This window comes from Chryseobacterium sp. DZ-32, from assembly GCF_059587025.1.
Genome location: NZ_JCAIOM010000003.1, coordinates 115,343 through 173,013 on the forward strand (window position 1 = coordinate 115,343; position 57,671 = coordinate 173,013).

General features: G+C 36.7%; 42 protein-coding genes and 1 riboswitch (2 of these 43 running past the window's edge). Of the genes, 27 read left to right on the top strand and 15 right to left on the bottom strand.

Annotation, left to right across the window (positions count from 1 at the left end; translation table 11 throughout):
- From AC59HC_RS04305 to AC59HC_RS04325, 5 genes are all read right to left on the bottom strand, one after another.
- Positions 1-251, bottom strand: the start of a protein-coding gene (locus tag AC59HC_RS04305) for an ABC transporter ATP-binding protein (protein ID WP_202841654.1). Its footprint begins 1,009 nt before the window's first position; 251 of the gene's 1,260 nt are visible here — the first part of the coding sequence; it begins with the start codon at positions 249-251; its stop codon lies beyond the left edge, outside the window.
- 32 nt (positions 252-283) lie between these two features.
- Positions 284-1,132 (bottom strand): ABC transporter permease, encoded by an 849-nt coding sequence (locus AC59HC_RS04310; RefSeq protein ID WP_110008470.1) that lies wholly within the window; start codon positions 1,130-1,132, stop codon positions 284-286.
- A 174-nt stretch (positions 1,133-1,306) separates the two neighbouring features.
- Positions 1,307-2,170 carry a glucose-1-phosphate thymidylyltransferase RfbA gene (gene rfbA / locus AC59HC_RS04315; RefSeq protein WP_110008471.1) on the bottom strand — a complete coding sequence of 288 codons (864 nt, stop codon included), beginning with the start codon at positions 2,168-2,170 and terminating at the stop codon, positions 1,307-1,309.
- Positions 2,171-2,267: 97 nt separating this feature from the next.
- Positions 2,268-3,347, bottom strand: a complete 1,080-nt coding sequence (gene rfbB, locus AC59HC_RS04320; protein ID WP_202841652.1) for a dTDP-glucose 4,6-dehydratase — start codon at positions 3,345-3,347, stop codon at positions 2,268-2,270.
- Between the two features lie 4 nt (positions 3,348-3,351).
- Positions 3,352-4,665, bottom strand: coding sequence for a UDP-glucose dehydrogenase family protein (locus tag AC59HC_RS04325; protein WP_202841649.1), 1,314 nt, complete (start codon positions 4,663-4,665; stop codon positions 3,352-3,354).
- A 213-nt stretch (positions 4,666-4,878) separates the two neighbouring features.
- On the opposite strand from AC59HC_RS04325, the gene rimP reads away from it, so the two are divergent.
- From rimP to infB, 3 genes are all read left to right on the top strand, one after another.
- Positions 4,879-5,346 carry a ribosome assembly cofactor RimP gene (gene rimP, locus AC59HC_RS04330; protein WP_034691441.1) on the top strand — a complete coding sequence of 156 codons (468 nt, stop codon included), beginning with the start codon at positions 4,879-4,881 and terminating at the stop codon, positions 5,344-5,346.
- A gap of 16 nt (positions 5,347-5,362) precedes the next feature.
- Positions 5,363-6,598 (top strand): transcription termination factor NusA, encoded by a 1,236-nt coding sequence (gene nusA / locus AC59HC_RS04335; RefSeq protein ID WP_002982960.1) that lies wholly within the window; start codon positions 5,363-5,365, stop codon positions 6,596-6,598.
- A gap of 76 nt (positions 6,599-6,674) precedes the next feature.
- Positions 6,675-9,644, top strand: a complete 2,970-nt coding sequence (gene infB / locus AC59HC_RS04340) for a translation initiation factor IF-2 (RefSeq protein WP_496558056.1) — start codon at positions 6,675-6,677, stop codon at positions 9,642-9,644.
- A gap of 69 nt (positions 9,645-9,713) precedes the next feature.
- On the opposite strand, the gene AC59HC_RS04345 is transcribed toward infB, so the two are convergent.
- On the bottom strand, positions 9,714-10,394 hold the full coding sequence (locus AC59HC_RS04345) for a hypothetical protein (RefSeq protein WP_429817038.1): 681 nt from the start codon (positions 10,392-10,394) through the stop codon (positions 9,714-9,716).
- 403 nt (positions 10,395-10,797) lie between these two features.
- Here AC59HC_RS04345 and AC59HC_RS04350 point away from each other — a divergent pair, with 403 nt between their 5' ends.
- The 8 genes from AC59HC_RS04350 to pckA all read left to right on the top strand — a co-directional run bounded on the left by AC59HC_RS04350 (position 10,798) and on the right by pckA (position 24,550).
- On the top strand, positions 10,798-13,662 hold the full coding sequence (locus AC59HC_RS04350; RefSeq protein ID WP_110008477.1) for a SusC/RagA family TonB-linked outer membrane protein: 2,865 nt from the start codon (positions 10,798-10,800) through the stop codon (positions 13,660-13,662).
- Positions 13,663-13,674: 12 nt separating this feature from the next.
- Entirely contained in the window at positions 13,675-15,315 is a 1,641-nt protein-coding gene (locus AC59HC_RS04355; protein ID WP_227941051.1) for a RagB/SusD family nutrient uptake outer membrane protein, read from the top strand.
- 92 nt (positions 15,316-15,407) lie between these two features.
- The gene (locus AC59HC_RS04360) at positions 15,408-17,345 is read left to right on the top strand and encodes a putative porin (protein ID WP_343644084.1); all 1,938 of its coding nucleotides are present in this window, start codon (positions 15,408-15,410) and stop codon (positions 17,343-17,345) included.
- A 12-nt stretch (positions 17,346-17,357) separates the two neighbouring features.
- Positions 17,358-18,944 (top strand): bacillithiol biosynthesis cysteine-adding enzyme BshC, encoded by a 1,587-nt coding sequence (gene bshC / locus AC59HC_RS04365; RefSeq protein WP_411414235.1) that lies wholly within the window; start codon positions 17,358-17,360, stop codon positions 18,942-18,944.
- Between the two features lie 38 nt (positions 18,945-18,982).
- Complete coding sequence (locus tag AC59HC_RS04370; protein WP_496558057.1) at positions 18,983-20,944, top strand: amino acid ABC transporter substrate-binding protein; 1,962 nt, start codon at positions 18,983-18,985, stop codon at positions 20,942-20,944.
- A 70-nt stretch (positions 20,945-21,014) separates the two neighbouring features.
- The gene (gene fabD / locus AC59HC_RS04375) at positions 21,015-21,890 is read left to right on the top strand and encodes an ACP S-malonyltransferase (protein ID WP_411414237.1); all 876 of its coding nucleotides are present in this window, start codon (positions 21,015-21,017) and stop codon (positions 21,888-21,890) included.
- Between the two features lie 10 nt (positions 21,891-21,900).
- The gene (locus AC59HC_RS04380) at positions 21,901-22,806 is read left to right on the top strand and encodes a GYDIA family GHMP kinase (RefSeq protein WP_110008483.1); all 906 of its coding nucleotides are present in this window, start codon (positions 21,901-21,903) and stop codon (positions 22,804-22,806) included.
- Positions 22,807-22,933: 127 nt separating this feature from the next.
- Positions 22,934-24,550 (top strand): phosphoenolpyruvate carboxykinase (ATP), encoded by a 1,617-nt coding sequence (pckA, locus tag AC59HC_RS04385; protein ID WP_227941034.1) that lies wholly within the window; start codon positions 22,934-22,936, stop codon positions 24,548-24,550.
- Between the two features lie 50 nt (positions 24,551-24,600).
- Here pckA and AC59HC_RS04390 read toward each other — a convergent pair whose 3' ends face one another.
- Positions 24,601-25,038 (bottom strand): hypothetical protein, encoded by a 438-nt coding sequence (locus AC59HC_RS04390; RefSeq protein ID WP_429817021.1) that lies wholly within the window; start codon positions 25,036-25,038, stop codon positions 24,601-24,603.
- 64 nt (positions 25,039-25,102) lie between these two features.
- Positions 25,103-25,510, bottom strand: a complete 408-nt coding sequence (locus tag AC59HC_RS04395) for a type II 3-dehydroquinate dehydratase (RefSeq protein ID WP_202841634.1) — start codon at positions 25,508-25,510, stop codon at positions 25,103-25,105.
- A gap of 244 nt (positions 25,511-25,754) precedes the next feature.
- A riboswitch (SAM riboswitch) is annotated at positions 25,755-25,853 on the top strand.
- 83 nt (positions 25,854-25,936) lie between these two features.
- Here AC59HC_RS04395 and AC59HC_RS04400 point away from each other — a divergent pair.
- Complete coding sequence (locus AC59HC_RS04400) at positions 25,937-28,870, top strand: SusC/RagA family TonB-linked outer membrane protein (RefSeq protein WP_496558058.1); 2,934 nt, start codon at positions 25,937-25,939, stop codon at positions 28,868-28,870.
- A gap of 18 nt (positions 28,871-28,888) precedes the next feature.
- Positions 28,889-30,382: a RagB/SusD family nutrient uptake outer membrane protein gene (locus AC59HC_RS04405; protein WP_496558059.1), complete on the top strand. Its 1,494-nt coding sequence runs from the start codon at positions 28,889-28,891 to the stop codon at positions 30,380-30,382.
- 149 nt (positions 30,383-30,531) lie between these two features.
- Here the strand turns inward: AC59HC_RS04405 and AC59HC_RS04410 are convergent, their stop codons facing one another.
- The 7 genes from AC59HC_RS04410 to AC59HC_RS04440 all read right to left on the bottom strand — a co-directional run bounded on the left by AC59HC_RS04410 (position 30,532) and on the right by AC59HC_RS04440 (position 41,562).
- Positions 30,532-31,014: a hypothetical protein gene (locus AC59HC_RS04410; protein ID WP_465089463.1), complete on the bottom strand. Its 483-nt coding sequence runs from the start codon at positions 31,012-31,014 to the stop codon at positions 30,532-30,534.
- A gap of 7 nt (positions 31,015-31,021) precedes the next feature.
- Entirely contained in the window at positions 31,022-31,537 is a 516-nt protein-coding gene (locus tag AC59HC_RS04415; protein WP_496558060.1) for a hypothetical protein, read from the bottom strand.
- Positions 31,538-31,981: 444 nt separating this feature from the next.
- Complete coding sequence (locus tag AC59HC_RS04420; RefSeq protein ID WP_496558061.1) at positions 31,982-32,551, bottom strand: hypothetical protein; 570 nt, start codon at positions 32,549-32,551, stop codon at positions 31,982-31,984.
- On the bottom strand, positions 32,500-39,228 hold the full coding sequence (locus AC59HC_RS04425) for an RHS repeat domain-containing protein (protein ID WP_496558062.1): 6,729 nt from the start codon (positions 39,226-39,228) through the stop codon (positions 32,500-32,502). Before AC59HC_RS04425 ends, AC59HC_RS04420 begins: the two co-directional genes overlap by 52 nt.
- A 6-nt stretch (positions 39,229-39,234) precedes the next feature.
- Entirely contained in the window at positions 39,235-39,702 is a 468-nt protein-coding gene (locus AC59HC_RS04430) for a T9SS type A sorting domain-containing protein (protein WP_496558063.1), read from the bottom strand.
- A 6-nt stretch (positions 39,703-39,708) separates the two neighbouring features.
- Positions 39,709-40,542, bottom strand: coding sequence for a cell wall anchor protein (locus tag AC59HC_RS04435; protein ID WP_496558064.1), 834 nt, complete (start codon positions 40,540-40,542; stop codon positions 39,709-39,711).
- A 213-nt stretch (positions 40,543-40,755) separates the two neighbouring features.
- Positions 40,756-41,562 carry a class I SAM-dependent methyltransferase gene (locus AC59HC_RS04440; RefSeq protein WP_496558065.1) on the bottom strand — a complete coding sequence of 269 codons (807 nt, stop codon included), beginning with the start codon at positions 41,560-41,562 and terminating at the stop codon, positions 40,756-40,758.
- Positions 41,563-41,915: 353 nt separating this feature from the next.
- Here AC59HC_RS04440 and AC59HC_RS04445 point away from each other — a divergent pair, with 353 nt between their 5' ends.
- From AC59HC_RS04445 to AC59HC_RS04510, 14 genes are all read left to right on the top strand, one after another.
- Positions 41,916-42,239, top strand: a complete 324-nt coding sequence (locus tag AC59HC_RS04445) for a DUF6660 family protein (RefSeq protein WP_496558066.1) — start codon at positions 41,916-41,918, stop codon at positions 42,237-42,239.
- Between the two features lie 149 nt (positions 42,240-42,388).
- Entirely contained in the window at positions 42,389-46,750 is a 4,362-nt protein-coding gene (locus AC59HC_RS04450) for a CusA/CzcA family heavy metal efflux RND transporter (RefSeq protein WP_496558067.1), read from the top strand.
- Between the two features lies 1 nt (position 46,751).
- The gene (locus tag AC59HC_RS04455) at positions 46,752-47,981 is read left to right on the top strand and encodes an efflux RND transporter periplasmic adaptor subunit (protein WP_496558068.1); all 1,230 of its coding nucleotides are present in this window, start codon (positions 46,752-46,754) and stop codon (positions 47,979-47,981) included.
- Positions 47,982-48,114: 133 nt separating this feature from the next.
- On the top strand, positions 48,115-48,996 hold the full coding sequence (locus AC59HC_RS04460; RefSeq protein ID WP_411414243.1) for a bestrophin family protein: 882 nt from the start codon (positions 48,115-48,117) through the stop codon (positions 48,994-48,996).
- A gap of 16 nt (positions 48,997-49,012) precedes the next feature.
- Entirely contained in the window at positions 49,013-49,909 is an 897-nt protein-coding gene (locus AC59HC_RS04465; RefSeq protein WP_496558069.1) for a cation diffusion facilitator family transporter, read from the top strand.
- 16 nt (positions 49,910-49,925) lie between these two features.
- Positions 49,926-50,345, top strand: coding sequence for a Fur family transcriptional regulator (locus tag AC59HC_RS04470; protein WP_034691375.1), 420 nt, complete (start codon positions 49,926-49,928; stop codon positions 50,343-50,345).
- 45 nt (positions 50,346-50,390) lie between these two features.
- Positions 50,391-52,373, top strand: a complete 1,983-nt coding sequence (locus AC59HC_RS04475) for a heavy metal translocating P-type ATPase (RefSeq protein ID WP_496558070.1) — start codon at positions 50,391-50,393, stop codon at positions 52,371-52,373.
- Positions 52,374-53,531: 1,158 nt separating this feature from the next.
- Positions 53,532-53,894 (top strand): hypothetical protein, encoded by a 363-nt coding sequence (locus tag AC59HC_RS04480; protein WP_346564196.1) that lies wholly within the window; start codon positions 53,532-53,534, stop codon positions 53,892-53,894.
- 211 nt (positions 53,895-54,105) lie between these two features.
- Positions 54,106-54,381, top strand: coding sequence for a YHS domain-containing protein (locus AC59HC_RS04485; RefSeq protein WP_062673491.1), 276 nt, complete (start codon positions 54,106-54,108; stop codon positions 54,379-54,381).
- On the top strand, positions 54,368-55,045 hold the full coding sequence (locus AC59HC_RS04490) for an SCO family protein (RefSeq protein WP_202840913.1): 678 nt from the start codon (positions 54,368-54,370) through the stop codon (positions 55,043-55,045). The genes AC59HC_RS04485 and AC59HC_RS04490 overlap by 14 nt, the downstream gene beginning before the upstream one ends.
- A gap of 189 nt (positions 55,046-55,234) precedes the next feature.
- Complete coding sequence (locus AC59HC_RS04495; protein WP_317193487.1) at positions 55,235-55,909, top strand: superoxide dismutase; 675 nt, start codon at positions 55,235-55,237, stop codon at positions 55,907-55,909.
- Between the two features lie 4 nt (positions 55,910-55,913).
- The gene (locus AC59HC_RS04500; protein ID WP_311228651.1) at positions 55,914-56,282 is read left to right on the top strand and encodes a hypothetical protein; all 369 of its coding nucleotides are present in this window, start codon (positions 55,914-55,916) and stop codon (positions 56,280-56,282) included.
- 200 nt (positions 56,283-56,482) lie between these two features.
- Positions 56,483-57,313, top strand: coding sequence for an MbnP family protein (locus AC59HC_RS04505; protein WP_496558071.1), 831 nt, complete (start codon positions 56,483-56,485; stop codon positions 57,311-57,313).
- Positions 57,306-57,671, top strand: the beginning of a protein-coding gene (locus AC59HC_RS04510; RefSeq protein WP_496558072.1) for a cytochrome-c peroxidase. 684 nt of this gene lie beyond the right edge of the window; 366 of the gene's 1,050 nt are visible here — the first part of the coding sequence; it begins with the start codon at positions 57,306-57,308; its stop codon lies beyond the right edge, outside the window. The genes AC59HC_RS04505 and AC59HC_RS04510 overlap by 8 nt, the downstream gene beginning before the upstream one ends.

Genomic DNA, 57,671 nt, shown 5'->3' on the forward strand with positions numbered 1-57,671 from the left:
CCGGCTCCGTTTCGCCCAATAATCCCTACTGCAGTTCCTTGTTCAATCTCAAAATTAATATTCCGAAGTGACCAAACGTACTCAGAAGTTCCCTTGGTTGTTCTGTCATTTACCTCACCAATTTTAAGATATGGATCTTCTTTTCCTCTTACTTTGTGCCAGAATCGGTTTAAGTCATGAGATAAGGTACCCGTTCCGACTTGTCCGAGACGGTATTGTTTTGATATATTTTCTGCTTTTAAAGCTAGCATTTTTAAATTGTTTAGGGGAAGTTAATAAATTTTTAAACTGTGTCCATGAAGGATTTTTCCACCTTATTGAAAATGAAAGTACCTGTTACCAATAAAATAAGGATGATAAATGTACTGATAGTGAGCATTATTGGAGAGAAGTCCCCAACACCAAGCCAGGCATATTTAAAACATTCGAAAATCCCTGTTAAAGGATTGTAAAATGAAATGCTTTTAAAGAATCCCGGTAAAGCTGAGGTTGGATAAATAACTGGTGTTGCATACATATACAGACTCACTCCAAACCCCAACAACATACTTAAATCTTTATATTTTGTGGTTAACGCAGAAAATATCATTCCTACTCCCAATGCAAATAATGCCATTAGTAAAATTAAAAAGGGAGTTGCTAAGATCCAGATATTAGGATGAATCTGTCCTTTTGATAAATAATAACCCCAGCCGATAATAAATAGGAGAAACTGTACTCCAAAACGCATCAGGTTGGAAATTACAATGGATAAAGGAGAAACCAGTCTTGGAAAATATACTTTGCCGAAAATATTTGCATTACCAACAAAAGTTGAAGATGTTCCTAGTAAACAAGCTGAAAAATAATTCCAGAGAGTAACTCCTGCAAGGTAGAAAAGTAATGGTGGTGCTCCGTCAGTTGGAAGGTTGGCAATTCTTCCGAAAACAATTAAATAAACAATTGTCGTTAGAATTGGATTGATAAAAAACCAGATCGGGCCTAAAATAGTCTGCTTAAAGCTGGATACAAAATCTCTTTTTACAAACATATAAACAAGATCTTTGTATCTCCAGACTTCTTTTAGCTTCAAGTCAAATAACGAATGATCAGCATCAATCGTTTCTGTCCACTTTTGTTGTGGTTCATTCATCTGTGTAAGTTTTTGCAAATTTATAATAATTAATTCTTACCGTATGTATTAGTTTATAAATTTTCATAGTCCATAAAACTAAAAATCAACAACTAATATATTGATATTTGTCGGCATGAGCAAAAACTATTGGCCATAAAGCCAATAGTCTATGAATTTTATAAATTATAATTGTTATTTTCTGATAAGTTGTTTCAGGTATTCACCGTATCCGCTTTTACCATATTTGGTAGCCGTCTCAAGCAGTTTCTCCTCATCAATGAATTTGTTTCTGAATGCAATTTCTTCAATACAGCCGATTTTAAATCCTTGTCTTTTTTCAATAACACTTACAAATTCTGAAGCGTCATGAAGAGAATCAAAGGTTCCTGTATCCAGCCATGCCGTTCCTCTGTTAAGAACAGCTACTTCAAGTTTTCCATTGCTTAAATAAACATTGTTGATGTCTGTGATTTCCAGCTCACCTCTTGCAGAGGGCTTGATGTTTTTAGCAATTTCAACGACATTGTTATCATAAAAATAAAGGCCGGGAACAGCATAGTTTGACTTAGGGTTTAAAGGCTTTTCTTCAATAGAAACAGCTTTCAGGTTTTTGTCGAATTCTACTACACCATATCTTTCAGGGTCTGCTACGTGGTAAGCAAAAACAACTCCTCCCTGTGGATTGGTTTTGTTTTTCAATAAAGTTCCCATTTCGGAACCATAGAAAATATTATCTCCCAATACCAGCGCTGCGGGGTCGTTACCAATAAATTGCTCGCCCAGAATAAAAGCTTGCGCTAAACCATCTGGACTTGGCTGTACAACATATTCTATATTACAGCCGATTTGTGAGCCGTCGCCCAAAAGTTTGATGAAACCTTCCTGGTCATGTGGAGTGGTGATGATCAGAATATCCTTGATTCCTGCTAAAAGCAATGTGGAAAGCGGATAGTAAATCATAGGTTTGTCGTAAACAGGCATCAGCTGCTTGCTTACTGCAATGGTTAGAGGGTAAAGTCTTGTTCCGGAACCTCCGGCTAATATTATTCCTTTCATGTTTTGGTGCGTAAAGACGCTTATTTCTTTTGTGTTGTGAGTTGAATTTCTGTGGAAGATAAAGAGTTCCATTGCTCTGTTATCTCAAATAATATATTTAGCTGTATTGTTTGCTGTAATAATCCTGATAATTTCCGGAAGTTACATTCTCCAGCCATTCCTTATTTTCCAGATACCAGTCGATGGTTTTTGCTAATCCTTCTTCAAAGGTAACTGAAGGTTTCCAGCCTAAATCTTTATTCAGTTTTGTGGCATCAATAGCGTAACGTTTGTCGTGACCCGGTCTGTCTTTTACAAAAGTGATCAGCTTTTCTGAATAACCTTTCGGTCTTTCCAGCTTGGCATCCATTTGTTTGATCAGTTCTTTGACAAGATCAATATTCTGCCACTCGTTGAATCCTCCGATATTGTAAGTCTCACCGGTTTTTGCTTCTTTAAAGATCTGATGAATCGCCTTGGCATGGTCAATGACAAACAACCAGTCTCTGGTGTATTTTCCATCACCGTAAATAGGAAGTGGTTTCTCGTTGATAATATTCGAAATACAAAGTGGAATCAATTTTTCAGGGAAATGATTCGGACCGTAGTTGTTGGAACAGTTCGATACAATGAAAGGCATTCCATAGGTATTTCCGTAAGCTCTTACCAAATGGTCAGAGGCTGCTTTTGAAGCTGAATACGGAGATTGAGGGTCGTATGATGTGGTCTCCAGAAAGAAACCTGTTTCCCCTAAGCTTCCATATACTTCATCCGTGGAAATATGATAGAAAAGATTGTTTCTTTTTTCATCCGGGAATCTGCCGTGGGTATGATCAGGATTTAATGTCCAGAATTCTTTACAAAGGTTCAAAAGATTAGCAGTTCCGTTTACATTCGTATTGATGAATGCCATAGGATCTGTAATACTTCTGTCTACATGGCTTTCTGCTGCTAAATGTACAACAGCATCCGGGTTATATTTTTCGAAAACTTTTCTAAGCTCTTCCGGTTTTGTAATATCTGCTTTTTCGAAAACATAATTCGGTTCATTTTCAATGTCCTTTAAGTTTTCGAGATTTCCGGCGTAGGTAAGAGCATCAAGATTGATGATCGTAGTATCCGGATTGTTTTTTACAAACTCTCTTACAACATGGGAGCCGATAAATCCGGCACCTCCTGTAACGATAATATTTTTCATTGATTTATTTTGTAATGGTCTTTCTTCCTATACTTTTATAATGAAATCCGTTCTGTTCAGGGATTTCCAGCGGGTACATATTTCTGCCGTCAAAAATGACTTTGTTTTTCATTTTTCTAGCCATAAGGTCAAAATTAGGATTTTTGAATTCCGGCCATTCTGTAGCAATAAACAGTGCATCTACATCTTCGATTGCATCGTACATTCCTTTAGCATATTGTATTTTATCACCTAAAAGCTTCTTAACATTACTTTCTGCAACAGCGTCATAGGCTATGACCTCTGCTCCTTTCTCCAATAGAAGAGCGATGTTGTCTAATGATGAGGCTTCTCTGATGTCATCCGTATTGGCTTTGAAGGCAAGCCCCCACATAGCAATTTTCTTTCCTTCAATACTTCCTCCGAAATATTTTTCAATTTCAGACACTAAGATTACCTTCTGGGCTGTATTTACCTTTTCCGTAGCTTCAAGGATCTGAAAATTAAAATCTTCCTGCTTTCCGGACTTTATAAGTGCTTTTACGTCTTTAGGAAAGCAGCTTCCACCATATCCGATACCTGGGAATAAGAATCTGTGCCCGATTCTGTCATCACTACCCATTCCCAGTCTTACCTTATCTACATCTGCGCCCACTTTTTCACAATAGTTCGCAATCTCATTCATAAAGGTGATTTTTACTGCCAGAAATGAATTCGCAGCATATTTTGTAAGTTCTGAGGATTTCTCATCCATGAAAATGATGGGAATTCCGGTGTTGGTAAAAGGCTGGTATATCTTAGACATGATGTCTTTGGCTCTTTCCGAACTTGCACCTACAACTACTCTTGAAGGGTTCATTGAATCTTCAACCGCAAATCCTTCTCTTAAAAATTCGGGATTTGAAACAACATCAAAAGGGATATTTGTTTTCGCTGAGATGGTTTCTCTTACTCTGTCTGCAGTTCCTACAGGAACCGTGCTTTTATTGACAATGACTTTGTATCCGGTCATCATTTCGCCAATATTATCAGCTACCTGAAGTACATAAGACAGATCTGCAGATCCGTCTTCTCCCGGAGGAGTAGGTAATGCCAGATAAATCACTTCGCTTTTGTCTAAAGCTTCTTTAAGATTGGTAGTGAAAAATAATCTTTCAGACTGAATGTTTCTTAAAAACATTTCTTCAAGGTTCGGCTCATAGATGGGAACAATGCCGTTTTTCATACCTTCTACTTTTTTTTCATCAATATCAACACAGTATACTGAATTGCCAAGTTCTGCCAGAGTGGTTCCTGTAACCAAACCTACATAACCTGTTCCTACAATCGTTATATTCAAAATGTCTGTTTTTAAATTCTAAGACAAAAGTAATAAAAATCTTCTGACATATTCTTTTAATTTATTGTAAATGAATCTGGCGCTATTTACCTGATACTTAAGATTATTTTGCTTTTTTAGAAAAAAAGCTTATATTTGCAATGGATTTACGGAAAAAATGGGAAGGCTTCGGAAGAAAGCCTTTTTTCGTACTGTAAATCAAGATAAAAATATATGGAGTTTAGAAAAAGAATTGAAGAATTATTAAATGAATTCCTTGAGACCAGAAAAGATCTGTTTCTTATTGATCTTAAAATTTCTGCAGGGGATGATATTACAGTGATTTTGGATGGTGATAACGGAGTTTCTTTGCAGGATTGTCTTGATGCAAGCCGTGCAATTGAATTCAATATGGATCGTGAAGAGCATGACTTCAGCCTTCAGGTGATGTCTGCAGGATTGAGCGAGCCATTATCCACACCAAGACAGTTCAGTAAAAACATTGGAAGAGAGATTGAGGTGATGCTGGAGGATTCTTCTAAAATTGAAGGGGAATTGTCAAAAGTAGACGATGAGAAGATCACGCTTGTTCTACGTTACCGGAAACCGAAAGATATCGGAAAAGGAAAAGTAGATGTGGAGGAGGAGAAAGAAATTTCTTATCCTGAGATCAAAAAAGCATTAGTAGTAATTAAATTTTAAAAAGAAAAAAGAATAGATGGATAATATAGCGTTGATTGAATCCTTTGGTGATTTTAAAGACGAAAAAGGGATCAGTAAGATTGATCTTATGGCAATTATTGAAGATTCACTGAAAACTCTTTTAAGAAAGAGATTTGATTCAGATGATCATTTTGATGTGATTGTAAACCCGGATAAAGGAGATTTTCAGATATTTTTAAATAAAACAATTGTAGAGGACGAAATGTCTGAAGATGATGATTTGGAAATTGAAATTTCTGAAGCAAAGAAGATTGATCCTACCTTCGAAGTAGGTGAAGACTTTACAATGGAAATTCCTGTTGCACAGTTGGGAAGAAGAAATATTCTTACCCTTAAGCAAATCCTTGCTACAAAACTTCAGGAACACAATAATGCAATGCTGTACGAACAGTTCAGAGATAAAATTGGTGAAATTGTTGTAGGGGAAATCCACCACATCCGTCATAAGCACGTGATTCTGCTGGATGATGAAGGAAATGAATTTATTTTACCAAAAGAAAACCAGATCCCATCCGATTTCTTTAAAAAGGGTGAGAATATCAGAGCTATTGTTGAGACAGTAGATTTTAAAGGTTCTAAACCACAGATTATTATTTCCAGAACTGCACCTAAATTCCTTGAGAAGTTATTAGAGCTGGAAATTCCTGAGATCCAGGACGGAACAATTATCCTGAAAAAGGTAGTGAGAATTCCTGGTGAAAAGGCGAAGATTGCAGTAGATGCTTATGATGACAGAATTGATCCGGTAGGAGCTTGTGTTGGAGTAAAAGGATCCAGAATTCATGGCGTTGTAAGAGAGTTGAGAAATGAAAACATCGATGTTATTCAGTGGTCTAAAAACCCTGAGATCTTGGTGAAGAGAGCATTAGGAAATGTTACTATTAACAAAATTGAAATCAATGAGGAGACGAACTACGCGTTGGTATATACTCCTGTTGAAGAAATTTCTAAAGTGATCGGAAAACAAGGTCAGAATATCAGACTGGCTTCTTGGTTGACAGGATATGAGATTGATGTATACAGAGAGTCCAGCGAGGATGATGATGTTGAATTGAAAGAATTTAACGATGATATCGAGCAGTGGATTTTGGATGAGTTTAAGAAAGTAGGACTTACGACTGCAAAATCAGTATTGGATAAAGAAACTGAAAGTCTTTTAAATATGGTTGACCTTGAAGAAGAAACTATTGAAGAGGTGAAACGTATTCTGAGAGAAGAATTTGAAGATTAAGATTTTAAATAAATTTTAATAAACAGTAAAAAAGAAATACTTTAATTTTAAAAATTAAAAACAGTAAATAATATAAATGCCAAAAATTAGATTAAATAAAGCGGTTAAGGAATTCAACATTTCGATGTCCAGATTAGTAGAGTTTTTACAGTCAAGGGGTTTCGAGGTTGAAAGCAATCCTAACGCTCAATTGGAAGAAGCGGCATATTCTGCATTGGAGGCTGAGTTTGCTAAAGACGGCGAACAAAGAAAGGCTTCCCATGAGGTGGTGATCACTAAAGTTCCGGAAGAAAAACTGGAAATTGAAGAAAAGAAAACCCCTGAAGTGATAAGAGCTAAAGCAAATAAACCAGAAACTAGAATTTTAGGTAAAATAGATTTGGAACCTAAGAAGCCTGAAGCTGAAGAGGCTCCTGCAGCTCCTGCAGTTCCTGTGGCTCCTGTTGCGACACCGGTTGGAGAAAAGAAAGAAGAAATCGTGAAAGAAGAACAACCGGAAGTTAAAGCAGCGCCTGAAAAGCAGGAATTTAAAGTTTTGGATAAAATTGATTTGTCTCAAATAGAATCTAGAAACAGACCTGTGAAAAAAGACAAACCAAAAATGGAGGAGAAAAAAGAAGAAGTTAAACCTGTGGAAACAGTAAAAGAAACTCCAAAACCAGTGGTTGCAGAGGAGAAAAAAGTGGAAACTCCAAAAACAGAGGCTGAGCCTGAATCTCAGGAACCACAGAAAATTGAGACAGTATATCAAAAACTTGACGGTCCTAAAATCGTTGGAGAAAAGATCGACTTGACTCAGTTTGCGCCGAAGCCGGGTGCCGGAGCAAAAAAGAAAAGAAAGAGAATTGAAAAACCTGGTCAGAATAACCAACAAGGTCAGGGGAATAATCAAAACTCAGGAAATAATAACCAAGGTGGTCAGGGCCAGGGAAACCGTCAGAATAATAACGGTGGACAAGGCGGAAACCGTCAAGGTCAGGGCGGACAAGGAAACCGTCCTCAAGGTCAGGGTGGCCAGGGTGGAAACCGTTTTGGAAATAACCAGGGTGGTGGAAACCGTCAGGGTCAAGGTGGTGGCTTCAAAAAAGGAGGTCAGAACAACAGACCAGGGCAAAGAGTTATGCCAGTTGAATTAACCGACGAACAGGTTAAAAACCAGATCAAAGAAACATTAGAAAAACTTACTAATAAAGGAGGAAAATCTAAATCTGCAAAACACAGAAAAGACAAAAGAACTTTCCGTAGAGAGCAGGATGAGCGCCAGCAGGAGCTTGAAGCACAAGACAGAACTCTTAAAGTAACAGAATTCATCACAGTAGGTGAATTGGCAAGTTTGATGAATGTTTCTCCAACTGAAGTAATCTCTGCTTGTTTCTCATTAGGGGTAATGGTTACCATGAACCAGAGACTTGAAGCGGATACCTTATTATTAGTAGCAGATGAATTCGGTTATAAAATCGAATTCTCAGATGCTGATCTTGAAGATACAGATGCTGAAGATGAAGTGGATACTGAAGAAAGCTTATTGCAGAGAGCTCCTGTAGTTACTGTAATGGGACACGTTGACCACGGTAAAACTTCATTATTGGATTACATCAGAAAAACCAACGTAATTGCTGGTGAATCAGGAGGAATTACTCAGCACATCGGTGCTTATAATGTGAAGCTGGAAAATGGTCAGAGAATTACTTTCTTAGATACACCAGGTCACGAAGCCTTTACAGCGATGAGAGCAAGAGGGGCGCAGATCACGGATATTGCAATTATCGTAATTGCTGCCGATGATGATGTAATGCCACAAACAAAAGAAGCAATTGCTCACGCACAGGCTGCAGGAGTACCAATGATTATTGCTATCAACAAAGTGGATAAGCCGAATGCAAACCCGGACAACATCCGTCAGCAGTTATCAGGATTAAATCCACCAGTTTTAGTAGAAGAATGGGGTGGGAATGTTCAGGCACAGGAGATCTCAGCTAAATTCGGTAATAACGTAGATGTATTGTTGGAAAAAGTTTTACTACAGGCTGAAATGCTTGAGTTGAAAGCAAATCCTGACCGTGCAGCAAACGGAGTTGTTATTGAAGCATCTTTAGATAAAGGTAGAGGTTATGTAGCAACAATGTTGGTACAGACCGGAACTTTAAGAGTAGGTGATTATGTAGTAGCGGGTAAAAATCACGGTAAAGTAAAAGCTTTGCTTGATGAAAGAGGTAAAAATCTAAAAGAAGCAGGGCCATCAATTCCTGCAACAATTTTAGGTTTGGACGGAGCGCCTACTGCAGGTGATAAATTCCGCGTATATGCTGATGAAAGTGAAGGTAAAGCTATTGCCAATAAGAGAGAACAGCTGCAGAGGGAATTATCGATCAGAACCAAGAAGCATACAACCCTTGAGGAATTGGGTAGACGTATTGCTTTAGGAGAATTCAAAGAATTGAACATTATCCTTAAAGGAGACGTGGATGGTTCTGTAGAAGCTCTTTCTGATCAGTTACAAAGATTATCAACAGAAGAAATCAGTGTTAAGATTCTTCACTCAGGTGTTGGGCAGATCACTGAATCTGATATCAACTTAGCCGCAGCATCAGATGCGATTATCATTGGATTCAATGTAAGAGCGGGTGCCAATGCAAAAGAACTTGCCGATCGTGAGGAAATTGAGATCAGAACTTACTCTGTAATCTATAAAGCAATCGATGAAGTAAAAGAAGCGATGGAGGGAATGCTTTCTCCGGAAATTCAGGAACAGGTGATTGGTAATGTTGAAATCCGTGAGGTATTCAAGATTTCTAAAGTAGGAACAATTGCAGGTTGTATGGTTCTTACCGGAAAAGTAACAAGACAGTCTAAAGTACGTTTGCTAAGAGACGGTATTGTTAAATTCGATGGAGAACTGGAAAGTTTGAAACGTTTCAAAGATGATGTGAAGGAAGTAACAAAAGGTTACGAATGTGGTCTGAACCTTAAAGGTTATAATGATATTGAAATCGGAGATATTCTTGAAGTTTACGAAGAAGTAGCGGTTAAGAAAAAACTGAAATAATAATTTAAGATAAAGAAAGCAGGCATCTCAGATGCCTGCTTTTTTATTAATATAATAGTTATAAATAATCTAATTCTGGTTCAAAAAAGTCACAAGCTTTATTAAATCTTCATCTTTATCAAACTTTATTTTATTGGATTTAAAGAAACTGGCTAAGCTGTCTTTTTTATCTGGAAATTGGTTGATAATATCCTTTTGGTTTTTAGGCTTTTTGATAAAGCCGTTTTGTGTTTTGATGTAATATACAGGAGGTAATTTCCTGAAATTAGCTGGTCTTTCACTAGCATAAGAATTTGGCGCTGGTACAACATCTGTAAATTTAGTTTTGACTTTTTTGTACAGAGTGTTTTTTCCGTTGGCCAATTCAAAAAAATAGCCATTGAGATCATCTGATGTGTCAACTAAAACTAATACTTGCTTAGGAGACAGAACTTCAATTCTTGAAAAATCAGTGGTTTTTGGAAGAACCTGAACTTGTCCGTTTTTCTTAAATTCGATTTCATCAGTGTAGCTGTTATAACGTACGGGAAGCTGTTCATAATTAACAGCAATCTTTGCATCAGAAAATTCTTTACCAATATATGGTGAATCCCCTGAAATCTCATCATATTTAAATGTTTTACCTGTAGTCGAGTTGATACCGTCAAATACGGCTTGTGCTCCTGTAGCACCATTCACTGATAGTGTATTTTGTGCAAAGCTAAAACTGAAGCTAAATATGGCTATTGTTGTTAAAACTATTTTTTTCATGTTTAATTTTTTTTTAAAGTTATAAATATATTACTTTTTAAAAGAAACCAGTGCTTTTTTGTCTTTTTAATCAGAGAAAGTAGTTGTGTTGAAAAAGATTGAAATTAATGATGTCGTTAATTAAAAAAAAACACCTATAAGCTTGAATATTAGTATTGTTTTAATTTAGATTCATTATAAATAATTATTTTTCTGTTGATTTTAAAGTGTTAAAAAGTAAATAATTTAAGTTTCTAATTTAAATTATAATAATTTTTTACATCTAATATTATGAATTATAATGTATGTGGTGGGCTTAGATTGATTTATCATGAATATATCTATGATTTGTGAATCTGAAAAATTTGCTAGTGTTAATATTTATTAACATATTTGCTCCTAAAATATATTAAAATTTGTTAATATGAATGTTAAATTACGTGTATTAACGGCTGGTGTTTTGTTTTTTACAGGACAGGCTGTATTTGCTCAGGAAAAAGACTCCAAGGATAAAAAAGACAAGGAGACAAAAATTGAGGAAGTAGTTGTCTTAGGATATAGTAAGACCGCTACAAAAGCAAAATCTACAACTTCTTCAGTAACTGTAGGTGCTGAAACCTTAGAAAACAGACCTAACATTTCTGTTCTGAATTCAATTCAGGGAACAGCACCAGGTATTGTGATTAACTCTGGATCTGGTTCTCCTGGTTCTGGTAAATTCAATATCTTGATTAGAGGTATGAGTTCTTTGAATGGTTCAAGAGATCCATTATACGTAGTAGATGGTGTTATCACTTCAGGTTCACAGTTCAGAAACTTAAACTCTTATGATATTGAGACATTCAGTATTCTGAAAGATGCACAAGCTACAGCAATTTACGGTAACAGAGCTGCAAACGGAGTTGTTGTAATTACAACAAAAGGAGGGAAATTTAATTCAGGACTGAAGATTTCTTATGATGCCCTGACTTCTTTCTCAATGATACCTAAGCCTGACTATAATATGTCTAGTGCTAAACAGCAGTTACAGATACAAAAAATTTACGGAGGTGGTTTTGCGGCAGATCAAGGCCTATCTCAGGAAGATATTGATAACTGGGCAATAGATACTGACTGGAGAAAGCAATTTACTCGTGTAGGTATTTCTCAGCAACATAATTTAGCGATTACAGGAGGTGGAGAAAATATAAACAACTTCTTATCTTTAGGTTATTTAGACAGTGAAGGTACTGTAAAATCTACCGATTTCAAGAGATTTACATTAAGAAACAACTTAAGTGGTAAGTCTAAAGATGGCAGATTAACTTTCGGTACAATTCTAGGTTTAGGATATTCCAAAAGAAATCAGCTAGATGATGAAGAAAATACAGGAATCAGCTCCAATGTAATCCAGAATGCATTATTTGGTAGCGTACTTTCTCCTTCTTATGTGGCTCCTAATCCATATTCTAATGGAGTAGAACTATTCAATGCTATTGGACAAAACAGTGCAGGAAACAGAGCTTGGATCCTTCAGGATAATATTAATGGAGGAGTTAGAAACAGATTTACTGAATTAAGTATTTCTGCTAATGCAAATGTAAATTATAAGATTACTGATTACCTAAGTGTAGGTAACAGAACTGGTATAGAATATAAAGAATACGAAAGAATCTTTGCAAGAGGTGCTCAGGGGTATTTATCTACAGCTGTAGCAGCGGGAGCTGGTGCTAAGTATGGAGGATCAGAAAGTTTTACAACAACTCAGGATCTGACATTTAACAGTATCACAAACATTACTTTCAATAAAACATTCGGTGACCATACTATTTCAGTTGCTGCTTACATGGATTATATTAAAGCTCATGTAAATACAAATACACAAACTCAAAATGGATTAAACCCATTACAATGGCAGTTTGGTGCTGGAACAGGATATATTCCATTTAATCCTGATACACCGAATATTTACAGACCTACTGTAGGAGCTTCAAAAGTAACTGCGGGTACTTTGGCTTACTTCGGTACTGTAGACTATGATTATAAAGATAAATATGGAGTAAGTGGAGTTATCAGAAGAGATGGATCATACCGTTTCTTACCTACTAACAGATGGGAAACTTTCTGGTCAGCAGCCGTAAGATGGAATATTGACAAAGAAGATTTCATGGCTGAGTCTGGATTCAGATTGCTTAAATTAAGAGCTTCTATTGGTACTACAGGTAACCAGAATTTAGGAGTTGCAGCTAATAACCAAAACCCTTTAGCATTACTTCCGAATAACTTCCTTGATTTATATTCAGGAATCTCTGGATATCAAAACTTATTGGGATATAATTTTGTGAATTTATCTAACCCTTATTTGAAATGGGAGCAGGTAAAACAAACAAATGTTGGGGTTGATTTCAACTATAAAGGTCTTGTAGAAGGTAGCTTTGACTACTATCAAAAAAGAACAACAAGAATGTTCAATACGTTACAGAGATCAGCTGTTACAGGTACTTACGGTATTAGAGGAAATGACGGAATCCTTGATAACAAAGGGGTTGAAGGTCTAATCAGGGTTAATGCTATAAGAACAGAGAATACAAAATTATCTATCTTTGTTAACGGGGCTTACAACTCTAACAAAATCGTTTCAATGAGTAACGAAGATTTGTCAGGAGATGTTGTTAATGCTATTGGAGGTCCTGCTAGTCAGTATCAGCTATATCCATACGTAGGAGTAAATGCTGCAAATGGAAATATGCAGTTCCTAGATATCAATGGAAATATTACAGAAAACCCACAACCTTCAGACAGAAGATTGACAGGAAAATCTCCATATGCTAAATTTACAGGAGGTTTTGGATTTAACTTCCAATACAAAGGATGGTTCCTTGATACATTATTCTCATACCAACAAGGAGGATATATTTATGACAATTTATACTCTTGGGTAATGAATCCTGATTATGCAGCTGCTAACATTAACGTATCTGCTAATTTATTAAATGCTTGGACTCCGGAAAATACTGGATCTGATGTGCCTAACTTATTTGCTGATAACGCTGGTACAGATGGTTCTTCAGATAGATTCTTATATAAATCAGATTTCATAAGACTTAAGAATGTTTCTTTAGGATATTCATTTACTAAAGATCAGTTAGGAAAATTACCTGTTAAAGGTATTAAAGTGTTTGTTCAGGCTGAAAACCTATATACATGGAGCAGCTGGAAAGGATTTGACCCTGAGCCGGTTACTACGTACTCGTTAAATGTATATCCTAACCCTAAAACAGTTTCAGTTGGGTTAAATGTTGATTTTTAATAAAAAAGAATTATGAAAAGAATTATAAATACAGTTTTAATTTTAGCAACTTTATCAGCAACAGGATTTGCTTTAAATAGTTGCCAGGATGCACTAGATATTAAACAGGCGGGGGAATTGAAGCCTGAAGAAGTATTTACTAATGTATCAAATTTGAACGAAGCTTTAAATGGATCGGTATATGCTGTGTTTGATCCAATCGATGAAATATATTTTACTGCAGTTTTCACAGATGAAGTTAAGCCTGGAAGCGGTAGTGGTGGTCAGGAGTACGAACTACATAGATTTTTCCTTGATCCATCTACTCAAATTGTAGGAGGGGGATCAGTAAGTACTGGTTCAAGTGATGGAATCTGGCTTAACAATTACAAAGTAATTAACAGAGTTAACAGATTATTGGAAGGAGCTAAAAATATCACTCCTAGTTCTGGTGAAGTTGCTCAATATAACAGTATCATTGCACAGGCCAGAGCGATCAGAGCATTTTGCTATGTTCAATTGGAAACTTATTTTGCTCCTAATATGAAAGACCCTAACGGATTAGGTGTTATTCTTATAAAAGATGTTCCGGCAACTGATGCTAAATTACCAAGAGCTAAGAATCAGGATGTTTACGACCTTATTAATGCAGATTTAGATTATGCCAGAAGTATTTTAACATATTCTAATACTGCAGCTGCAAGATATACTGTTGGTAAAGGATTCGTTAACGCTCTTTCTGCTCGTTTCAATTTATATAGAGGGAATACTACATTAGCAAAGCAATATGCTCAGGATGTGATTAATAATTCTCCTATTTTGGATGCAGCAACAGGTTCTAAGTTAACTGTAGCCAATCCTATTGTAACTACTACATCACCTGCAATTGATTTAAGTACTGGTAGTACTTGGAGAAGTGAATTTTATGGAACTGCGTCTTCTTTCAACCCATACAGAAATCTATGGAATGACTCGTCAAGAGGAGAAATTATTTTCTCTTTGAACAGACTTCCTTTGGGTGCTGGTGCAACGATTGGATCTAGATGGAATACAAACCAATCTACAGTAAGTGGAGTACCAATGTGGTTCTTAGGTAGAAACTTATTCAATTTAATTTATACTCCTGCCGGACAACCTGATAAAGGAGATGTTAGAAGATATAATTACATTGATCCAACGTCAATTATACAGACAAACTACCAGAATGTTGACTCTAGAAATGATAGATTAGTTATTGATAAGTATCCTGGTAAAACAAGTACAGCAACGAGAAATGACCTTAAGGTATTCAGATTGTCAGAAATGTACTTTATTTTAGCAGAAGCAGAAGTAGCGGCAGGTAACTTAGCTTCCGCTCAAGCACTTATTCAACAGGTGAGAGTTGCAAGAAACTATTTAGGTACTGCAACAACTCCTGTGTATACTAATGCTCAATTTGCTTACGCTGATATCTTGAAAGAGCGTAGAATTGAACTTGCTTTAGAAGGACACAGATATATTGACTTAAAGAGACTTGCTGCAGTTGCAGGAGTAACAATGGATAGAAACATTAAAGACGATTTTATCACGTTACCATCTCTTAACTTACCAAATGATAGTTATAAGTATACATTACCTATACCTGTGCAAGAGACTTCTGCCAATCCAAATTGTCAGCAAAACCCTGGTTATTAATCATACAATAATCATTTGATATAGAACCCCTGCTCAAAGCAGGGGTTTTTTATGTCCTTTTATTTCTTATTTTTGCTGTACAATAATGAATAATGAAGTACATCCTTTTCATACTCTTCTCTTTAGGTTTTGTAGCCAAGGCTCAGGTCATGAATAAAGCAGAGACAAAGCCTCAGCCCAAAAAAGAAGATACCCTTGTGATAGATTCCGGGAAAAAAGATTCCCTGAAAATTTTTAAGCCCACCATTAATGATTACCAGTATCAGACTCAGTTTTCTGAAAAGAAAGTTTTTGATACCGTAATGACTTTTGATAAAACCTATATTTTTTCACAGCAAAATAATAAAGATAATTTTGGGAGAGTGCAGCCTGCCAACATTGGTGCAGGATTTAATCCTCTTGTATTTGAAGTAAATCCGGAAGAAAATCTTTCATTACTTCCTTCCAATAAATCTTACATGATCATTGGAGCCAATGATGTGAAATACTACGACGTAAAAACACCTACCGCATCATTTATTTATCATAATGCCATGCGAAACGGTGCTGCTCTGAAATCAACCTATACTCAGAACATCGGAAAAAGATTCAACTTTGCTCTTGAATATATGGGACTTCGTTCTCAGGGACTTTACAGAAACTCATTGTCAGCAAATAACAATACACTATTCTCAGGTCACTATGTTTCGAAAAGCGGAAATTATGAGCTTTTTGCCCATTATCTTCATCAGAATGTAAATAATCAGGAGAGTGGAGGTATTACCGAAGATAATCTGTTTCAAAGTGGTGACAGTAATTATAGCAACAGACAAAATGCGCAGGTAAATCTGGCCTCTTCAAGCTCACAGTTTTCTTACAGAAGATACTATCTGAGTCATCAGTTTACGCCATTCAATTCCGGGAAATTCCCTTTCAGTATAAGACATATTATTTCTCATCAGGGGAACAAATATTATTATAATCAAACTGCCTTGGAGCCTTATTGGTATAATGACCCTGCTGAACTGGTAGACGGTTTCCCGCTGACAACAAAAAAATATTCCGAAAACTTCAGCAATACGGTAAGCCTGATTTTTAATAATGAAAAATTCAAGCTGGATGCAGGGGTACGTTATCAGATGATCAAATTAGGAATAAGAGATGTTGTTGCACTGAACGGTGTTCCTTTCCCTGGCGAACTGAAAGAAAACAGAATTGGAGCTGTAGGAAATCTGCAGGTAAAACTTTGGGACAAAATTCAATTGAATTCATTCCTGGAATTTTCAAACGGAAGCCAGTTTAAAAGTTATCTGAAAACAACCAATAATCTGAAGTTTGAGCCTGTCAAAGATTATTTCGTTAATGCAAAAGTAAACTTCCAGAGTGCCTATCCTTCTTTCAATTATTTATTAAATACTTCCGTTTATAACAATTTCAATTATTATCTTGAAGATGCGAAGAACCAGTCTGTAATGGAGGTAGGAGGAAGTATCAATCTGAAATGGTTCAAAACAGAGCTTTTCGCCAATTACTTCAGAATTGATAACTATACTTATTTTGATAGTAACGGAAGTCCGAAGCAAAGTAATAATTCGGTGAATATTTCTCAGATCGGAGGAGATGCCACATTCAGCTTCAACAAATTTCACCTGAATACAAGAGTGCATTTCCAGAATACTTTAACCAATAAAGAACTGCTTCCTTTACCTGGTTTTATCGGTAGGGCCAACTTCTTTTATCAGACACAGGCCTTTAAAAAAGCAGCAGAAATTCAGGCAGGGGTTAAAGTATATTATTTCTCTAAATTCGCTTCAAGAGAATATTTCCCGGTTCTTAATGAATACATTCTGCCAAGAGCAGATTCATTTTCAATTGGAGGACAGCCTATCGCCGATGTTTATATTAATATGAAGGTGAAGAAAATGTTCTTTTTCATAGAAGGACAGCAGATAGGAACGGTGATCTCCAACAACAAAGCATATGCATTTCCACATTACCCGGTGTATGATTTCAGATTGAATATCGGAATTGTGTGGTATTTGTTCAACTAAAAACTGTACAGGTTGAAAACAATTAATAAAATATCATTTAACGATATAGAAAGTATTCCTCAGCTGGTAAAAGATTTTTTACATCAGAAAATTGAGGGTTTTGAAAATAACACATTTTCCTTAGAGCATTTCAGACAGCAGATTCATCTGAAGAAAGATTCTTTCACATCAGAGAAAAGAAATATTTTGGCTGATGTATTTGAAAGTCAGCTTGCAAGTCTTACTCTTTCTTCAAAGCAGAAAGAAAATCTTGAAAGTATTAAACAGCCAAACACGTTCACTATTACAACGGGGCATCAGCTGAACCTGTTTTCCGGACCTGTTTTCTTTGTATATAAAATTCTTCAGACAATAAAGACATGCACCTATCTGAAAGAAAATTTTCCGGATTTTAATTTTGTTCCGGTATATTGGATGGCTTCGGAGGATCATGATTTTGCCGAGATCAATCATTTTAAAACTGAAAATAGCTATTACGAAACCAACGGGAAATCCGGCGGCCCGGTAGGACGAATTGAAATCAGTGATACCTATTTTATTTCTGAATTTGAAAAAGAATTCAAAGATTCTGTTTTCGGGACAGAGCTGATTTTAATGATGAAGGAAGCTTATAAAGCAGGAAACACCTTAACGGAAGCCATTAAGATTCTTGTCAACCGTCTTTTTTCAGAATTCGGACTTTTGATTCTGGATGGAGATTCTGTAGAACTCAAAAATCAGATGAAGACGATTTTTAAAGATGAGCTTCTGAACTTCAGTTTACAGAAAACTTCCAAAGACAAAGTAGATTTTCTTACTGAGAAATATGGAAAGGTTCAGGTAAACCCTCGTGAAATTAACCTTTTCTATCTTTCTGACACCAGAGACAGAATTGAATTTAATGGTCAGAAGTATATCATTGTGGATAAGACCATCCAGTTTACAGAAGAAGAGATTCTGGCTGAACTGGAAAATCATCCTGAAAAATTCAGTCCGAATGCATTAATGCGTCCGGTTTATCAGGAAAACGTACTTCCTAATCTGGCTTATATTGGTGGAAATGCAGAAATCATGTACTGGCTGGAACTGAAGGATTATTTCTCAAAAATCAATATTCCTTTTCCTATCCTGATTCCAAGAAATTCTATGCTTTTTCTGAAAGAAAAAACCTTAGGGAAAATAGAAAAGCTTGATCTTAAAATAGAAGATTTTTTCCAGAATTTCACGGTACTTATGAATCGGAAGATTTTAAAAGATAATCCTGTTCTACAATTGCTGGAAGAAAAAGAAGAAGTATTGATCAGCAATTTTTCTGCGTTGAAAGCTTCTGCGGAAACCACGGAGAAATCTTTCGGTAATATGGTAAAGGCAGAAGAAGTACGACAGCTGAAATCATTTAAAAGAATGAAAAAACGACTGCTTCATGCTGAAAAAATAAAACAGAATGAATTGCTGGAAAGACTTGAAAATCTGTTTTTAGATGTTCATCCCGCAAAAACATGGCAGGAGAGGGTATATAACTTTAGTGTATTCTTTTCAGATTATGGCTATTCGTGGCTTGAAAATTGTTTGGAAGAAATGGTGGTTCAAGATTCAAAATTAATAATTGTTGCCATTTAATTTTAAAGAAGTATTTTTGTAAATTATAATTATCGAATATGATAAAGAGGTTTTTTATTCTATCCAGTTTATGTATGGTTTTGGGAGTTTCAGCCCAGAAATCACATACGGTTGTGCAAGGTGACAATCCTTACAATATTGCCAAAAAGTATGGAATGACTGTAGATGAATTGCTGAAGCTAAACCCAAAACATAAAGATGGCAAACTGGCGATCGGAGATGTTTTAACGATAAAATCAGAAAAAGCAGCCACTCCGGCTGTAACAAAAACAGCTCCTGCAGGAAAAGTAACTTCAAATACAGGTGCTTCTTCTCTGGGTAAAATTGTTTTACTGCCAAAGCAAACCATCTATGGTATTACAAAACAATACAGAATTTCCGAAACTGATTTAAGAAAACTGAATCCTGAACTGGATTCTCACATGAAAATCGGAGACGAAATCACATTACCTCTTGCCAGTATAAAAAAATATGGTGGCGAGCAACAGACTGTAACAGCAGAAAAGCACGTTGAAACTCCTGTAGAAAAAGTAACAGCAACTGCTGCTACATCTGCTACTACTGCTGCAGAAGGAGAATCTTATGTGATTCAGGCAAAAGATAATTATTACAGAATTACAAAACAGTTTGGCATCAGCCAGCAGGACCTTTATGCTTTAAATCCGGGATTGGAAGAAAAAGGACTGAAACCTGGTGATACCATAACAATAAAAAGATCCAATAACAATAATACTGATACTGTTGCTGAAACTTCAAATCCAAAAGCAAAAATGGATTCAGGCAACGAAAAATCAACCGCTGCTTCCACTGTTGTTGCAGGTGATGATTATGTTACCTACACAGTCCAGCAGGGAGATACAGTATTCTCTATTGTTAATAAATTTGGTGTTTCTATTGATGAACTTATTGCTCTTAACCCGGATCTTTCACATGGTCTGAAAACCGGAATGGTTTTAAAAATCAAAAAACAGGATGCTGCATACATAAAGAAGAATGGTGATGCTTTAAGCGTTATCCTGATGCTTCCTTTCGGGTACAGCACCAATGAAACTCAGTACAGAGGAATGGCACTTGACTTTTTGACAGGAGCTAAACTCGCTATTGAAAGAAATGCAAGAGGAGGACAAAAACTGGATATTAAAGTAGTAGACTCAGGGAATGAAGCTTCGTTCAAAAACTCTTTGACACAGATTAATCCTGATAATACAGATCTTATTATCGGACCTTTCTTCAAATCCAATGTAATTGATGTTCTTGATTTCACCAAAAATCAGAAAATCCCGATTGTAGCACCATTTGCCAACTCTCCGGAACTCTATAACTACAGTAACCTTATTATTGTAGAAACCAACAATCAGACGTATGCTGATAAGATTGTAGAAGAAGTAAAAGCAGTGTATTCAGATCAGAAAATATATATAGTGGCTGATGCTAAAAAAGAAGATGCCAACTATATCAAAGCCGGACTTGAAAAAGCGGTGAAAAATCCTAATATCATTATTGTTAATTCGTCGGCAGATATTCAGCCGGACCAGAATATGATGACAGGACAGTCTGCACCGGTTATTGCCATTTTAGCAAATGATGATAATACTGCAGGAGATGCTTTTGCCAACAGAATGATTGCAATGTCTAAAGAAGTTCAGGGAATAAAAGCCTTCAGTATGTTCTATTCTCCTGTTTTCGAGAAGAAAGTGGATGAGCTGAGCCAGGCAAGTCTTGTATATCTGATGGATAGAAAGATCAATACAGACGGAAGCTTTGAGAAAGAAATTCTGGCTGCTTATAAAAGCAAATACTGCAAAACTCCACCAAAATATGCTATTGTAGGTTTTGATGTGGTAAATGACATGTTAACCAGAGAGAATAAAAAAGGAGAGATCTTTAAACAAATGAATAAAGTTCAGACTCAGCTTGCGACCAAATTTGAGTTTGTAAAATCTAAAGCTAACGGTGCTTATGTAAATACAGGTTACAGAGTAATCAGGTTAGTACCATAAATGATTTATAGCACTTAAAACGAATATTGTTAACATTATAGTTATATTTGCATAATATTTAATTCAATACATGAAAGCACTTGTATTTCCAGGGCAGGGTTCTCAGTTCGTAGGAATGGGAAAAGAATTGTATGATTCTAGAAAAGATATTAAAGATCTGATGGAATCTGCCAATGAAATTTTAGGTTTCGACATTCTTTCCATTATGTTTAACGGTACGGATGCGGATCTTAAGAAAACAGAGGTTACCCAGCCTTCAATATTTATACATTCAGTAGCAGCATTAAAAGCCGTAAATGGTCTTGGTGCTGAAATGGTAGCAGGACATTCTTTGGGAGAGTTCTCAGCTTTGGTTGCCAACGGAGTTTTATCCTTTGATGACGGTTTGAAATTAGTTTCTGAAAGAGCGAAAGCGATGCAGGAAGCTTGTGACGCCAATCCAAGTTCTATGGCTGCAATCTTAGGATTGGATGATGCCAAGGTTGAAGAAATCTGTGCACAGATTAGCGGGGTTGTTGTTCCTGCTAACTACAACTGTCCGGGACAATTGGTTATTTCAGGGGAAACTCCTGCAGTAGAAGATGCTTGTATAAAGCTGAAAGAAGCAGGCGCTAAAAGAGCATTGCTGTTACCGGTAAACGGAGCTTTCCACTCACCATTGATGCAGCCTGCACAGGAGAGACTGGCAGCAGCTATCGAAAAGACAAAATTCAGAAAAGCAACTATTCCTGTATACCAGAATATCACGACAACAGCGGTAACCAATCCTGATGAGATCAAACAAAACCTGATCGCTCAGCTTACCGGTCCAGTAAAATGGACACAGTCTGTTCAGAATATGATTAAAGATGGTGCCTCTAACTTCGTGGAAGTAGGACCAGGAAAAACCCTTCAGGGATTGATCAAAAAAATTGACGGATCTGTAGAAGCAACTTCTGCAATCTAAATAAAAAAATATGAGCGCGATCTTTTCACCGGGCAAGCTTATGCTTACTTCAGAATATTTCGCAATCGATGGAGCTCTTGTCTTAGCGGTACCTACCAGGCTGGGACAAGAGTTTTTCTTTGAAGAAAAAGAAGATGGAAAATCTCTTATTCTTTGGGAAGCCTATCATCAGAATACATTATGGTTAAAAGCTGTCATTGATTATAAGAACTGGCAGATCTTAGAAACCAATATTCCATCAAGCGCTGAGTTTATTACCAAAACATTACAAAATGTTCAGCTGCTTTCTGACAGTAAATTCAAAACAGACCTTACTTATTATTTAAAAACAAATCTTCAGTTTCCTGCGGATTATGGGCTTGGGAGCAGTTCCACCCTGATGAATAACCTGGCGGAATGGGCTGAAATAGATCCTTTTCATCTTAACACCATCAGTTTGGGAGGCAGTGGATATGACATTGCAGTTGCAAAAGAAAAGTCCGCAGTGCTTTTCCAAAGTAAACCTGAGATAAAATATGAGAAAGTAGATTTTAATCCGTCCTTTAAAAATGAACTGATTTTTATTCATTTAAATCAGAAGCAGGATAGTAGAGAAGGAATCAATTTTTACAAATCAAAAAAGAAGTCCCCGGAATTGGTTGATGAATTTTCGGATATCACAAAGAAAATTATGTTATGCGATGAATTGGAAAATTTTTCTGCATTAATGATGATTCATGAGCGAAAAATTGCCGATTTTCTTGAAATTCTCACAGTTAGAGAAAAATTTTTCTCAGATTGCCCTTCATTTGTCAAAAGTTTAGGTGCATGGGGTGGAGATTTTGTGATGAGTGCGAAATTTGGGGACTATAAGAACTATTTTTGGGAGAAAGGTTTTACGACCGTTTTTGAATGGGATAATATAATTGGTTTATAATCAATATATTACAATCCTGTTTTTTTATTTGCCATTCTGACTTATATCAGTATATTTAAACCACCTTTAACAAATAATTAATATTATTTTTGTTGAAAGCAATAAAGAAATAGAAAATATAAGTAAAATGAAAAACACTAAAATCATCCAGGATTTAGAGAAATTAGGGATTAAAGGAAACTATGAAGTAGTGTATAATCCTTCTTATGAAGAATTATATCAGGCTGAAGTTTCTCCTGAAAATCAGGGGTTTGAGAAAGCTGAGCTTACAGAATCAGGCGCAGTATCAGTAAAAACAGGAATTTTCACAGGTCGTTCACCTAAAGACAGATATATTGTTCAGGATGATGTTACAAGAGATACAATTTTCTGGGATGGTAAAGTAAACTTACCTACAACAGCAGAAATTTTCGGGTCTTGTAAAGAACTAGTGCTGAACCAGCTTGCCGGATCTAAAAAGATTTATGTAGTAGATACATTCTGCGGAACGAATGCGGATACGAGACTTAAAGTAAGATTTATCGTTGAAGTAGCATGGCAGGCACATTTTGTTACTAATATGTTCATTCGTCCTTCTCACTATGAGCTTGAAAACTTTGGCGAGCCGGATTTCACAGTTATCAACGGATCAAAAACTACCAACCCGAACTGGGAAGCTCAGGGATTAAACTCTGAGAACTTCATCATGTTCAACCTTACTGAAAAACTACAGATCATCGGAGGTACATGGTATGGAGGTGAGATGAAGAAAGGGATGTTCGCCATGATGAACTACTATCTTCCATTAAAAGGTATGGCCTCAATGCACTGTTCTGCAAACGTAGGAGAAAAAGGGGATGTAGCTTTATTCTTTGGTCTTTCAGGAACTGGTAAAACAACTTTATCAGCAGATCCTAAAAGATACCTTATCGGTGACGATGAGCACGGATGGGATAATAACGGAGTATTCAACTATGAAGGCGGATGCTACGCTAAAGTTATCGACTTATCTGCAGAAAAAGAACCGGATATCTTTGCTGCCATCAAGAGAGATGCACTTCTTGAAAACGTTGTTGTTAACAATGGAGTAGCGGATTATACAGACGGATCTATCACTGAGAACACAAGAGTTTCTTATCCAATCTATCATATCAACAAAATTGTATTGCCTTCCAAAGCAGGTCATGCCAAAAAGATAGTTTATCTTTCAGCAGATGCATTCGGAGTACTTCCTCCGGTTTCTATCCTGAATGAAGATCAGGCTCAATACCACTTCCTTTGCGGTTATACATCAAAATTAGCAGGAACTGAAAGGGGAATTACTGAACCTCAGCCATCTTTCTCTCCAGCATTTGGTGAAGCATTCCTTACATTGCACCCAACAATGTATTCTAAAACATTAATCGGTAAAATGAAGGAGCACGGAGCTAAAGCTTATCTGGTAAACACAGGTTGGAATGGTACCGGAAAGAGAATTTCTCTAAAAGATACCAGAGCAATCATTGATGCCATCATTGACGGTTCTATTGACAATGCTCCTAAAACTCAGGTTCCGATCATGAACCTTGAAATTCCTACTGAATTGCCAAACGTTTCTACAGGTATTCTAGATCCTAGAGATACTTATGAGAACGCTTCAGAATGGGAAGAAAAAGCAAAAGATCTTGCTTCAAGATATATCAAGAACTTTGAGCAGTACTGTGATACTGAAGAAGGTAAAAAATTAGTAGCTTCAGGACCTCAATTGCAGGAACAGACTATCTAATAGTTACCAATCAACATATAAAAAGCCTCATCACTGATGAGGCTTTCTTATTAGTATTTTTTACAACTTTCAATCAATTCATTCTGTTCATCCAGTTTCAGGACTGTTGATTTGATTGATTCTTCAGTCAGATATTTTATAATCATAAAATGCTTTGAAGAAAAGTAAGACTTTCCGTCCAATATTTTATTTAAATACTTTGGAGTAGTGAAGGTCATCCAATATTTTGTTTTGTCAGAAAATTCAATGGTAACTTCTATAGCAGATTCAGTATCCTCTACTATTTCATCATCAATATGAATGGAAATAATTTCCGGTTCTTTCTCCAAGCAGAAATAAAACTTAGAATACCATCTGAGCTTACCTTCATCATTCCAGATTCTTATATTTTCAGCATTTATTTCTTCAACGATATAAGATTTTCTTTTTGTTAATTGCCCGGAATATATGCCAATACTTTTACAGTAAATCTTATCCTTTATCTTCATAAATTATTTTTCATAATCATCTTTGAAAATCTGTGAAATCCGTTGTTAAATAAAAAAGTATAAGTTATTTTAAACTTAATAAGGCCAACCGATACCCATCCATTCCAAAGCCTGATAAGACTGCATCCGTATTAGCTGCTGTTACAGATTTCTGTCTGAATTCCTCTCTTTTATAGATATTGCTGATATGAACTTCTACTTTAGGTTTTCTGATATTTTTTAAACAGTCTGCAATCGCATATGAATAGTGAGTATAAGCCCCGGGATTGATCACTACTGCATCGAAGTCATCCTCCTGAAGCCTGTTAATAAGCTCGCCTTCAATATTAGACTGGTAATATTTTATATCATGAGCCTGAAACTCGGATTTCAAATTTTCCAAATAACTTTCCATAGAAACATTTCCATAGATTTCCGGTTCTCTTGTGCCTAAAAGATTGAGATTAGGCCCGTTGATGATTAAAACTCTCATACCATAAAATTAAAAACTTTTTTTAATTAATGGCCAAAAATTTCAATGTGATGTAGATTTGTTTCAATTGAGTTTTTAATAATGATATTTGTCATATTTAAATAAATGATAAAGCTTACAACTCCTTATTGTTATGGCTTTTATTAAAATTTTATGTTAATTATTAAAAATTTATCATGAAAAAATAATAAGTCTACTTGTTTTGTAGACTAAAAGTTTTTAGCTTTGCAACCATATTTCGATCGGCTTATAAAGAAAGATGGAGGGAACTGACCCTGTGAAGTCTTAACAACCTACCCTTAGGGCAAGGTGTTACGTTCAGCCTTTTAAGGAAAAATAAGCATTTGGTTTATCGTATTTATCGATGCCCTTTGCTGACTTTTCTGCAAAGGGTTAAATTTTAATATATGATAAATAAAATTGATTATGATTAGTAAAAATTTATTTAATTCTAAAGCCTGGATACCTCCGGTTGCGGCTTTTTTTCTGGGAGTCACCAGTGTAAGTGCTCAGAATTCCAGGGCGAAAAAAGATAGTCTTCATGAAAAGGAGCTTGATGAAGTAGTTGTGGTAGCTTACGGAAAAGCAAAAAGAAACAGCTATACCGGTTCTGTAGCCACCATTTCCAGTGATAAAATCAATAACAGACCTGTAACCAATATTACCAAAGCATTGGAAGGGCAGGTTGCAGGGATTCAGACTACCAGTGCCTCAGGGCAGCCGGGTGCGGTTTCTACTATCAGAATCAGAGGAATCGGTTCCATCAGTGCTTCCAGTGATCCTTTATACGTAGTAGACGGAATTCCTTTTGACGGAAATATTAACTCTATCAGCCCAAGTGATATTGAATCCATCAGTGTTTTGAAAGACGCTACAGCAAGTGCCTTGTATGGTTCAAGAGGGGCAAACGGAATTATCATCATCACTACAAAATCAGGAAAAAAAGGAGAAGCAAAAGTTAATTTTAATATCAGCCAGGGATTCTCCGGAAGAGCTGTCAAAGATTATGAACAGGTAAATACGGATCAGTACTTTCAATTATATTGGGAAGCGTTGAGAAACGGATATCAGTCCGGTAAAGTCTCTTCTCAGCAGGCTGCTCAGATGGCAACAGATAATCTTGTTTCTACTCTTGGAATTAATCCATATGGAACTGCTTATCCAAAACCGGTGGGAACAGATGGAAAATTATTGTCAGGGGCATCACCACTCTGGAATGATGACTGGAGAGATATTCTACAGAGAGTGGCATCAAGAAACCAGGTGGATCTTGATATCAGCGGAGGTAGTGATAAAAGTAATTACTTCTTTTCACTAGGGTATCTGGATGATAAAGGGATGGCGATTGAGTCTGGTTTTAAAAGATATAATACCAGGCTGAAAATTAATTCCGAAGTTAAAAAATGGCTGAATGTTGGAGTAAACTTAAGTTATACGAACAGTATTCAGCAGGCACCAACTTCTTCAGATTCCAAGGCAAGCAATATCATCAATGCCGCAAGGTTTATTCCTTCATTCTATCCTTATTATGAAAGAAATGCAGACGGCACTTACGTTTTAGATGCTGACGGAAATCCAATTTATGATTTTGGAAAATACAGACCTACAAATGCACTTCAAAATCAGAATGCTGCTGCAACGTTGCCTTTAGATAAAAACGAAAATAAAGAAGATAACTTTTCAGGAAAAGGATTCATGGAATTCACTTTCTTGCCGGAACTGAAATTCAAAACAAGCTTCTCAGTTGATTTGGTGAATTATAACGGACATTATTATTCAAATCCATTACTTGGGCAAGGTGCGGAAATTGGAGGTTCGGTGACGAAGACCAATACCAGAACACTTTCCTATACAACCAGCAATATTCTGACGTATGATAAAAAGTTTGGAAAGCATCATGTTAATGCATTAGCAGGACATGAATTCTATAAATACGACTATCAGACGATTTCAGGAACAAGAAGTCAGTTTTCACTGCCTTATTACTATGAGCCGGATGCTGCTTCTCTGCTGGGAAGTTTCAGTGGAAACAGTAATAAATTAAGCTTATTGAGTTTCCTTGGAAAAGTAGAGTATGACTACAATAATACTTACTTCTTATCTGCATCGGGAAGAGCAGACAGTTCTTCAAGATTTGCGAAAGATAACAGGTGGGGCAGATTCTGGTCAGTGGGAGGTTCGTGGAAAATTTCGAATGAGGAATTTATTAAAAGCCTGAATGTTTTCAATCAGTTGACATTGCGTGCCAGTTACGGAGGACAAGGAAATGATAAATTACTTAGACCTAACGGACAACCGCTTTATTACGCTTATCAGGAGTTGTACAGATTTATCAGTCTTGGTGGAGAACCAGGAACAACCCTTGAAAAAACATCAACCAATAATGTGAAGTGGGAAACCAACCTTAATTTAAACGTAGGATTGGAATTCGCGATTCTGAATAACAGGGTTAAAGGAAATATCGAATACTTCAAAAGAAAAAGCCAGGATCTTCTGTTTAATATGCCGGTTGCGCCGTCGTTGGGGATCAGTGATTATCCGGCGAATATCGGAACGATTCAGAATACAGGGTTTGAATTTTCATTATTTACAACACCTGTTAAAACTGAGGATTTCCAGTGGAATGTAGATGTGAACTTAAGTACTTTAAACAATAAAGTCACAAAATTACCTGGTGGTTCTCTTGTAGTAGGAACCAAGCTGTTAACGGTAGGAGGTTCTGTGTACGATTTCTTTATTCCTGAATGGGTTGGAGTAGATCCAAGCAATGGAAAGCCATTGTGGAAAACAGTTTCTACTGATGCCAGCGGAAACTCAGTGGAAGGAACAACCTCAGAATATTCAAAAGCTACAAAACTGTTACAGGGTTCTGCATTGCCTAAACTGACAGGAGGAATCAGTACAAGCATCACCTATAAGAATTTTGATTTTTCAGGATTACTGACCTTCAAAATCGGAGGGAAGATTTTAGATACCGATTATACTTCCATTATGCATAACGGAAGTGCCGGAGGACGTGCGTGGAGTTCTGAAATACTGAACAGATGGACACCGGATAATCCATATACAGATGTTCCCGCATTGAGCACAACAACAAATAACTGGACATCAACGTCTTCAAGATTCCTGTATTCAGGTACTTATGCAAGACTTAAAAATGTAAGCTTGGGATATACACTTCCTGAAGATTATTTTGAGAAAATAGGATTGAAAAAATTCAGAATTTATATCCAGGCAGAAAACCTTCTCACATTCTATAAACATAAAGGAATGGATCCTGAGCAGGCTTTGGACGGAACCACGTATTACAGATATCCTGCCATGAGAACGATCACTTTTGGTCTTCAGGCAACGCTTTAACCTTTTAAAATTGAAACAATGAAACAATTAAAATATATATCATTTGCTCTTATCGGATTTTTGTCGTTGGCAAGCTGCGAAAGCGAGCTGGATACAGCTCCTACTGATCAGGCCAGCAGTGTAGAAGTTTTCAAAACAGCCGAAAGTGCTGAGACGGTAGTGAACGGTACCTGGGCAAAATTTAATAATGACGGAACAACCTATGCCAATATCGGGTATTCCACTGTGTTGAGAGCAAGTGATGCCATGGGAAGTGATGTGGCAGTATTGACTAATAAGTATGGTTTCGCTTCTACCTATGCCTTTACAGAAATGGTGAATAATACGGCGAGCCGGCCGTTGTTTATCTGGTCTCTGTTGTATTCCACCATCAATAATATGAATAATGTGATTACAAGAATTGATGGCACAGAAGGCAGCCAGGAGAAAAAAGACCAGGTGAAAGGACAGGCAAAAGCATTACGTGCTTTCTGTTACCTGAATCTGGCAAGCTTTTATCAGTTCAGCTATCTTAAAGACAAATCAGCATTGACAGCCCCGATTTATACAGAACCTTCCACAACAAGCACAGTAGGGAAGAAGAGAGCAAGCCTTGAAGAAATCTATACATTGATTAAAAGTGATCTTACCGAGGCCGATAACCTGTTGAAAAATTATACAAGAAATAATAAGGATAAGATCAACCGTTCTGTGGTAAACGGACTTTTAGCAAGAACTTACCTGAATACAGGAGAATGGAGCAAAGCTTCAGCATCAGCAAAAATTGCAAGGGAAGGATTTTCTCTTATGGCTCCGGAAAAATATAAGGATGGTTTCAATGATATCAACAATGTCGAGTGGATCTGGGGACATGCACAGACCCAGGAACAGTCCGATGAAAGTTATGCCTTCCATTATCTGGATGTATCTTCCTCAGGAAGTTATTATTACAGCTTTATGGCAGATCCTTATTTTAAAGACCTTTTTGATACCAATGATATCAGATCTCAATTGTTTTCATGGGACGGACAGAAAGGTAGAGAAGGATTGCTGAGGTATGCCAAGTTTAAATTTAAACCAACCCTTATCGCAGATATTGTGTACATGAGAGCTGCAGAAATGTACCTGATCGAAGCTGAAGCCGAAGCAAGAAACGGAAATGTTTCTCAGGCAGTCGCAGTTTTGAACCAATTAAAATCAGCAAGAAATGCCAATATTTATAATGGATCATTAGCACAGAATGCGGTAGTAGATGCCGTTCTGATCGAAAGAAGAAAAGAATTGTTTGGAGAAGGTTTCTCTCTTTCAGATATTATCAGAACACAGGGCACAGTAGTAAGAAAACCATTTGTAGATGCAGATGGAAAACCGATAAAAGTTCAGGTAACTACACCGGACGGTACCGTGAAAACAGTAGACGGTAAAGGACATTCTGTTCTTGATTTCCCGGATAAATCTGCTTTTGTACCGAATAGTAATTATTATTTATTCAGTATTCCACAAAGGGAGTTTGAGAATAACCCGAATTTATAAGATTTAGTCCATAATTAGATTGATTTTTTTAAGCCACTGCTTTTGCGGTGGTTTTTTTAATGATTTTTATTAAATAAAAATCCCCCGATTTTCGGGGGATTGATTTAAATAATAGTTTTGTTTTGCTAGCACATGTAAAACATTGCTATTTATTTTTGTATAAATTCATCCGGAAATTGCAACCTATACGTAGGTAAAATGAATTCATATAGTTTTGCTTCAACCTGGACATATTTTTCCTTATCAGTAAAGCTTTCATTGCATGGGAAATTCTCAATGTTTTTATCCTTATTAAAACTGATTGTTGAGCTTGATAAGAGTTCGTTATTATCAGCAAATATACAATTGCGTAAATTTTTAGGTTTAAGCTTTAAATATAAATCATAAATGTCTTGAAGATTTTGTTGTGTCAGGTTTACCTTGACTGTTTTTGTTTTATAGCTTCCATCAGGATATAATTGTTTTACTTGATAAATTGCAGTTTTACTATCATAAGATTTAATTTCATCAATGACTTTATTATAATACAAAATATCCTTGTAGAATAAATGAAGTTTATCTTTTTTTTGGGTGAAACAACTTTGTGTACTTAAGATAAGTAAAACTAAAGTGATTATTTTATAATTTTTCATATGACATTTATTTTGTATAAAACATAAATCGGTCGAATACTGGCATAAGCTTATTATATGCGTTGTCGACTATACTTCGGGAGATTTGGTCTAAATTATTATATAGTCTACTAATAACGGATGGTCTCCAGTAAAAGCCGCTGTTTAATCTTTCTGTCGGTGTTACAAAATTTCTGTCTGCGTATAAGTGCTCTAATTTAGCCATCCCTAAATGTTCGCTGCTATCTGATTTTAGCTGCACATCAAGCAATCCTATTTTTTGAGAATATGCATGCCCTGTCTCATGTACCATCGTTGCTGCTAAAAGCTTTTTGTTTTGTGCTGTTATAGGTGCGTATACAATATCAGATTTACCCGTCCAGAAATTTTTTGGGGTGGTATATGCATAAACTTTACTTCCATCCCCAGGATATATATATCCATCAAATCCCCCATATCCTAAGGTGTCCCTTCCTACTCCAAATTGATCCATTTCTGATAATGTAAAGTTTTTGCTTCGCATAATATCTATATCATTCTGCATGGTATCACGACTAATATTTATATCATATGTTGGAGTATCATTACTTTTAATCTCTGAAGAAACGGTTTTATAGTTAGTCTTATTATATCCTTGAGCATAATAATTTACGGTATAACTTACAGCAGCTACAGCTCCACCAATTACAGCCCCTGTTGCTAATCCTTTTAAGAAATTATCCCCGTTAATTAATGCAGTAACACCGCCTGTTCCGCCTCCTGCTATAGCTCCATTTCCAACTGTTCCCCAGAAACCACCGCACTGAATATTTTTTCAGCTCCAGTGAAGGTGTATCACAACTAGATGATGTGGGTTGAGACTCGCTTAAACGAAACCCCTTCTCGTATTGTGATACAGGAAAATTTCATAAAAAAGGCCGTTTTCAAGATTTATGAGACGGCCTCTTTCTATTTTAAAGACTTTATTGTGTTATGGCGTGCAAGCGTACTACATTTTGTCTATCTTTTTCTTTATTTCTTCTGCTTTTTTTATGTCTTTAGTAACACCAATCCCATTCCTGTAGATTTCTTCAAGTATTGATGCAGAGTTTACATCATTTAATAAAATGCCTTTTTCCAGATATTTTAAAGCTTCAGATTTAGCTTTTGCATTAATCTTTGAAAAATCCGAAATATCTCTATATGAATTATTATTATTCATAGCGACAATATCTTCAAAAGCTTGTCGATATCCATCTCCTTTATTGTATTTATTAGCCATTATAAGAGAATATTTATGTAACTCTTTATAATTTGCGTTTTCTGTATAATGAATAGTAAGCCTACTAAATGAATAATTATCCCCTTTATTTACTACCTCTCTCTTAAACTCTTCTAAATCTTTATTACTAAGAACTGTATCAGAAATGATATTTCTTTCATAAACTATTGGTGTGTCGATCGTTTTTGGCATTGAATAGTCTTTTTCATTATTACCTTTTTTACAGTTAAAAGTAATAAATAAAGTTATTGACAACCACCACCAATGCAAACTGGAGCTTTTGTTTTTTGATTCCATAGTATATTGTTCGGTATATATTTATATTTATCTAATAATCCTGTTATATTTTGTCCATCTACGAAATGGTTCCATCTTCCCGGATTGAAAAATTTGAATCTTCCAGCAATGTCAGTATAGATACTTCCGTTAGCCATTTCTCCAGCAAAAAATTTAGTGGAAGGAGCAATAAACTCGGCATTTCTGAAGGCTTTGGAAAACTTACTCGCAATGCCATTACTCCATCTACCTGTTTGACATGACATTAATTCTACTCTAATGCTACCTCCATGTTCTCTAAAGTTTCTCCATACTTCACTTCGTTGCATTAAAATTTTATCAAATTGTTCGGGTGTTGTAATAGGGATATGATCAGGGCCAATAATAAGATTAGGAGCACCGTGTGTGTATATTCTAATTCCTCTTTCTGGTACGCTCGTATCAAGTTCTGCAGCTTTATATAAATACCCGTCTTTTTCCTTATTAAACCAGTTTAATTTGTCTCCTCGAACATCATTTGATGCTGCTGCAGTATTCCCATTTGCATCAGCATAATTCCTTCCTACTTCTGATGCAGTGAATAAATTACTAATACTATAGCTCACAGCTGCTACAGCACCACCAATTACCGCACCTTTAAGCACTCCTTCAAGGAAATTCTGTCCGTTAAGCAAGGCTGTTACTCCTCCTGTTCCTGCTCCTACAAAAGCACTGCTTCCCACACATCCCCAGAAACCACTGGCACTGAAGACTTGTCCCAATCCACCGGAGACGCCTCCTGTGACTGCACCCATTAAGAGTGCATTTGCAAAACCATTCCATGACCAGCTGTTCATGACCAGTGACTGTATTGCATACATCCCTGCACTGATCAGTGTTCCTACTACTGCTCCCCAAATTACCGGAGCAACATACGTTAAGAAAAATCCGGCTACCCAGGCAAACTCTCCACTAGGATCATTAAACATCAGAGGATTATTCAATACATACCCATACTTGTTATAGTTTTGGGTATTGTAAGGATCCTGGATATTTTCATCCGCGTTCAGGAATCTTCTTAATAGTGGGTCATACAATCTGCCATTCATGTGGATAATTCCTATCTCTGCAAAATGTTCATGGCTGGTATAGCCTCTGTCTATAATGAGATCCTTCGACAAGCTCAGGATGACATTTTTGTCTGTAATGATTGCTCCGGTTGCTATTTGAAGATGGGTAAAATTACCCCATGCATCAAAATGTCTCTGTTCCAGTTTGTTTCCTGCTTCATCACTGATGGCTAAAATACTTCCGATATAATCTTTATGCAAAAATTTATAAGAACCACTGCTCTCCGCGAAGTTCTTTAAATATACAATATTTGATTCATATGGTGTTCCACCAATATAAAGAATATGCTTTTCCTTTCCGGTTGTATTATCTTTTATTACTTCATAGCTTCCGTCTTCACTGTAAAATTTAGTGAACTTACCATCACTATCGGCACTGAAATTACCTCCATAAGTGACTCTCTGTCTCATTGAAGTTAAACCATACTGGAAGGCTGCATCACCTTTCATTCCATCAATGAACACAGGGTCATTATTTTCGTTGTAGGCGATACTCTGAATCAGATCATTATTGTAATTCTGAGTCCCTGCAGCATTTAAGGTCATTCCTGTTGGTTGGTAAATCTTTGCAGGGTTCTCATATTTGATGATTCCCACCTGGTCATTCTCCATGATTCTACCTTTAGCGTCATAAGTATTTTGTGAAAGCTGTCCTGTTTTAGGGTTTGTCCAGCTAATTAATCTATTATTATCATCATAATTAAATGTTTCAATAATGTTAAAATCTCCCAATGTTTTTCTAAGATTTAATTCATTTTTTACAGCATTGAAAGTGTATTGAATGTTTAAAATACTTTGCTGCGAAGGGGACAGGTGTTTAATTTCTTTTAAAAACCCTGTGGAATCATCATATAAATTAATAATATTCGATGCACCAAGCTTTGCTGATAATACCTGACCTTTGGCATTGGTTCCTTGCAGCTCCCACAGACTTTTACCAGTTACTTTGTTTTTTACCTGATAAAGTTCTCCGTCCCATGTACTATATACATTTTCGATTTGAACTTTAGTAAGAACCCCGGAAGAGTATAATTGCTTTTCATAAGAAATCACCCTTCCTTTGTCGTCATAAGTAATTCCTTTCTGAATAAAGTATCTATCGTTGCTGCTTTCAGACGAAGATAAGAGCCTTCCCTGCGGATCGTATACCACATTAGAGCTGTAAACTTTCCCTTTAGATGTTCCGGTTCTTGAAATGACTCTTCCCTTATTATCATACGAATAAGAAATCAATTTATTGGTTGCCTGCCCGCCATCGGCTGTAGATAACTCTTTTTGAGAAATCATTTGCCCCATAGCGTTATAAGTGTATTCCTTCGTTCCTTTTGGGCTTATGGTCTTTTTGGGGTGTCCAAATCCGTCATATTCATATTTATACAATCCGTTTGATGGATCAATAAATTCTGATTTTCTTCCCCAGACATCATATTGGGTAGTTACAATGTTTTCAGCATATTGTGCTTTAATTTGTTCTCCGGCGGCATTGTAAGAGAACTGTATAGTTCCTCCTTTGTCTGTGGTAGAAACTATATTTCCTAAAGCATCAGATGTTTTAGATGTGACTTTATTATAATTATTAACTTCTGTTAGAGTTGTGGTTAATCCCGTAACAGATGTTTCTGTTTTTTTACCTGAAAATGAAGTTATATTTCCTGATGTATCTAATGATGCCAATGATGTAGTAGTTAGTTTAGCAGGAAAAACTGTATCATCATAACTAATTATATTCCACAAGCTGGCAGTTTGCCCGTCAAAGTAAGGCTCGGACTCTTTGATCTTTCTGCCCAGTATATCATATTGAGTTTCCTGTGAAACATATTGTCCCTGCCCAAATGCTTTGGTAGAAACTTTATATTCCTGTCCTAGCTTATTGGTGTATTTTTTTGAAATATCTCCATCTGGATGATACTGTGTAACAGTGATATTAGAATTGTTATCTCTGTTATACTGATAGGTGGTTGTACCTCCAAGATTGGTTTTAGAGGTCAATAATTTCCCCCAAGCATCATAGGTGTTAACAAGCGTATTTCCTAAAGCATCAGTTTGTTTTTTTATCTGCCCCCAATCATTATATTCAATATTGGTTTCTAAGCCTAAATTATCCGTTTTCTTTACAACAAATCTTCCCTTAGGATCATACAAAGTTCCGTTTGTTTGGGTTTGGGAGTCCACACTATTACTGGTTATCTTCTGGGTAATATTTCCGAAACCATCATAATCATATGTTTCAAGTAAATATCCTGTATTGTCCCGATTCCAGGATTTTAAGGTTTTTAACAAATTGTTTTCATACGTGTATTCTTCTTTGGAAAATTTTGTATCACCATATGCCTGTGACTTTTCTGTTTTGTTTTTTGGACGTCCTACAAAATAATCAGAACCTATTCCTGATATGTTATGTATATAGTCAAAATCAGAAGTGGTCACAGCATAACCATTGTTTACATTGCTCACTGTCTGTTTCGGAAGATAGTAATCTCCATAAATAATAGAACTGTTTATAATTGTTCCAGTAAGGAAATCTTTTGTTTTAGTACTTTTTGGGACAGTAACTGTAACAACCTTTGGTTTATCAGTATCAGAAACGGGTGTACTTACCACCTGTCCGTCTAATAATTTATAAGTATCATATAGGGTGGATTTAAAGCTCAATAGCTGAGCGTTGTTCTCAGAAATATCTGTTGGGAAAATGTTGTTTTCATTGGTAGTTCTGATGCTCCATTCTTTTACAGGGGCACCATCAAAAACAGGATCAATCTCTACTCCTGACCAGATTTTAGTGTTTTCAAATCCATCAGCGTACCATGAGCTGCGGGCATACTGATGATATCCCATCATGCCTTTGCCCTGTAGATGTCCTGTCATTCCTCTGTATCGGAAATCCTGCTTTCTGCCTTCTTGCCTAAGTTGTGATACTGCATAGGACTGATCTGCTCTGCTTAATGAAAAATAAGGGTAATATTCTTTTTTTACTTTTTGATAAAAATTAGGAAGAGCTGGATCATTTGGAATCACCTCCTGATAGTCTGCTGATGTAACGATGTCTCCTTGCGTAATAGATTGTATTTGGGCTAATCTTCCAACAGGCGAAGGAGATTTAAGTTTATGCATCCTTTCTTTCCAGAATAATAGTACATCATAATAGTTGTTGTTGACTTTTACCTGTGAGGTGATGGGAGAGAATAAAGCAAATTCACTGGAACTGGTAACATAATTATATCCTCCATAATTATAACTGGTATAAAAATCAGGACTTTCATTTGCCATAGCTCCATTAGCAGTATAAGCAGCAATAGTATAGCCATAATATCTTTTAAGTATTAATCCGCTCGAATTTACTACACCCGCTTTATTAAAAGAGTTGATGTGTACAATATCTGATTTTCCGTCCCTATTAATATCTGAAGTAGTGTAAAAATTCCTGTAAATATTAAACGTAGGATAATTACTGTTCTGATAGTCATCAGGTTTCCTATATTTCAAGAAATCAGTTTTTAGGATATTGGAAAATTCTTTTCCAGTACCCATATAAAACCTCCAGTTATCTTTTTCTTTGTTATCTGTTGTAGGGATCGTAAAGTCAAGGTTTCCATCACCGTTAAAGTCTCCAAACAAAACAGGAAATTCAGGTGCTTTTGTTTCTGCTAAATTACCTGTGAATCTAATTTTCTTCAGATACTGATTAGGAGCTGTTTTTATAAACTCAAATACAGTATAGGCAGTATTAGAGACGTCAATAATATCTACCTTCTTATTCCCATCTATATCTAAATATTGTTGTTTATAATAGGAATTTTCATTGATTCCGGAATCAACAGTATAGGTAGAGACAGGATTATTTACATTCTTTAAGTCAATAATAAAATTTCCCACTGTATAGGTAGTACAATCAAGTATTGTACATGGGGGAGGACGGTTAACAGTACCATCAGCACTTTTATCGCTACAGTTAGGATCCGGAATCCATCGGCAAAGTTCTTGCTTTAATGTTAAAAATATATCTGAAATACCATCTCCATTAAGATCACCTTCGTTAAATATAGGGGACAACATTCGACAGCCTGCAGGATAAGGATCAGTTGTACTTTGTGTACATTGTGATTCATCATATATGGCCTTTTCAAATATTTTTACAAAAGCATTGCTTCTGAATATATAACCTACTACTTTACCTCCTTCATATTGAACGATCCCGTTTCCATTATAAACCTGACCTTCTTCATCTAACAAGGTATTAACAACTTTAGCTTCTGAATTAAAGGTTTTACCTGTAGAAATATCAGTAAAGGTATTGTTAAGTCCTCCAAGCTTCACCACTCCATTGCTTAATGAGAAATCCAAATATCCATCACCGTTAAAATCACCTGTCAGCTTTACGTTTTCAAAGCTATCTACATTATTATCTGAAAACTCTAAAACAGGCTGAGTAGGAGCTGGATAAGTAAAAGCGACCGGATTAGCAGCTTTGTTATCCGTATTATACTCAGTTATCTTATCAACTGATTGATAATTTGTTCCATTTTTAATGTAATCAATTCCATATTTTTTAAATTGACTGCCATTGTAATTTACCTTAATTTCGGACAAAAGTTTATTTTGAGTATATCTTAATCCCTGTACATATGACTGTTCGATCAAATCTCTGTCTATATAAGTAAATTCAATGCTGTTATAATGAGGTTTGTTTAATGTTTCATTTCCTCCCCATGTTATGGTGGATATTCTGGACACTCCACCATTTATGCCCGCGGAGCCAAGTGGTGTATATTCATAGCTGTATGTGATGAAGTTCCCTTGAGGATCTTTCCATTTTGTAATGTTATACTCCAATGCTGGGGTTGTATCTCCCATAAATCCTGATGAAAATGTTTTTTCATATTTAGCTTGAGATCCATTTTCAAAAGTCACTTCCCAATAGTTGGGTCCTGAAATGTTTAAACTATTTCCAACAGATTTAATTTTTACGTTAGAGTATTTTTCCGTCACATATTCTGCACCATCCTTACCATATTCTCCTGATTTTAAAATCAATCGCTGACCATTAAAACTATAATAATCGGAATAATCCAATTGTATTCCTTTTATTTCTCCATCCTTCTCAATATTTTTACCAACTCTGGAGATAGAGGTAACACCTGAAATGTTCCAGCCATATCCTGCTATTCCATTAGAAGAACCGCTGGTATACACTAAATTAACCTGAGGTGCTACACTTTTAACTCCCGGGGGTAAAGCAACGGGTAAAGTAAACTGTAATTGCCCAGCTCCATTGACTTCAATATTTCCTTTGGTATCATGAAAACTCTTTCCATCCGGGGTTGTCGTTCCATAGGGATTATTAGCTCCTGCATTTGAATCAGTTGGTCCGCCGCCAGGATTCTCTGTACCTGGACCAATCTTTGCCACAAAAGGATTCGATGAACTGGAAGACGCACGAAATCCTGGTGCCAGCACCACTGTTTGTGGATCCTGAACCGTTCTCGAAGTACTCTCTACCTGATACAGTATGGTTTGTGAAAAGCCCATTACTGACCATAATGACAGTATAAATGATGAAAATAATTGTATTTTCTTATCGTAAAGTTTCATGGTTATTTATCGTTTGGTGATGTTTTTACTGAAAATTCTGCCATCTTTTAGCGTAAAGCGCAAAACATACACTCCCCAGTCATAACCTGTCATATTGATTTTAACCTGACGGTTTAAGTCCGGGATATTCTGTTGCTGGAATTTCCAGTGAATTGTACTGTGCTGATACAATGAAACGGATTCTATAAGCCCATCCACTTCTTCTGTCCAGTCTATGGTAAGATAGTCATTAACAGGAACCGGGTACAGACGTATTTGTTTCAGGAATGTTTTTTCATCAATAACAGGAGCTTGTCTGGTAACAGCTGCTACCTTTGATTCTTTTGAAACCGTTCCTTCGGCTTGTTTAGCAGCAGCGTCGATTCCCCTGTATCTCTGGTTTCCGGCCTCATCGTATTTGAAATACACTTCGGTTTGGGAAAAGCCGAAGAATCCTATCATCAGGGATGATAGTGAGAGTAATTTTCTTTTCATTTGTGGTTATTTTTGTGTTGATAAGAGTTGCTGAACCTGAATTTTTAGTTCTTGAAGTTCTTCGGACTGTTTTTTTAACATCTTAATTTCCTCTGCTTGAAACTTTAATTGCTTATTTTGTTCAATAGAGTATAATGTTAATTCTTCAATCTTCTCAAGCAGCTTAGAATTCATCTCAGCAATGTTAATTCCGTTTTCCAGTACTTCCTGAGCAGTGGGAATGTTTGGCAAATGCCCTTTTTCAATAATATGTTTTTCAACATCCTCTAAAGATTTCAGCTGATATTCTTTTTTAAAGACATAATCTGCCCATACATTGGTTTTTACTTCAACTTCTTTAGCCTTAATCTTACCGTCAAATCTGGCAATAGCATTGTTGAAAAACTTGACCCATGTTCCGTTATAAGCATCCTGAATACCAAAATAAGTGGAACCGTCATTACCATCATTAGGTTGGGCGATTATGATATTGTGGCTTGTACCTTTATTTCTTAGAACTGTATCTCCGATTTGCCCACCCCAGCAGCCATTACATCCTGATTTTCCGATCTGGAATGATCCCAAAGAATTAGCGATCTCAAAAGCCGGATTGTCTTCCTTATAGATTCTGAAATACGCTTCATCACTTCCTCCCGGATCATTAATTCCTATTTTTACTACACCATTGGGAAGAATGTTCATCACTTTTGTATTGTTCGTTTTAAAAATCAGAGGTTGATTATCCGTAGTTCCAATAAAATTATTGGATGGGTTAGTTCCTGAATTTCCTGTTGTACTCCAACTTTGTGCAAATGTAAATGATGACACTAAGAATGCCATCGAAAATAATTGAGTTTTCATATCGTGTTTTTTTATTATATGTTTATGTTTAAATAAATATTTTTTCTATTGAATATCTAAAAATCAAAAAACAGAACCCCTGCCATTACTATTATTTTATAATGCTATGAAAGATCGATCTTTCTAATAGGTCCTCATTCCGAATCAGACAATGTATTTCTATTTGTATCTCCATGTGAATGATTAAACAGTAAATACAAATCATATTGTAGATTATTTTTTTATTACCCACACATCTTGAGATATATTACTGTTAGCTAGATCATCAGAATAAACAATATGGTTAAGTACAGTGAAATCTTTAAATAAGTATTTTACAAATGTTTCCGGATGGAAAGCAGAATACATCCTATGTCCTTCTTTCGTATTGCCCCGTACAACAAGTTTTCCATTAGTAAATTCTTTTAACTCAGAGGGCGTAAGCTTTGACTTAAAATTGTTTCCCTGCAGACTTACAATTAAGATCCCGTCTTTTTTTAAAACTCTTCTAAGTTCATTAATCCACTCAGTATGCATTTTTTCAGATAAATGAGTAAAAATTGAAATCCCATAAATTATATCAAAAAAATCATTTTCATAGTGTAATGGTGGAGATAGGTGATTTGTTTTAAAATCAATATGATCTATATTTTTTGAACACCAATCTATTGACTCTTCATTATAATCTGTTGCAAAAAATTGGTTAGTCTCTTCCAAAAGAGTGGGCATATGTCTAATTACTCTCCCCGGACCACATCCCCAATCTAAAATTTTTTTATGTTTAATCTCTTTGTGATTTCTAATCAAACCTATAATCCATTCTGCTGTTACTTTCCCTCCATTATAATAGCTGTCATAATCTAATAAGAAAGATTCATACATTGGATAATCTTTAGGGAGCTTAGTATTTGGATGAATTGACCTGAATTTCTTGTTTTTTTTATACATTTTTAACCAGGTATAATAAAACCTGATTTGGTCAGCGAAACGGAGTAATTTTAGTTTTCTTAAATATTTGGATAACTTACTTTTTATTTTCATTTTGCGTTTTCTATCCCAAAACTATTTATATTTTATATGGATTCAAAGTACCTTTTCGTAATTACGAATACCTTTCTAAAAGTTTCTGAAACAGACTAATGATCTGCAAAAATATAAGCGTTTTATAGTTTTTTTTTTTGAGATTAGTGTGTTGCATTTTCTGTATCTGTCTGAATTACAATTTGAATACAAAAATAAAATCCTCTATCGTTTATACTTCTTTTTAAGAATATAGGCTTTTTTAAGCTAAACATTCATTCTATCAAACAAACTGGATTTAAAACTATATTTTTAATGAGTCAGTTATATAGAGAAAGGTTTCAACTTTAGAAAAAATCTGTACCTTTGTACTCATGAACTTCTTAAGATGGATACTGGCAATTTATTTCATGGCGCTATCATTGATGCCATGTGCTGATGTGTCTCATCCACAGAATTCGTTAGAGAATAAGATCTCATTAAGCATTCATGGCGTTCATTCTACAGAAAAAGGAGATATCTGTTCTCCGCTGTGTGCCTGCAGCTGTTGCCAGATAACAGTTTCAGCATTTAAAATGGATCCTTTATTGGAAATTCCCGAGCAGATTCCTGCTTATTTTTCAAAGAAGATTTTATTCCACAAAAACGACTTTGCTTACCAGGTTTACGACCCTATCTGGCAGCCTCCTAAAATTTAATTTTTATTGATTTTTTAGAAAGTTATGCTTTCTAATACTTATTCGTGCTTGAAACTTTGCAATACCATTGCAGAGGTTTTCAGGATATTTTTGCTGCAGTATTCTAATGCTGTATGCATTCACTTTTCAATAAAAATTAAATACAAATCGTGTTAGATAAAATTATAAAATTCAGTATCAAAAACAAGGTGATCATTGGATTGATGACCCTGGTGCTGATCATCTGGGGAACATGGAGTGCCACCAGATTACCGATAGATGCTGTACCGGATATCACCAATAACCAGGTACAGATCATTACCGTATGTCCTACGCTGGCTGGGCAGGAAGTGGAACAGCTGGTGACCTTTCCCATTGAGCAGAGTATTGCCAATGTTCCCGATATTCAGGAGACAAGAAGTATTTCAAGATTTGGGCTTTCTGTGATTACAGTAGTGTTCAAAGAAAATGTAGATGTTTACTTTGCGAGACAGCTCATTAATGAACAGCTTAAAAACGCAGTGGAAGAAATTCCGAAAGGAGTAGGAACTCCCGAGCTGGCTCCCGTGAGTACAGGACTTGGAGAAGTATACCAGTATATTCTTCACCCTAAAAAAGGAAGCGAAAAGAAATACAATGCCAAAGAGCTCCGTAACATGCAGGACTGGATCGTTCGCAGACAGCTGAACGGAACACCCGGAGTTGCGGAGATCAATAGTTTCGGAGGTGAATTAAAACAGTATGAAGTCGCTATTGATCCCAATCGTTTGAAAGCAATGGGAACCAGCATCACCGAAATTTTTACAGCACTTGAAAAAAACAATCAGAATACAGGAGGAGCTTATATTGATAAAAAACCCAACGCCTATTTCATCCGTGGAATTGGTCTGGTTACCTCTTTGGAAGACATTAAAAACATTGCGGTTAAAAATGAAACAGGAAGCGTTCCGATTTTTATAAAAGATGTTGCTGATGTTCGTTTAGGAAGTGCCGTTCGCTACGGAGCCTTGACTTATGATGGAAAGGTAGATGCTGTGGGTGGAGTAGTCATGATGCTGAAAGGGGCGAATAGTAATGAAGTGGTCAGCAACATCAAAGCAAAAATTCCGACCATTCAGAAATCTCTTCCTGATGATGTTATTATAGAACCATTTCTGGACAGAACAGACCTTGTAGACAGAGCCATCAATACCGTACAGAAAAACCTCATCGAAGGAGCACTGATCGTTATTTTCGTTCTTGTCATTTTTCTTGGAAACCTGAGAGCCGGGCTTATCGTGGCTTCGGCCATTCCGCTTTCTTTGTTATTTGCTTTAGGAATGATGAATGTTTTCGGGGTAAGCGCCAATCTGATGAGCCTTGGAGCCATAGACTTCGGGTTGATTGTAGATGGTGCCGTGATTATTGTAGAAGCAACCCTGCATCATTTAGGCGTAAGGAAATCTACCCGTGCTTTGACACAGTCTGAAATGGATGAAGAAGTATTCCTTTCTGCCTCAAAGATCAGAAGCAGTGCGGCCTTCGGAGAAATCATCATTCTTATCGTATACATTCCGATTCTTACCCTGGCAGGTGTAGAAGGAAAAATGTTTACCCCAATGGCCAAAACAGTAGGATTTGCCATTCTGGGAGCATTGATTCTGTCACTGACCTACATTCCTATGATGAGCGCTTTGTTTTTATCTAAGAAAGTATCCCACAAAGAAACTTTCTCTGATAAAATGATGAACCGTCTGCAGAAGATCTATCAGCCATTATTGCAGAAAGCAATCAAAGTAAAGTATATCATTGTTTCTGCAACAGCTGTAGTGTTCCTTATCTCTGCTTTTATCTTTAAAAATATGGGTGGGGAATTTATCCCGCAGCTGCAGGAGGGAGACTTTGCATTCCACTGTATTTTACCGCAGGGAAGTTCTTTGAGCCAGAGTATAGAAACCTCCATGCAGGCATCAAGGATTATCAAACAGTTTGATGAAGTGAAAATGGTAGTCGGAAAAACCGGTTCTGCTGAGGTTCCTACAGACCCGATGCCACCTGAAGCAACTGATATGATCGTGGTATTAAAGCCACAAAGCGAATGGAAAACCAAAAAATCTTATAATGAACTGGCCGATGAGATCAGTGAAAAACTGGAAACGATTCCCGGAGTATTCTTTGAGAAAAATCAACCTATCCAGATGCGTTTCAATGAGCTGATGACCGGGATCAGACAGGATGTTGCCGTAAAGATCTTCGGGGAAAACCTTGATTCTCTTGCCATATATGCAGATAAAGTTGGGAAAGTCATTCAGACTGTTGATGGGGCTACAGCTCCTCAGATTGAAAGAGTGAGCGGTCTTCCGCAGATCAATGTACAGTATGACAGAACAAGAATAGCCAATTATGGATTGAATATCGAAGATGTCAATAATGCAGTAAGCACAGCCTTTGCAGGAAAAGCTGCAGGACAGGTTTTTGAAAATGAAAGACGTTTTGATCTGGTAGTCCGTCTGGACAGTCTTCACAGAACAGATATTTCAGATGTGAATAACCTGATGATAACATCCGCCAGCGGAGCTCAGATTCCATTGTCACAGGTGGCTAATATAAGTTATAAGCTGGGGCCGGCACAGATCAGCCGTGAACAGGGAAAACGGAGAATTGTGATCGGGTTCAATGTAAAAGATCGTGATGTGGAAAGTGTGGTGAAAGATATTCAGGCAAAACTGGAGAAGGTGAAACTGCCTTCTGGTTACTACTTTACCTACGGAGGTCAGTTTGAAAATCTGCAGGAAGCAAGCCAACGTCTGATGATCGCTGTTCCGGTATCATTGCTTCTGATTTTTATGCTGCTGTATTTTACTTTCCGCTCATTCAAGCAGGCTGCATTGATCTTTACAGCTATTCCTATGAGTGCGATCGGTGGTGTATTTGCCCTTCTGGTAAGAGATATGCCTTTCAGTATCAGTGCCGGAATCGGGTTTATTGCTCTTTTTGGAGTAGCGGTATTGAACGGAATTGTTTTGATAGGAACATTCAATCAATTAGAAAAAGAAGGCGAAACGGATATTCTGAAAAGAGTCTTTGAAGGAACGAAAACCAGATTGAGACCGGTACTGATGACGGCTACCGTAGCTTCACTAGGATTTTTGCCAATGGCTATTTCCACCGGAGCCGGAGCTGAAGTACAGAAACCTTTGGCGACAGTAGTAATTGGGGGTCTGGTAACGGCAACATTCCTTACATTATTCGTTTTACCGATGCTGTACATTATTTTTAACACAAAGATTTTGAAAAGAAAGAATAATAATACGGGAATGATTACTGCCGTTTTGGCAGTAGGATTCATAATGGTGGGACAGACTTTTAACGCACAGTCCAGACCAATTTCCATAGAACAGGCGGTAGAACAGGCAGTGAACAATAATTTAACGCTGCAGTCAAAAGACTTAAGCATTAAATCCGCTGAAGTATTAAGGGCAACTGCAAAAGAACTCCCGAAATTAAGTTTTGAAGCTCAGCTTGGTCAGTACAACAGCCCAAAGTTTGACCAATCGTTTGCGATCTCACAGAGCATTCCTTTTCCGACACTTTTTAAAGCAAGAAAAGATTTAATCAATGAGAATATTAAAAGCAAGCAGATTGATAAAGAGATTACAGCCAATGAGCTGATAAAACAGGTGCGTACTTACTATTACCAGATTGAATACCTTCAGTATAACAAGGCTCAGCTGACCAGTCTTGATCAATATTATGAAGAGTTTATCAGAATTGCAACCGTGAGATTTAAAGCAGGTGATATCAAGAAAATAGAAATCAGTACTGCAGAAACCCAGAAAGGAGAAATTGATCTGCTGCTCAGACAAAATGAAGTTTATCTGAATAACGCTTACAGGAATTTAAAGACTCTGATGAACACTTCGGAAGATATTGAAGTTCCGTTTAACAAAGATTATGCTCCTTTAAAAGCAGAAAATGTCCTCGACAGTGCTGTGGTTGCCAACAATCCTACGGTAAAAGCTTTTTACCAGGAAATGGAGATCGCCGAAAAAAATAAAAAAGTTGAAAAATCCCTCGGACTGCCGGATTTCAGTTTAGGATATACCAACCAGTCTTTGATAGGTCTTCATACCATCAACGGGCTGGAGAATTTTTATAATTCAGGAAAACGCTTTCAGTCGGCAACAGTAGGAGTAGCGATTCCATTAACATTTGGAGCGACGAAGGCAAGAATTCAGGCATTGGAATATGAAAAACAGGTCGCCGAAACCAATGCTAGAATGCAGCAGAAACAGCTTTCTGCTCAGTTGGAAAATGCCTTTAGCCAGTATCAGCAGGATTTACAACAATACGATTACTATACAGGTCAGGCACTTCCTAATGCTGAAAAAATTGTAAAAGCAGCTCAACTGGGATATAAAACAGGAGAAATTTCCTATGTGGAATATCTTTTTGCCCTGCAGACTGCCACAAATATCCAGTTGAAATATCTGGAATCCATCCAGCAGGTGAACCAATCTGTAGTTACTATTAATTCAATCATCAATAAATAACATGAAACTAAAACACAATATCATATATCTTACAGTCACGGCTCTTTCCATCATAAGCTGCGGAAAACAGGAAAAGGCAACGGAAAAGGCAGATATTAAAACCGAACAATCGGAAAAAGGCCATGACGAGGAACCTCAAACCATAGCTTCTCTTACAGAGGATCAGATGAAATCTGTAGGCATTGCTTTGGGAACTGTAGAAATGAAAGAGCTGACATCCACGATAAAAGCTAACGGTTTACTGAGCGTTCCCAATAGTAATAAAGCAACCATCACTTCCCTGTATGGAGGAATCATCAAAACCATCAATATTCAGGTAGGAAGTATTGTGAAAAAAGGGCAGGTCATTGCCACCATTGCCAATCCGGAATATATCCAGCTTCAGGAAGATTATCTGACTACCAATAGCCGAATTACCTATGCAGAACAGGAATACAGAAGACAGAGAGAGCTTTTTGATAATGATGCAGGCGCAAAGAAAAATCTTCAGAGTGCTGATGCTGAGCTTAAAACCTTAAGAACAAAAAGAGCATCTCTTTTGAAACAGCTTCAGATGATGGGAATAAGCCCTGGAAAAGTAAGCAATGGAAACATGAAATCCGGTTTGGTGATTACAGCACCAATCAGTGGAACAATCAGCAGTATTACAGCACAGATCGGAAGTTATGTGGATATCTCTTCTCCCGTTGCTACAGTGATCGATAACGGTTCTATTCATCTCGATCTTCAGGTATTTGAAAAAGATCTTCCTAAAATGAGGGTAGGGCAGATTGTTCATTTTAAACTGACGAACAATCCGGAAACCGAATATGATGCAAGAATTTACAGCATAGGATCTTCTTTTGAAAACGAAAGTAAAACCATCTCTATGCATTGCGAAGTAATTGGAAACAAATCCGGTCTGATTGATGGAATGAATATCACCGGAATTGTAAGTCTTGATAAAAGTACAACTCCTGCAGTGCCTACAGAAGCCATTGTAGAAGCAGACGGGAAATATTACGTGTTTATTCAGACTGATAAAAAGGTGGAAGAAGAACATGAAGAAAAAGGGAAACCTCATCCGAAAACCTTAAACTTTGAGAAAATAGAAGTGGTGAAAGGAACGTCGGATATGGGCTATACTGCGATAACTCCGGTAGGAAATATTCCTGACAATGCAAAAATAGTAGTGAAAGGAGCCTTTTTCGTGAATGCAAAACTGGTGAATTCCGGAGAACACGAACATTAATGAAAGCAGCCGGAACCAGTAAAATGTCGATTTTAATCCTTAAATTAGAGCTGTTTACGGAATTTTTATTGAATAGAAACGGCAGAAAAAAAGTAAAGAGTATCTCACCGAATTTTTAATAAATGACCTGATTATGTTACTAAACAAAAAAATATCAGTCTGGTATTTCATCCGTGAAATAAAAACCCAAATTCTGTTCATCGGAATATTTGCCATAGCTATTGGTCTTCTGGACGAATTGCCGTGGTTTCGCAAAATATCACTGCCCTTAAATATCCCTGCATTGCTGGGAACAGCCGTATCTCTGCTGCTGGCATTCCGTACCTCCCAATCTTATGAAAGATGGTGGGAGGCCAGAACAGTATGGGGTGCTATCGTAAATGATTCCCGGACTTTTGTGAGACTGATCATTCAGTTTATGCCTGCAGGAGATGATAAAGCAATAAAAGGTTTTGCCGAAAGACAGATCATCTGGACCTATGCCCTTGGAGAATCTCTGAGAAAGCTTCCGTTTTCTGAAAAAGTTCAGCAGTATCTGGATAAACATCAGATCAACGCTGTCAATATTCCCAATGCTATTCTGGATGAACATTCAAGACAGCTGAAAGAAATGGCAGCATCCAAAGGATTGACGGATTTCCAGCAAATGCAGCTGAATGATATCATCACAAGACTCTGCGACAGTATGGGAAAATGCGAAAGACTGAAGAATACCGTTTTTCCACGGTCTTACAGTGTTTTGGTTCATATTCTGATCTATGTTTTTGCAGCCATTCTTCCGTTTGGGCTTGATGATTCACAGCTGTTGGTAGAAATTGCAATCACTTTCCTGGTTCCGGTGACATTCATTGCTATTGAAAAAACATCCATCATTATGCAGGATCCGTTTGAAAATGGTCCTGTTGATACTCCAATGACCTCTCTGGCACAGACTATAGAAATCAATATCAGACAGATGATTGGTGAGCAGAATGTTCCCCCAAAAAAAGAAAATACATCTTATTATGAAATGTAATTAAACCATACACAATATGGAAAGTACACCAACACAAACCGTTTCTGCAGGAAGCAGACATAAAAAGAACCTCCTGATTGTTCTCTGCCTTAGCGGAACCTATCTTATCGCTGAGGTAATAGGAGGAATCATTACCAATAGTCTTGCACTATTAGCGGATGCAGCCCATATGCTGACCGACGTGGTAGGATTATTGCTGGCATTTATTGCCATTAAAATAGGAGAAAGAAAAGCAGATCCATCCAGAACATACGGTTATTATAGAACAGAAATACTGGCAGCAGTAGTGAATGCTGTGGTTTTACTAGGAATTTCAATCTATGTTTTGTTTGAAGCCTATCAGCGTTTTCAGAACCCGCCGGAAGTTCAAAGTAAATCCATGCTGATTGTAGCCGGAATCGGATTGATCGTTAATATTATCGGAATGATGATTTTAAGAAAAGATTCAGAAGGCAGTCTCAATATGAAAGGTGCGTACTTTGAAGTTCTTTCAGATATGCTTACTTCAGTAGGAGTAATGATAGCCGGAGTAATTATGCTGACCACAGGCTGGTACTACGCCGACCCGTTGATATCAGCAGCAATCGGACTGCTGATCTTCCCAAGAACATGGAGACTGTTGAAAGAAGCCATTAATGTTTTGCTGGAAGGAACCCCTAAAGATGTGGATATTCATGCACTTCGCCAATCATTGGAGAGCACTCCCGGAGTGAAAGGTATCCATGATCTGCATGTCTGGTCGCTAACATCCAGTGTCAATGCGATGAGCGCACACGTTGTAAAAGAAAACGGGTATTCCCGGAATCAATTATTAAAAACATTGACAGATACAACGATGGCTAATTTTAAAATCAGTCATACCACTTTTCAGATTGAAGAAGAAGGCTATGAAGAAAATGAAGTTCATCTGTAACCATTAAATGCGTACAATGAAAAAAGATATAGAACACAAACTCATTGATAAAAATACCAAACCTACCAGTATGAGGATTTTGGTATATGATTTCTTAAGTTCTCAGGAAGCGGCTTTATCCCTTTCTGAAATAGAAAATCATTTTGAAAATGCTGACAGAATCACCATCTACAGAACCTTGAAAACCTTTGAAGAAAAAGGAATTGTTCACAGCATTCAGGAAAATACAACCACAAAATACAAACTGTGCGAAGATGATTGTGATGAAAAAACACATAAAGACTGGCATCTGCATTTCTACTGTAAGATTTGCAAGCAAACCACCTGCAAAGAAGATATTTCTTTCCCTGAAAATATCCAGACCAATTTCAGGATTGACGAAATAAGACTCTTTGCCAAAGGAATCTGCGAAAACTGTCTTGAAAGTTTGCAATAGCATTGCATCAGTCTCATCTTTACATTTGTATAAAAATATTCAGTTATGGAAAAATGCTGTAGTACAACCCCGGAAAAACCAGATACAAAAGGACACAAACATAACCATGCAGAAGGAGACGGACATGACCATGACGGACATGATCACTCTCATGACTCCGGAGATCAGACGGTCTTTCAGATGTTTCTGCCGGCCATTATATCCTTTATCATCTTATTATTGGGAATTGCCTTTGATAACTATATAAAACCTGCATGGTTTACAGGCTGGGTACGGTTAGTATGGTTCCTGGCAGCCTATATTCCTGTAGGATTTCCGGTATTGAAAGATGCTTATAAAAGTATCATTAAGGGAGATGTGTTTTCAGAATTCTTTCTGATGAGCATTGCAACCATTGGTGCTTTTGCCATCGGAGAATATCCTGAAGGAGTAGCGGTAATGCTGTTTTATGCGGTAGGAGAAGTATTCCAGTCTATGGCGGTTACCAGAGCCAAAGGAAATATAAAAGCATTATTGGATCAGCGTCCTGATGAGGTAACGGTTATGGAAAATAATCAGCCCAAGACTATGAAGGCTAAAGAAGCTAAAATTGGAGATGTCATACAGCTGAAACCCGGTGAAAAACTGGCGCTGGATGGGGAATTGCTTTCAGATTCGGCTTCATTCAACACAGCAGCTTTAACGGGAGAAAGTAAACCTGATACCAAAAATAAAGGCGAAGCCGTTCTTGCCGGAATGATCAATATGAACAGTATTGCTCTGGTAAAAGTAAATACAGCTTATGAAGACAGTAAACTGAGCAAAATCCTGGAATTAGTTCAGAATGCCACAGCCCAAAAAGCACCGACAGAATTGTTCATCAGAAAATTTGCGAAAGTATACACGCCCATCGTGGTATTTCTTGCCATAGGGATCTGTTTACTGCCCTATTTCTTCGTGAGCGATTATCAGTTCAGAGACTGGCTGTACAGAGCATTGATATTCCTTGTGATTTCCTGTCCTTGTGCCCTTGTTATCTCAATTCCGTTAGGGTATTTCGGAGGAATTGGGGCAGCAAGTAGAAACGGAATTCTGTTCAAAGGAAGTAATTTTCTGGACAGTATTGCAGAGATTCAGAATGTAGTAATGGACAAAACCGGGACCATGACAGAAGGCGTATTCAAAGTTCAGGAAGTAAGCATAAGCCCTGAATTTAACAAAGAAGAAATCCTTCAGCTGGTTAATGTTCTCGAAAGTAAAAGTACCCATCCGGTGGCAACTGCGATACACAATTATGTTGGAGAAATCAATCACAGCATTCCTTTGGAAAATGTAGAAGAGATAGCTGGTCACGGATTGAAAGCGACTATTAACGGAAAAGAACTTCTGGTTGGGAACTTTAAGTTGATGGATAAGTTCAACATCCCTTATGATCTTAACCACTCCAATATTGTATATACGGTAATTGCGGTGGCTTATGATAAAAAGTTTGCAGGCTATATCACTATTGCAGACAGCATCAAAGAAGATGCTATGGAAACCGTAGACAAGCTTCATAAAATGAATATGAAGGCAACAATGCTGAGCGGTGATAAAAGTACCGTTGTGAAATATGTAGCAGATCAACTGGGTATCGACAATGCATTCGGGGACCTGTTACCTGAAGACAAAGTAAACAAGGTTAAAGAAATCAAAGCCAGAAACCAGACGGTAGCTTTCGTAGGAGACGGAGTGAATGATGCGCCTGTAGTGGCTTTAAGCGATGTTGGAATTGCAATGGGAGGTTTGGGAAGTGATGCCACCATTGAAACTGCAGATGTAGTAATTCAGGATGATAAACCAAGTAAGATCCCGATGGCCATCAATATCGGAAAACAAACTAAAAAGATCGTTTGGCAGAATATTGTCCTTGCCTTTGCTGTAAAAGCTGTTGTTCTCATCCTGGGAGCCGGTGGATTGGCAACCATGTGGGAAGCTGTGTTTGCCGATGTAGGAGTAGCATTGCTGGCTATTTTAAATGCGGTGAGAATCCAAAGAATGAAATTTTAACAAGCAAATAATAAACACAACTCAATTATATTCAATAAAAGCTCTGCTGAATCTCAGTAGGGCTTTTGTTTTTAAATTTTATCGGAGATAAAATCCTTGCGCCTTAAAAAACAGTAAACATTAAAAACTTGCGTCTTTGCGTTTCCAACATCACACCATACCAAAACTTAATTTAGAAAAGATAATATTTTTTGTTGGATGAGCGCAAAGGCGCAAAGAAGATTAAAATTGTGGTGTTTTTAAGGACGCAAGAAAATCAAAGATTTTCAGCAAGATGATGTCTTAATAATTAGTCTCATTCAGAATCATTATCAGCTTTATTAAATTTTATCGCAGATAAAATCCTTGCGCCTTAAAAAACAGTAAACATTAAAAACTTGCGCCTTTGCGTTTCCAACATCACACCATACCAAAACTTAATTTAGAAAAGATAATAGATTTTTTTTGTTGGATGAGCGCAAAGGCGCAAAGAAGATTAAAATTGTGGTGTTTTTAAGGACGCAAGAAAATCAAAGATTTTCAGCAAGATGATGTCTTAATAATTAGTCTCATTCAGAATCATTATCAGCTTTATTAAATTTTATCGCAGATAAAATCCTTGCGCCTTAAAAAACAGTAAACATTAAAAACTTGCGCCTTTGCGTTTCCAACATCACACCATACCAAAACTTAATTTAGAAAAGATAATAGATTTTTTTTGTTGGATGAGCGCAAAGGCGCAAAGAAGATTAAAATTGTGGTGTTTTTAAGGACGCAAGAAAATCAAAGATTTTCAGCAAGATGATGTCTTAATGATTAGTCTCATTCAGAATCATTATTAGTCTTATTAAATTATCGCAGATAAAATCCTTGCGTCTTAAAACAGTAAGCATTTTAAAAAGAACTTGAGACTTTGCGATTTCCAACAAAACAAAGAATATAAAAAAGCTCTGCCAAAAACATCAGCAAAGCTTTTATCAACAAGATTAAATTGTATATAAAGAACTAAATTTTTATTTAGGTCTAAAGTCTTACTCAAAGTTCGGGATAAAATTATTCCGGTGACAGGCACAGTTTTGTGATTTTTATAGGTAACAGTAGATAAGCATAATGACATTCATCATAAATCTGTTATAAAACAGTTTTGAAGTAGTATATTTGTAACAGAGAACAAAATCGGTGAGGTTATTCATTTCCATATTCATCATTTTTACCGTTGCATTACGTCCTGTTTTGCCATTGGTAAATTATGCCGTGAATTATGATTATATTGTGAAAAACCTTTGTGAGAACAGAAATGTACCACAGTCAACCTGTAAAGGAAAATGCTACGTGGAAAAAGAGCTGGCTAAAACAGAAAAACAGTCCAACAGCTCCCAAACCATAAAGATTGCTGGATTAGATGTTTTTATTTCTCACGATATCCTTTCCTTCTCCGCTCATTTGAATTCGGAATCACTTTCTGAAATTCCCGATTCAAGTTATTTTAATTCTCATTCTTCAGAATACTTTTCAAGGATTTTCCATCCTCCGTTGGTTTAATTTTTATTATAAACTATATTTTTAGTTTGTAAGATGGTAGTTTATAAAGCTTTCATTAGTAAGCCATTAAAGATGCATTCTATAATTCAAATGAACCATTGTAAGCAATAAGAAATACATCAGTTCTTCTTGAGAATTGTTGTGCTTTTTTCAGACTTGTATATGGTATCATAACTTTATTTAACATTATTAATTTCAATTTAACATTAAAATGAAATCTCCTATAATTTTGACTGCCTTGCTGTCAGTATCATTACTGTCGTGTGCCAAGGAAACTCCTCAGGTAAAGCATGCAAGCCACATGGACTCCTCGGGGAAGAAAATAGAAAATGTACAGGTAGTGAACGAAGAAGATCCTGTCTGCCACATGAAAACTGCCGGATCTATAAAAGATACTGCTGTGTATAAAAATAAAACGTACGGTTTTTGCAGTGTCTCCTGCAAAGGTGAATTCAAAAAAAGTCCTGAAAGATATGCCCAAAAATAAAAAGACCGCAAATAAAAGTAAAGTGATCATACCCATTGCGGTATTTGCATTGCTTTTCCTGGGAATAGGTGTGGGAATGGGGTATTTTAAAAAGAACCTTTATACTGTGATGAAAGTTCCGGACTTTGAACTTACAGATCAGAACAGTAAAAAAGTTACCAATAAAGATATGCTGGGAAAAGTATATCTCGTAGAATTTTTCTTCAGCAAATGTCCTACCATATGCCCGGTGATGAATACCAATATGAAAGCGATTCAGAACCAGATTAATGATCCCAACTTTGGCATTATCTCCATCAGTATTGATCCGGAAAACGATACACCAGCAGCATTGAAAGAACATGCCCAAAGAATTGGTGCAAAATCTCCGAACTGGCACTTCCTGACCGGAGACCGTACCTATATTGGAAAACTTGCGGATCAGTTTAATATCTACGTAGGTGATAAAGAAGATGAAGGAGAAAGCCTGAACCACAGCGGAATGATTGCGCTGGTAGATCAGGAGGGGAATATCCGTTGCAGATACAACAAGGAAAATATGCCTATTCTCTATTATTCAGGACTGAATTATGGAGATCCGGAAGGTAAAACACCTATGCTGACAGGAAAATATCACCCAGATAGAGAAATTCTTATTGAGGATATTAAAAAATTATTGAAATAGGGAAGGGGGGAAGCCGGATGTCTGAAACTGGAAGTTATTCCAGACTATGAAGCTCTAGCAGTTTTTTGAGATGGCTGTAAAAGGAAATAGAAGTTGAAAAAGTTAGGCTATAACATCAATTACTTCCAGCATCGATCACCGACCTCCCACTTAAAAAGAAAACATTGTTCAACCATAAACAAAAAAATTATGAAGATTTTGAAAATAGCTGCTATAACTGCAGTTTTCGCAGCCCAATTTACAATGGCTCAGTTTTCGCAGACGCCTCTTCCTTATGCTTATAATGCTTTGGAAGGAAATATTGATGCCCAAACGATGGAAATTCATTATTCAAAACACGGTGCAGCATATGCTGCTAACTTGAATAAAGCCATTGCTGGAACTCCACAGGAAAAAGAAACTTTGTTTCAGATTCTTTCCAATGTTTCAAAATTGCCTGCTGCAGTAAGAAATAATGCAGGAGGACATTACAACCACGAATTGTTCTGGACGGTTCTTACTCCTCAGAAAAATACACAGCCTTCAGCAAAATTAGCAAAAGCCATCAATGAAACTTTCGGAAGTATGGATGCTTTTAAAGAAAAAATGTCTAAGGCAGGTGCAGACCGTTTTGGTTCAGGATGGGCCTGGCTTTCTGTAGGGAAAGATGGAAAACTGTTTGTTTCCTCTACTCCTAATCAGGACAATCCTTTGATGGATGTTGTAGAAGAAAAAGGAACTCCAATCTTCGGCATTGATGTATGGGAGCATGCTTATTATTTAAAATATCAGAATAAAAGAGCAGATTATCTTACCGCGATCTGGAATGTTACCAACTGGAAAGAAATCAGCAGAAGATATGATGAAGCGATAAGCAAGAAATAATCTGATGAAAATATTGTACAGCATACTTTTTACCTTCTATATGGTGCTAAGACCTTTAGTGCCCGTGGTAGAGTATGCTGTAAATTATGATTATATCGTTAAAGTTCTCTGTATCAATAAAACCAGACCGGAGGTTCACTGTAACGGAAAATGTTACCTGAGTAAAGAGCTCGCCAAAGCCAATGATTCAGAATCTTCACCTTTTCAAAAAATAAAAAACTCAGGACAGAAAATTCTTGATACCTATATTCTTCCTGAAACTACAACGATCAACACTACGGAAAGACGTCAGTTTTTCAGTTTCAATTTCACTTACGAAACAGCTTATTCTTTTCTGTTTCTTACCCATATTTTCAAACCACCGGTTTTTTAAGTTAAACTATCACTATTCAACCAAAAAAGTCACAAAAGCTTACTCAATTAAAAATCAAAGATTTTTAAAAAGTTTAGGTGCTCTTCTGAAGATAATACGTATCACTTAATAAACTTAAGTGTAAGAACTTTCGTGCCTTTTGTGGTAAAAAAACAATGCTGTTACAGCCATTCAAATTAATTTAACTTAAAAAATCAACAATGAAAATTTCTCAATTTTTATCACTATTCTTTATTGCCTTTACTGTATTCTCTTTTACAGCCTGCGAAAGCAGCAGGGATGATGAGAACCCACAGGATACTACGCCTGGAAAACTTCAGATCAAATTTGAAAACGGATTTAACAATGTAGGAGATATCGTATTGAATCAAACGGTTCAGACTTCTTCCAATGGTCAGAAACATAATTTTTCTGCTTTGAAATACGTCATCAGTAATATTGCATTGATAGACGAAAACGGAAACGAATTTAAATACAACGAAAATAATCCTGACAAAGGAGCTTTTATCGTAGATCAGGCAGATGCGGTAGCCGGAATTGTTTATCTTAATCTGGATGGCGTTCCGAAAAACAATTACAAAAAAATAAGATTTGGATTAGGCGTGAGTCAAAAAGCGTATTTGCTGGGACAGGACGGACAGGCTGAATTCTGGACAAAAGCCAAGCAGAAGGGAATGTCCTGGTCATGGGCTGCCGGTTATGTATTTGTAAAACTGGAAGGGAAATACGGTACAGATTCTCCTTCAAAAGAATTTATGAATCACACAGGAAATATGGGAAATACTGCAGCCAACAATACACCTGATCTGTATCGCGAAATTACACTGAATCTTCCGACAACAGCAAGGGTAACGACAAAAATTCGTCCTTCTGTCCATATTCTGGCAGATCTGAACCAATTTTTGAGCGGAGACAAGACACTTACACTTACCACAGCCAATGATATGCTGATGGGTTCAAACCAGCACCTGGTAGATGTTACCAATAATCTTACAAAAATGTTTAAAGTAGACCACGTTCATAATGATTAATTTTTTTGTTAAAACAATACTGGTTCTGCTTGTATTTGTATTGAGTTGCATTTCATGTTCTGATGAGGTGATTCAGCCATTGGAAAAAGATGAAGCCTACAATCTGGAGTTTCCTTCTTATTTTCCGGAAATGACTTTTGATACATCCATTAATCCGGTGACCAAAAATGGAGTGGAGCTAGGACGAAAATTATTCTATGAAGGCAGGCTTTCAAGAAATAATACCATTTCATGCGGTTTTTGCCATATTCAGGAAAATGCTTTTACCCATCATGGTCATACGGTGAGCCATGGGGTAGACGACAGAATCGGAATCAGGAATGCACCGCCCATCCAGAATATGGCTTTTTTGAAAAGA

Excerpts from the sequence above, each read along its gene's own strand:
- AC59HC_RS04500 (WP_311228651.1), top strand. The coding sequence starts at position 55,914 with ATGAAAATATTGTACAGCATACTTTTTACCTTCTATATGGTGCTAAGA.
- AC59HC_RS04470 (WP_034691375.1), top strand. The coding sequence starts at position 49,926 with ATGAAAAAAGATATAGAACACAAACTCATTGATAAAAATACCAAACCT.
- AC59HC_RS04400 (WP_496558058.1), top strand. The coding sequence starts at position 25,937 with ATGATTAGTAAAAATTTATTTAATTCTAAAGCCTGGATACCTCCGGTT.
- fabD (WP_411414237.1), top strand. The coding sequence starts at position 21,015 with ATGAAAGCACTTGTATTTCCAGGGCAGGGTTCTCAGTTCGTAGGAATG.
- AC59HC_RS04350 (WP_110008477.1), top strand. The coding sequence starts at position 10,798 with ATGAATGTTAAATTACGTGTATTAACGGCTGGTGTTTTGTTTTTTACA.
- nusA (WP_002982960.1), top strand. The coding sequence starts at position 5,363 with ATGGATAATATAGCGTTGATTGAATCCTTTGGTGATTTTAAAGACGAA.
- AC59HC_RS04395 (WP_202841634.1), bottom strand. The coding sequence starts at position 25,510 with ATGAGAGTTTTAATCATCAACGGGCCTAATCTCAATCTTTTAGGCACA.
- rimP (WP_034691441.1), top strand. The coding sequence starts at position 4,879 with ATGGAGTTTAGAAAAAGAATTGAAGAATTATTAAATGAATTCCTTGAG.
- AC59HC_RS04370 (WP_496558057.1), top strand. The coding sequence starts at position 18,983 with ATGATAAAGAGGTTTTTTATTCTATCCAGTTTATGTATGGTTTTGGGA.
- infB (WP_496558056.1), top strand. The coding sequence starts at position 6,675 with ATGCCAAAAATTAGATTAAATAAAGCGGTTAAGGAATTCAACATTTCG.
- AC59HC_RS04430 (WP_496558063.1), bottom strand. The coding sequence starts at position 39,702 with ATGAAAAGAAAATTACTCTCACTATCATCCCTGATGATAGGATTCTTC.
- AC59HC_RS04415 (WP_496558060.1), bottom strand. The coding sequence starts at position 31,537 with ATGCAGAATGATATAGATATTATGCGAAGCAAAAACTTTACATTATCA.
- AC59HC_RS04475 (WP_496558070.1), top strand. The coding sequence starts at position 50,391 with ATGGAAAAATGCTGTAGTACAACCCCGGAAAAACCAGATACAAAAGGA.
- AC59HC_RS04485 (WP_062673491.1), top strand. The coding sequence starts at position 54,106 with ATGAAATCTCCTATAATTTTGACTGCCTTGCTGTCAGTATCATTACTG.
- AC59HC_RS04490 (WP_202840913.1), top strand. The coding sequence starts at position 54,368 with ATGCCCAAAAATAAAAAGACCGCAAATAAAAGTAAAGTGATCATACCC.
- AC59HC_RS04360 (WP_343644084.1), top strand. The coding sequence starts at position 15,408 with ATGAAGTACATCCTTTTCATACTCTTCTCTTTAGGTTTTGTAGCCAAG.
- AC59HC_RS04420 (WP_496558061.1), bottom strand. The coding sequence starts at position 32,551 with ATGGAATCAAAAAACAAAAGCTCCAGTTTGCATTGGTGGTGGTTGTCA.
- AC59HC_RS04495 (WP_317193487.1), top strand. The coding sequence starts at position 55,235 with ATGAAGATTTTGAAAATAGCTGCTATAACTGCAGTTTTCGCAGCCCAA.
- AC59HC_RS04380 (WP_110008483.1), top strand. The coding sequence starts at position 21,901 with ATGAGCGCGATCTTTTCACCGGGCAAGCTTATGCTTACTTCAGAATAT.
- AC59HC_RS04310 (WP_110008470.1), bottom strand. The coding sequence starts at position 1,132 with ATGAATGAACCACAACAAAAGTGGACAGAAACGATTGATGCTGATCAT.
- AC59HC_RS04405 (WP_496558059.1), top strand. The coding sequence starts at position 28,889 with ATGAAACAATTAAAATATATATCATTTGCTCTTATCGGATTTTTGTCG.
- AC59HC_RS04440 (WP_496558065.1), bottom strand. The coding sequence starts at position 41,562 with ATGAAAATAAAAAGTAAGTTATCCAAATATTTAAGAAAACTAAAATTA.
- AC59HC_RS04460 (WP_411414243.1), top strand. The coding sequence starts at position 48,115 with ATGTTACTAAACAAAAAAATATCAGTCTGGTATTTCATCCGTGAAATA.
- pckA (WP_227941034.1), top strand. The coding sequence starts at position 22,934 with ATGAAAAACACTAAAATCATCCAGGATTTAGAGAAATTAGGGATTAAA.
- rfbB (WP_202841652.1), bottom strand. The coding sequence starts at position 3,347 with ATGAAAAATATTATCGTTACAGGAGGTGCCGGATTTATCGGCTCCCAT.
- rfbA (WP_110008471.1), bottom strand. The coding sequence starts at position 2,170 with ATGAAAGGAATAATATTAGCCGGAGGTTCCGGAACAAGACTTTACCCT.
- AC59HC_RS04425 (WP_496558062.1), bottom strand. The coding sequence starts at position 39,228 with ATGAAACTTTACGATAAGAAAATACAATTATTTTCATCATTTATACTG.
- AC59HC_RS04345 (WP_429817038.1), bottom strand. The coding sequence starts at position 10,394 with ATGAAAAAAATAGTTTTAACAACAATAGCCATATTTAGCTTCAGTTTT.
- AC59HC_RS04465 (WP_496558069.1), top strand. The coding sequence starts at position 49,013 with ATGGAAAGTACACCAACACAAACCGTTTCTGCAGGAAGCAGACATAAA.
- AC59HC_RS04445 (WP_496558066.1), top strand. The coding sequence starts at position 41,916 with ATGAACTTCTTAAGATGGATACTGGCAATTTATTTCATGGCGCTATCA.
- AC59HC_RS04505 (WP_496558071.1), top strand. The coding sequence starts at position 56,483 with ATGAAAATTTCTCAATTTTTATCACTATTCTTTATTGCCTTTACTGTA.
- AC59HC_RS04455 (WP_496558068.1), top strand. The coding sequence starts at position 46,752 with ATGAAACTAAAACACAATATCATATATCTTACAGTCACGGCTCTTTCC.
- AC59HC_RS04410 (WP_465089463.1), bottom strand. The coding sequence starts at position 31,014 with ATGAAAAATTATAAAATAATCACTTTAGTTTTACTTATCTTAAGTACA.
- AC59HC_RS04355 (WP_227941051.1), top strand. The coding sequence starts at position 13,675 with ATGAAAAGAATTATAAATACAGTTTTAATTTTAGCAACTTTATCAGCA.
- AC59HC_RS04435 (WP_496558064.1), bottom strand. The coding sequence starts at position 40,542 with ATGAAAACTCAATTATTTTCGATGGCATTCTTAGTGTCATCATTTACA.
- AC59HC_RS04390 (WP_429817021.1), bottom strand. The coding sequence starts at position 25,038 with ATGAAGATAAAGGATAAGATTTACTGTAAAAGTATTGGCATATATTCC.